The following is a 55,671-nucleotide window of genomic DNA, read 5'->3' as shown; positions in this document are numbered from 1 at the left end:
GACGACCCGACGGGATTCACGACGCCCGGCGGCAGCCACATCCGCCGCGCCAACCCCCGCGATGCCGCGGTAGCAGGAGAGGTACGACTGCACCGCATGATCCGGCGCGGCGCCGTCTACGGCCCGCCGCTGCCCGAAGGAGTGCTGGAGGACGACGGCGCCGACCGCGGCCTCATGTTCGCGTTCATCGGAACACACCTCGGGCGGCAGTTCGAGTTCGTCCAGACGCAATGGATGAACGACGGCGTCTTCTTCGGCGCGAACGACGCCAAAGACCCCGTCACCGGATCCCACGACGGGTCCGCCGGCTACACCATCCCCCGCCGCCCGGTGCGCCGGCGCCTCGCCCCACTGCGGCGGTTCGTCGTCACCCGAGGAGGCGAGTACTGCTTCCTGCCGAGCCTGACCGCGCTGCGCCGGCTGGGCGAGCTGGAGGACTGAGAGGGCGTGACGCGGGCGTGACGCAGGCCGTGGCGCCGCCGCGAGGGAAACGCCAGGGACACCCCGCACATGCTGTTCAACGCCGTCACCGTGATCTTCGTCGCGGCGACCATGTTCGCGGCCGGACTGGGGGCACCATCGCGGCGCTGCGCCGTGGACCAGCACCCGGGTGAAGCCGGCTGCACGTCCGCACTCGGCTGCCTTCGCGGGCAACGACTCGATCGGCAGGAGATGGCTCGCAGCCGGCAGGCCGGCCGGCATCTCCCCCTCCCCCCTCGCCGCTCCGGACGGCGGCCGCGACCGGCACAGAGTCCTTGCCCGGGACCTGCTGGATCATCTGGTCGGCCCAGCCGCTCGGACCTTCCGGCCCGAGCCACCGGACCCCACGCGAAGGCGCCACCGCCCGGCAGCCGCTGATCACTCGTGTCGGGCGCGGCGGGAAGTGATCGGCTGAGCGCCCAGCTCTACGGCGGGGGAAAGCCTGTCATGGCGAGCACACATCTTCGTGCCTGCCGGGGTTAGGGTTGTCGCACGACGCAGACGGTGGCCGGGCCCCTCGACCGCGTCCTCGAAACGAAGGGTGCTATGCCCGCTGAAAACACTCCTGTCGCCGGCAACCTCGATGACGACGACTATCCCGCCTACACGATGGGGCGCGCCGCCGACGTCCTCGGCACCACCCCCGCCTTCCTCCGGGCCGTCGGTGAAGCCGAGTTGATCACTCCGCTGCGTTCGGAAGGCGGCCACCGCCGGTACTCCCGCCGCCAGTTGCGCGTCGTCGCGCGCGCCCGTGAGCTGGTCGACCAGGGCACCCCCATCGAGGCCGCGTGCCGCATCGTCTCCCTCGAGGACCGGCTCGACGACGCCCTCCGCCTGAACCGGGAAATGCGTCGGAGGCTGGACGGCCAGGACACGGATACCTAGTCCCGCGGCTACAGAAATACAGGCAGCAGCCGCATACGATTTCCCGGGCAATCCGGAAAACGCATGGGGCTGCCGGTCGACCTGTGTTAGCGTGATACCAGTTGCAGTTTTGGTTACCAGAGACTTGTTTCTTTGCGGAGCTTTCCGGATCCTTCCGGAGGGGTGATCATCGCGGCGACTCGGCTCCGTAAAGTGCGGAGTCCGGCACTGCCCCCCAAGGGAGATTCAATATGGCATCTGGCACCGTGAAGTGGTTCAACGCGGAAAAGGGCTTCGGCTTCATCGAGCAGGACGGCGGCGGCGCTGACGTGTTCGCCCACTACTCGAACATCGCCACCCAGGGCTTCCGCGAGCTTCAGGAAGGCCAGAAGGTTACCTTCGACGTCACGCAGGGCCAGAAGGGCCCGCAGGCCGAGAACATCGTTCCCGCCTGACACTGACGCGAACTGTCGCGAGCCAGTGGTTCGCGCATCATGAGGCTGGGGCCCGCGCTCTTGGGGTGCGGGCCCCAGCCTCATTGGTTCCACCACTCTCCGGATCTACCGGACCGCCGCCCCCTGCTTCAGCACGACGAGGCGCGGCACTTCTTGTTTTTCTTCGGCTCATTCTTGCGAATCCTTGTGCGGTTGTCGCCGTCGAACGGAATTCCTCGATACGCCGCATCGAGGAAGGTTCCTCAATGAACCGCACCCGCCGCACCGACGGCACTTCCGGTGGCTTCCGCGGGGACAGAAGGTCCACGCGTTCGACGAGCTCCGCTCCCGGCAGCCGCTTCCGTACGCAGGGGGCCGGCCGCCAGGGCCCCCGCCCGGGCAGCAGACGAAACGGCCAGGGCGCACGCTCCGCCCCGCGCCAACAGGAGTTCGCCCTGCCGGTCACCCTCACCGAGCCGTTGCCGGCGGTCGAGACGTTCGCCGAGTTGGACATGCCCGCACATCTGCTGGCCGCCCTCGCCGCCGAGGGCGTGACCGTGCCCTTCCCCATCCAGGCGGCCACACTGCCGAACGCGCTGGCCGGCCGGGATGTCCTGGGCCGGGGCCGTACCGGCTCGGGCAAGACGCTCGCCTTCGGCCTGCCGGTACTCGCCCGTCTGGACGGCCAACGGGCCCAGCCCCGGCAGCCGCTGGCCCTCGTCCTCGTACCGACCCGGGAACTGGCCCAGCAGGTCACCGACGCGCTCGCCCCCTACGCCCGCGCCCTGCGCCTGCGGCTCGCCACCGTGGTGGGCGGCATGTCCATCGGCCGGCAGGCGAGCGCGCTGCGCGGCGGCGCCGAGGTCGTCGTCGCGACGCCCGGCCGCCTCAAGGACCTCCTCGAGCGAGGAGCCTGCCGACTGGACCAGGTCGCCGTCACCGTCCTGGACGAGGCCGACCAGATGGCCGACATGGGTTTCATGCCGCAGGTGACCGAACTGCTCGACCAAGTCCCCGCCGGCGGCCAGCGGTTGCTGTTCTCGGCCACCCTGGACCGCAACATCGACCTCCTGGTGCGCCGCTACCTCCACGACCCCGTCGTGCACTCGGTCGACCCGTCCGCGGGAGCCGTCACCACCATGGAGCACCATCTGCTCCACGTGCACGACGCCGACAAGGACACCGCCGCGACCGAGATCGCCGCCCGCGACGGACGCGTGATCATGTTCCTGGACACCAAGCACGCGGTCGACCGGCTGACCAAGCACCTGCTGTCCGTCGGGGTACGTGCCTCGGCCCTGCACGGCGGCAAGTCCCAGTCGCAGCGCAACCGGACCCTCGCACAGTTCAAGGACGGCCACGTCACGGCCCTGGTGGCCACCAACGTCGCCGCCCGCGGAATCCATGTCGCGGGCCTCGACCTCGTCGTGAACGTCGACCCTCCCGGCGACCACAAGGACTACCTCCACCGTGGCGGCCGTACCGCACGCGCCGGCGAGTCCGGCACCGTCGTCACCCTTGTCCTTCCGCACCAGCGGCGCTCGATGGACCGGCTGATGGCCGACGCCGACATCACCCCGCGTACCGTCCGGATCCGCCCGGGCGAGGCCGAACTGCACCGCATCACCGGCGCCCGGACCCCCTCCGGCGTACCGGTCACCCTCACCGCACCGGTCGGCGAGCGAGCCGAACGGGGCAAGCGTGCCGGGTCCGCCGCCCGCGGTCGCGGGGGACGGACCGCTGCCCGTGGCGGGAGTGGACGGGCCGCCGCCCGGACCCGTCGCTCCGCCCCGAGGAGCAACCCCTAGCCCAGGCCCCGGCACGCGCTCCCGGTGGTCGGGGCGAGCCGTCGCCCCTCCTGCCCGTCCCGACGAAGAGGAGAAGCCCTTGACGCCGCTTCCGCCCCGCTCACTCCCGGCAGAGGACACCGACGGCACCGGTTTGACCGCCCGTGACGCCATGCACGCCCCTGGTCCCCAGGTGGACGACCACATGACCGTCGACGTGGCCCTGTCCGTGCTCATCGGCGCCCGCGTCCCGCATCTGCTCCTCCAGGACGAGGACGGGCGATGCGCGGGACTGGTCACCCGGGCCCAGCTCGCCACGCACCGCGGCGGCTCCTGGTACAGCGAACGGACGCGGCTGCGGGACATCCCGCTCGACCGCGGTCCGTTCACCGCGGCCGTGGCGGTACTCGGCGAGGCGGTGGCCGCCATGCGGGCCCGCACGCTGGACGCCTCCCCCGTGACCGACGAGCACGGCTACGCCCTCGGCGTCCTCGCTCTCCCCCGCTGACCGCCGCCGCGCGGTCGGCCCCTGCGGTGTTCCTCCCCACCCCCGTGGAGTCATTCATGCGCTGTGTCATCGCCCGTTTCCCCTTCGACCTGATCAAGAGCGAGATCGAGCAGTCGATGAGCGGCATCACACCCGAGCCGGTCACCGGCGTGGCCGTCACCATCGGCCGCCGCGTCTACCCCGTGATGCAGGTCGGAGGAGTGATCACCAAGCTGGACCGTCGCGACTTCACGGCAGGTGAGATGCGCCGGGCACTGACCCGGCTCGGCTTCACCTGCCACGAAGCACCGCCGGTCCCGTCGGCCCCGGACACACGAGCCGACGAGAATCTGCTGGGGTGGTGACCGTCGGGCCCGCTGTCCGCGCTGCGAGGCAAGGCCGGCAGGTGTAGAGCGCCGCAGCAGGTGGCACCCGGGCTACGAGCGGGACACGTGAACCGCGTGCCGTCGCCGCCAGCGGTTCGGCAAGGAGCCGGGAGGCGCACGGGGCCGGTAGCGCCCGCGCCACCCGGTTGTCGCCGCCGGGCTGCCCGACGACAACCGGTGTGGGCGCCCGTGCTCCGTGAAGCGCGCATCGGCCGGGTGCCGTACCGTCCTCCCTTTCGTGCGGTCCTCCCTCCCATTGGGTCCCGGCCCCGCTGGGTCTATCGTCTGAATCCTGAGGCCAGGACGAGGAGGACGGCCGGTGATGCCGCAGGACGAGGCCGTGATCGGCTGCATGGGCAAGGTGCTCATCGGGACGCGGGGATCCGCGGGCCCCGGTGAGGTCCTGGTGCGGGTCAGGGGCGGCTCCGAGACCTTCCTGGCATGGTCCGAGGATCCCCTGCCCGCGGGCGCCACGGTCCTCGTGATCGAATCACGGGGATGCCGCGAGGTCGGCGTCATCGAGTGGGTGGATCCATTGGACGCGCTCGGCGGAGAGGCCGCCGGCGCAGGCTGAGGAGTACAAGCATGTTCGGATACCGCGTTCCCGCTCCCGACGAGGCGATGTTGATCTCGGGGGGCCGGCGGGGACTGGGGGGCGCGCCGTTCCGAGTGGTGACGGGCCACGGAAAGTTCGTCCTCCCGGTCTTTCGCAAGGTCCGGTTCCTCACCCTCTCCATGTGTGAGGCCGAGGTCACCGAGACCTGCGTGACCAAGCAGGGCATCTCGCTGCACGTCCGCGCGGTCATCGCCTTCAAGGTCGGCAACGACCACGAGAGCATCATCAACGCCGGTCAGCGCTTCCTCTCCGACCAGGAGCAGATGTCGGTGCTCACCGGCCGGATCTTCGCCGGTCATCTGCGGGCCATCATCGGCTCGATGACGGTCGAGGAGATCGTCACCGAACGGCAGAAGCTCGCCGCCGAGGTGCTCGACACCTCCAAGGTGGAGATGGCGAAGATCGGCCTGATCGTCGACTCGCTGCAGATCCAGTCGATCGACGACGGCGACACCGGCTACATCGCCGCGATGTCCGCCCCGCACAAGGCGGCGATCCAGCGCCAGGCGCAGATCGCCCAGGCCCAGGCCACCCAGGCCGCGGTCGAGGCCGAGCAGGCGGCGGCCCGCAAGCAGGCCGAGTACGCCCGGCAGACCGCCGTCGTCAAGGCCGAGTACTCGGCCGAGGTGGACCGCGCCCAGGCCCAGGCCGGGCAGGCCGGACCGCTGGCGCAGGCCCACGCCCAGCAGGAGGTGCTGGCCGCCCAGACGGAACTGGCCGAGCGCCAGGCCCGGCTGCGCCAGCAGCAGCTGGTCGCCGAGGTCGTCAAGCCCGCCGAGGCCGAGGCCGAGCGGGTCAGGATCCTCGCCGCCGCCGAGGCCCAGCGCATGAAGATCCAGGCCGAGGCCGCCGCCTCCTACGACCGGGTCGCGCTCGACCGGATGCTCATCGACCAGCTCCCGCAGATCGTGAAGGAGGCCGCGGGGGGCCTGGCCGGCGCCAATGTCAATGTCCTGAACGGCGCGGACGGGCTCGGCGAGATCGCCGCGGGTCTGGTGTCCCAGGGTCTGACGATCCTCGACTCCGTCCGGCAGAACCTGAACGGCGGCCAGGACGACACCAAGGACAACCCCGGCACCAGGGGGCACCTCAACGGCCTGCGCCAGCTGCGCTCGGGCAAGGACGGGGCGTCGGAGGACGACGGTCCGGTGAACCTGGACTAGGCGCTGTCGGCCCGGGCGCTTCGCCGGTTGTCCTGCACGACCGTGACATGACGGTCCGGCCCCGGACGCTCCAGCTCGTCCAGTACCGCCACCGCCAAGTCCTCGGCGCTGATCCAGGACCGGCCGTCGGCGCCGATGAGCAGGGTGTCGGTGCCGCGCCGGTAGTGCCCCGTCCGTGTGCCCGGTTCCAGTACGGCGGGCGGGCTCAGGTAGACCCAGTCGGCGGCGGGGTGGGCCTGGCAGGTGCGCAGTTGGGCGACGCCGGCGAGCGCCACGGCACGGTACTCGTCCGGCACGTACGCGGGGTTCTCGGCGACCAGCAGCTCCCGGTCGCCGGGGCTGTGCAGGGCGCCGGCGCCGCCGACCACGAGGACGCGGATGCCGAGCCGTGCGGCGGCGTCCAGCACGGCACGGGTGGCGCCGGCCAGGAACTCCTGGTCGGCCGGGAACGTCCGCAGGGTCAGTACGACGGCGCCGGCGCCGGTCAGTGCCTCCCGTACGGCGTCCGGGTCGGCGGCGTCCACCGCGACCGGTGTCACGTCAGGGTCGTCGCTCACCGGCGGCTTCCGGGACAGCGCCAGCACCCGGTGTCCGCGCGCCCTCGCCTCGCCTGCCACCCGGCCGCCCACCATCCCGGTGGCCCCGAACACGGCGATCGTCATGCCCATCGGCATCGAGAAACTCCTCCTGTGTGGTGGTCTTCTTACGGTCCGCGGGATCCAGTTGCGCGGCCACCAGCGCGGTCAGCGCCAGGGCGAAGCCCAGGGTCTGCGGCAGGCTCAGCGACTCGCCCTGTGCGATGCCGATGACGGTCGCGACCAGCGGGGACAGCAGCACCAGCGGTGCGGACGCGGCGACCGGCAGGCTGCCGATCCCGCGGAACCACAGCGTGTACGCGATCAGTCCGCCCATGCTGCCGAGCCACAGATAGCCGCCGGCGGCGCCCGCGTCGATCCGCTGCGGGACCCCCTCGGCCGCCAGGGTGAGCGGGAGCAGCAGCAGGCCGCCGACGGTCAGTTGCCAGCCGGCCAGGGTGAGCGGGCCGACGCCCGCCGGTCGGCCCCAGCGTTTGGTGAGGACGACCCCGGCGGCCATCATCGCCGTATGGCCGAGACCGGCGAGCACCCCGACGGCGTCCAGCCGGGCCCGCGGTCCGAGGACGACCAGCCCCACCCCGAGCACGCCGAGCACGCCCCAGGCCAGCCGCCGGGCCGTGGGCCGGTCATGGAGCACCGCGAGACCCAGCCCGGCGACCAGCAGCGGCTGGGCGGCGCCGAGGGTGGCGGCCACCCCGCCGGGCAGGCGTTCGGCGGCCAGGAACAGCAGCGGCATGGCGCCGATGTTGAGGACGCCGAGGACCGTGGTCTTCCACCACCACTGCCCGCGCGGCAGCACTCGGGTGATCGCCAGCGCGATCAGCCCGGCGGGCAGGGCCCGCATCAGGCCCGCGAACAGCGGATGCCCGGGCGGGAGCAGCCGGGTGGTGACCACGTAGGTGGTGCCCCAGGACGCGGGGGCGAGCGCGGTGAGCAGGACGGTCGCCGCCTGGGCCTTGTACCGATGCATGGGGGAAGTCTCGGCCGACCATGGCCATGTCTCCAAAGCATGGTTGTCATCGCAGCCATGAATGGTGACGATTGATTGGTGGATCTTCAGCAGCTTCGCTACGTCGTCGCCGTCGCCGACACCCTCAACTTCACCCGGGCCGCGGAGCGGTGTCAGGTGGTGCAGTCCTCGCTGAGCCATCGGATCGCCGCGCTGGAGCGCGAGCTCGGGGTCCGGCTGTTCGCCCGGTCCAGCCGCCGGGTCGAACTGACCGGCGCGGGTGCGGCGTTCCTCGTCGGTGCGCGGGAGTGTCTGGCCGCCGCCGACCGTGCGGCCGCCGACGCCGCCGCCGCGACCGGCGTGGTGCGCGGGCGGCTCGCCGTCGGCGTGATCGTGACCACGGCCGCCGTCGACGTACCCGAGCTGTTGCAGCGGTACCGCGCCCGGCATCCCGGCGTCCGCGTCGTCCTGCGGTCCGGACGCAGCGACGAACTGGCGGCGGCGGTCCGTGACGGGGAGCTGGACATCGCCTTCCTCGGTCTGCCGGAGGGCGAGCGGCCGGCCGGTGTGGAGACCGTCGTACTCGATCACGACCGGCATGTCCTGGTGGTACCGGCCGGGCACCGGCTGGCGGACGCCGCCCGGGTCACGCTGGCGGAGATCGCCGGGGAGACGTTCGTGGACTTCGTGGCCGGGACCCCCGCCCGCGCCCAGTCCGACCGGGCGTTCACCGCGGCGGGTCTGTCCCGCGACGTCGCGTACGAGGCCGGTGTCGTGGAGCTGATCACCCGGCTGATCGCGCGCGGGCTCGGGGTCGCGCTGCTGCCGTCGGCGTTCATCCGCCCGCTCGCCGCCGACGACCCCCGCCTGGCCCTGATCCCGGTGGCCGACGGGCCGCGGCGCCTGGAGTATCTGGCGTGGAGCCGGTTCAACCCGAGCCCGGCCACCCGGGCGATGCTCGACGTCCTCGGGGTCAGACCGTCGTCGGTGCGGTCCTGACGCGCCGGCGGGCCCCCGGGCGCACCCCTGCGCCACGGCGGTCAGTCCAGCTGGAGCCGGTTCGCGAGCCCCGCCTCCTCGAACGCCTCACCACGCCATGAAGCTGTGGCTGAGCACGCCCGGGGCGCCGGCCCGAGCGTGATGGCCGACACACAGCGCGGCGTCGCACTCCCCGGTCGGGCCCTCCGGCATGCGATGCCGCCGGCGCCCGCCGCCAGCGCGCCCCGCACGGCCGCGTTCACGTCCTCGGCCATCATGGAACGGCCGCGCTCGTAGTCCCGGCCACCCGGCTGTACGTCGTCGGTGTCCACGAGCCCGGTGACGCCTGCCATGTCCACGCTGAGGTACATGCGCACGGCGTCGACCCCAGCCGACCCTACGTATTGTAGGTTCCCAACCGTGAGCGGCCACGTGTCTGTTCACCTGTCTGTTCATCGGGGGACCCCTTGCAGGACACGGAAACGGAAGCCGGAGGCGAGGTCTGCGCGCGCGGTCTCGCGCCGACCCTGACCCTGCTGGCGGTCAGCCTCCTCGTCGCCGCCGTCGGCGTGTACGAGCTGTGCGGCTTCGGTCTGCACAGCCTCGACCGGCGCCCGCACCTGTTCAGCGACGGTCTCGCGACCGGCGGAGTGATCGTCGCCGCGGTCGCGGCCGGCGCGGCGGTGGGCAATCTGGCCTGGCACCTGGTGACGGCCCGGCGCGACAGGGAAAGGGCCGGGTAAGAGACGCGGCACGGGAAGGGGTTGGGTAAGAGCAGGGGCAGGGCAGGGAGCCGGGCAGGAGCCGATGCCGGTACGCTCCAGGTACACAGGAACACTGCCCTACAAACTGTAGGGTGAGCGTCTGTCCCGTCCCTTCCCACCCAAGGTGACCAGTCACCATGCCCGCTCAGCAGTCGACCGTGACCGCCGCGAAGATCCCCGGTCAGCGCGGTACACGCCGCGAGTTCCGGATGCCCGTGCCCAGCCCCCGACTGCGCGCCGGAGCGGCGTCGGCCACCGTGTGGTACCTGCGGCTGATCGCCGTCTTCAACATCATCGCGGTGATGTCGCTGCCGTTCCGCAAAGAGGTGGAAGAACACAACGACGGCAAGCTCTTCACCGCCCGCCATGTGCACGCGCACACCCACCACGCCGGCCAGTTCTTCACCCCGTACCTGGCCACCGCCGGCCTGGCCTCGGCCGCGGCGGCGATCTTCCTGGCACTGGTGATGCGACGCGGGAAGCGGGCCGGGTGGGTGGTCAACATACTGCTCGCCGGTCCGCTCTTCGGGCTCTACGTCCTCGCCCTCACCCAGCACCCGTTCCGCGACCACGTCTTCAACTGGGTCTCCACCGCCCTCACCGGCCTCTTCGTGGCCGCGCTGCTGATCGGCCGCCGGGAGTTCAACGCCGTGGGCGACCCGTCCAACCCGAAGCTCGCCCTGGCCGTCGGGGCCGGCGGCGTCCTGGTGACCGGCGGACTCGGCACCCTGCTCGTGCACGCCACCAACACCCTGACCGGCGCCACCCTGTTCGACGAGCTGGCCTACACCCTGCTGCGCGGCATCAGCGTCGGCCCGCTCGCCGACCGGGTCGACTCCGTGAACGCGCCCCGCTGGGCCGACATCATCATCAACATCCTGCTCGCCGCGGCCTTCTGCCTGGTCCTGTACGCCTGCTTCCGCTCCCCGCGCGGTCGCCGGCTCCTCACCTCCGACGACGAGGAGAAACTGCGCGCGCTGCTCGACAAGCACGGCGCCCGTGACTCCCTCGGCTACTTCGCGCTGCGCCGCGACAAGGCCGCCATCTTCTCCCCCACCGGCAAGGCCGCCGTGACCTACCGTGTCGTCGGCGCGGTCTCCCTCGCCTCCGGGGACCCGATCGGCGACCCCGAGGCCTGGCCCGGCGCCATCGACGCCTGGCTCAGCGAGGCCCGCCGGCACGCCTGGACCCCGGCCGTCATGGGCGCGAGCGAGGAGGCCGGCACGATCTACGCCCGGCACGGCCTGGACGCGCTGGAACTCGGCGACGAAGCGATCGTGGACCTCGCCGAATTCACCCTGGAGGGCCGCGCCATGCGCGTGGTCCGCCAGGCCCACAACCGGGTCAAGCGGGCCGGGTACACGGTCCGCATCCGCCGCCACGAGGACATCCCCGCCGACGAGCTGGCCCTCCTGATCGACCGCGCCGACCGCTGGCGCGACGGCGCCACCGAGCGCGGCTTCTCCATGGCCCTGGGCCGCCTCGGCGACCCGGCGGACGGCCGCTGCGTGATGCTGGAGTGCCGCGACGCGAACGACGAGCCGCGTGCCCTGCTCAGCTTCGTCCCCTGGGGCGAGCACGGCCTGTCCCTGGACCTGATGCGCCGCGACCGCGACTGCGAGAACGGCCTGATGGAGTACATGGTCGTGGAACTCCTGCTGCGCGGAAAGGAGTTGGACATCAAGCGGGTGTCGCTGAACTTCGCGATGTTCCGCTCGGTCTTCGAACGCGGCGCCCGACTCGGCGCGGGCCCCGTCCTGCGCCTGTGGCGTTCCACCCTGACCTTCTTCTCCCGCTGGTGGCAGATCGAGTCCCTCTACCGGGCCAACGCCAAGTACCGCCCCGTCTGGGAGCCCCGCTTCCTGCTGTTCGCCAAGAGCAGCGACATCCCGAGAATCGGCCTGGCGAGCGCCCGGGCGGAGGGCTTCCTGGAGCTGCCGGGGCTGGGCGGCCGTCGGCCGTAGGAAGGCGTGCGGCAGGCTACGGTGCGATGACGGTGCGGCGGCTGGGGTTCCCCAAGGGGCTCACCCGCCCACCGTAAAGCCGATCACCGCACCGCCCCCCTCCCGCCGGAAGGCGAACGGCGCTCCCCCATGCGCCATGGCAACCTCCCGCACGATGGACAACCCCAGCCCCGACCCCGGCAGGGACCTCGCGTCGGCGGCGCGGTAGAAGCGGTCGAAGATCCGGATCAGGTCGCCCTCGGCGATCCCGGGTCCCCGGTCCCGCACCTCCACCCGCACGGTCCCCAGCCGGCCCGGCCCGATGACGGCCACCTCGATGGGCGCCTTCCCGCCCCGGTCGAATTTGGCCGCGTTCTCCACCAGGTTGGACATGGCCCGCTGCAGCATCCCGGGCCGCCCGTCGGTCGTCGTGTCGCCGCTGGCGTGCAGCACGATCTCCCGCCCGGTACGGCGTTTGGCCAGCCCCACGACGTCCTCGGCGATGTCGGCGAGGTCCACCCGCTGCGGCGGCTCGGTGTCGGACTGCCCGGCGGCGAGGTCGACCAGTTCATTGACCAGGTCGGTCAGTTCCCGCGCCTCCTGGCCGAGGTCGGCGACCAGTTCCTCCCGCGTGGCGGGGGGCAGCTCGTCGATCCGGCGGAGCAGCGAGATGTTCGTACGCAACGACGTCAGCGGGGTGCGCAGCTCGTGCCCCGCGTCCTGCACCAGCCGCCGCTGGTCCTCCTCGGACTGTGCGAGCCGGCCCAGCATCCGGTCGAAGGCACGCCCGAGCCGGCCCACCTCGTCCAGGCCCGCGACCGGCACCTCGATGCCCAGCTGGCGGGTGCGGGCCACGTCCTCCGCCGCGGAGGTGAGGACCACCAGGCGCCGGGTGATCCGGCGGGCCAGCCACCAGCCGAACAGGCCGGCCGCCACCACGACCGCCGCCATCAGGATCAGCGTGCGCTGCTGCAGCGCCCGCAGCAGGTCCTCGGTGTCGCTGAACTCCTGCGCGACCTGCACCGCGCCCCGCCCGTCGCCGAGCGAGACGGTGGCGATGCGGAACAGGTCCCCGTCCACCGGTACGTCCTTGTGCTCGACGACCTTCCCGGCCGTCGTCGCGAGCGCCATGGCCTTGTCGCGGGAGGTGACGGGCAGGCTCGGATTGCCATGGTCCACGATCTGGCCCTGCGCGCCCAGCACCTGCACATCGGTGCGGGCGGGCCGGACGAGGTCGTGCCCGGGGCGGGAGGAGGAGAAGTCCTCGGGGACCATCTCGTGCGTCCGCACCTCGTCCCGTACGTCCTGCACGACCTGGCTGAACACCGACTGCTGGTCGACCCGGACCAGCCGCGCGGCGGAGCCGTACGACAGGATGCCGACGAGGATGGTGACGGCGGCGGTGACGGCGGCGAAGGAGACGGCGAAGGTGGTGCGCAGGGAGACCAGCTTGGGCCGGCGCCGGGCCAGTTGCCGCCGCAGCCGGCCCACCTAGTCCTCCCGGAGCACGTAACCCACGCCCCGCACGGTGTGGATCAGCTGCGGGGCGCCTGGCTCGTCCAGCTTGCGGCGCAGGTAGCCGACGTACACGGCGAGGTTCTTGGAGCCGGGCCCGAAGTCGTAGCCCCAGATCCGGTCGTAGATCGTCGAGTGGTCGAGCACGATGCCGGCGTTGCGCACCAGCAGTTCCAGCAGCTCGAACTCGGTGCGGGTCAGCTCCAGCTCGCGCTTGCCGCGCCAGGCCCGGCGGGCCTGGAGGTCCATGCGGATGCCGGCGGCCTCCACCTGCCGGTCGGGCAGCTGGGTGTCCCGGCCGCCGGTCTCCACGCCGCCCCCACCGCCGTTGCCGCTGCCGGCGGGCACCGGGCTGGTCCGGCGCAGCAGGGCGCGCAGCCGGGCGAAGACCTCCTCGACGTCGAACGGCTTGACCACGTAGTCGTCGGCGCCTGCGTCCAGGCCCGCGATGCGGTCGGCGGTCTCGACGAGGGCGGTGAGCATGAGGATCGGCGTGCGGTTGCCCTCGGCGCGCAGCACCCGGCACACCTGGAGTCCGTCGATGCCCGGCATCATCACGTCCAGCACGAGGACGTCCGGCGGGGTCTTGTGGGCCTGCGCCAGCGCCTCGACGCCGTCGGCCACCGCCGTCACCTCGTACCCTTCCAGGGTCAGGGCACGCTGCAGGGCATGACGGATGGCACGGTCGTCTTCGGCGAGCAGCACAGTCTGGGGCACGCTCCCAGTCTGCCAAGGCATCTGGCGGTTCGACCGGGGCGAGCGGACCTACGATCACCCTTTTTACCGGCCTCTCACCGTCACAGGGGCAACCGGGCCCCGGGCTCTACCGTCTTCTCACCGGCCGCGGAGGTCGGTACGACGACGGCCCGCGGGTGGGCGAACAGCGCGAGCGCCCGGCCCGGGAACCCGCTGGTGAAGGTGTGCGCGATCGCCACCGCGAGGTCCCGGACGGGACGCTCAGTCCCGCGGGCGAACTCCTTGCGCAGCACCGGTACGACCTCCTCGCCGAGCAGGTCGAGCTGCTCCAGCACGGTCTTCAGCGGCAGCCCCGCGTGGTCCATCAGGAACAGCCGGCGCTGGTAGTCACCGGCGTACTCGCGGAACGCCGCCCGCCCCGCATGCCAGGCTGCTGTCCATGCCGATCCTCCGCTCCGCCGCCCTGTTCGTCGTCGCCGCCCTCTTCGAGATCGGCGGCGCCTGGCTGATCTGGCAGGGCGTGCGTGAGCACCGGGGCTGGCTGTGGATGACCGGCGGCGTCCTGGCGCTCGGCGCGTACGGCTTCGTCGCCACCTTCCAGCCGGACGCCCACTTCGGCCGCATCCTGGCGGCGTACGGCGGGATCTTCGTGGCGGGCTCGCTCCTGTGGGGCGTCGTAGCCGACGGCTACCGCCCCGACCGCTACGACATCACCGGCGCGCTGATCTGCCTCGCCGGCATGGCCGTGATCATGTGGGCGCCGAGGAACGGTGGTTGAGCCTCACTTACGCTGGACGGAGCCGTTCTCTTCGCGCCACCGGATCACAGGAGCTGCCCATGACCCCCGCCTCCCGCATCGCCGTCGTCACCGGGGCGAGCAGCGGTATCGGCGCCGCCACGGCCCGGCAGCTCGCGGAGGCCGGCTACCGCGTCGTCCTCACCGCCCGCCGCAAGGACCGCATCGAGGCGCTGGCGGAGGAGCTGACCAAGGCGGGCCACTCGGCCGTGGCCTACCAGCTGGACGTGACCGACCGCGCGGCCGTGGACGAGTTCGCCACGGCCTTCCAGACGATCGGCGTCCTGGTCAACAACGCGGGCGGCGCCCTGGGCGCGGACCCGGTGGCCACCGGCGACCCGGCGGACTGGCGCGCGATGTACGAGACGAACGTCATCGGCACCCTGAACCTCACCCAGGCCCTGCTGCCGAAGCTGGTGGCGAGCGGCGACGGCGTGGTCGTCGTCGTGTCGTCCACCGCCGGCCTCACCACGTACGAGGGCGGCGCGGGCTACGTCGCCGCCAAGCACGGCGCCCATGTCCTGGCCGAGACCCTCCGCCTGGAGATCGTCGGCCAGCCGGTCCGCGTCATCGAGATCGCCCCCGGCATGGTCAAGACGGAGGAGTTCGCCCTGACCCGCTTCGCCGGCGACAAGGAACGGGCGGAGAAGGTCTACCAGGGCGTCGCCGAGCCCCTGACGGCGGACGACGTGGCAGAAACGATCACCTGGGCGGTCACCCGCCCCAGCCACGTCAACGTCGACCTCCTCGTCCTGCGCCCCCGCGCCCAGGCGTCCAACAGCAAGGTTCACCGGGAGCCCTGATGCCCGAGGAGAACTCCGCCGCGGCCCCGGAGTCCGTGGAGTCCCTGGAGAAGCGCCGCCTGGCCCAGGAGACCAAGGACGAACGCAAGGTCTGGTACTCCCTGGGCTACTTCCTCTTCGGCATCCACATCGTGGCGTTCGTGATGATCTACGCGGTGCGCCACGCGAAGTGATCAACGCCGGCGCGGGAGCGCGGGCACGGGCACGGGCACGATCGGCGGTGTCGGTCGGCTGTCGGGCCGATGTCGGCGGCTTGTCGGCGGGCCCTGACACCTTCGGGGAGACGGCCGGCCGGAGCTCACCGGGCGGCCCCGATCCCGAGGAGTCACCATGCGCACCCGCGTCACGATCATCGGCGCCGGACTGGGCGGACTGACGCTGGCCCGCGTCCTGCACGTGCACGGAATCCCGGTCACGGTCTACGAGGCCGAGTCCTCCCCGTCCGCGCGCACGCAGGGCGGGTTGCTCGACATCCACGACTACAACGGGCAGCTCGCCCTCAAGGCGGCCGGGCTGACGGACGAGTTCCACGCCATCATCCTGGAGGGCCGCCAGGCGATGCGGATCCTCGACCGGGACGGGACCGTCCTGCTCGACGAACCCGACGACGGCACGGGCGGACGCCCCGAGGTGCACCGCGGCGAGCTGCGACAGATCCTGCTCGACTCACTCCCGGCCGGCACCGTCCGGTGGGGGCACAAGGTCAGCGGCACCCGCGCCCTCGGCGAGGGGCGCCACGAGGTGACGTTCGCCGACGGCAGCAGCGTCGTCACCGGCCTGCTGGTCGGCGCGGACGGCGCCTGGTCACGGGTCCGGCCGCTGCTCTCCACCGCCACACCGGAGTACACCGGCACGTCGTTCGTCGAGACCCGCCTGTTCGACGCCGGCACCCGGCACCCGGCCGCCGCGAAAGCGGTCGGCGGCGGGTCGATGATGGCTCACGCGCCGGGCAGGGCGATCTTCGCTCACCGGGAAAGCGGCGACACCCTGCACGCCTACGTGGTGCTGTCCAAGCCGCAGGACTGGTTCGCCGCCATCGATTTCACCGATGCCACCGCGGCGACCGCACGGATCGCCCAGGAGTTCGACGGCTGGGCGCCGGAGCTCACCGCGCTGATCACCGACGGCGACACCGTGCCGGTCATGCGCCCCTCCTACGCTCTGCCGATCGGGCACCGATGGGACCGGGTGCCGGGGGTGACCCTGCTCGGCGACGCCGCCCACCTCTCGGTCACGAAGGGCGAAGGCGCCAACCTGGCCATGCTCGACGGCGCCGAACTCGGCGAGGCCCTCGCCGCGCACCCCGACGACATCGAGGCCGCGTTCACCGAGTACGAGCAGGCCATGTTCCCGCGCAGCGCCGAGGCCGCCCTTGACGGTGCCGAACCACTGCCGCCCTTGAAGGCGCCGAACCACTGATGCCGGAGGATCACCGGCCCGAAGGGCTGACGGGGCGAGGCTCCCGCAACCGGGGGACCCGCCCCGTCAGCCCTTCACGCACACGACCTGCCTGAGCTTCGCGACGACCTCGACGAGGTCCCGCTGCTGGTCGATGACCTGGTCGATCGACTTGTAGGCGCCCGGGATCTCGTCCACGACACCGGAGTCCTTGCGGCACTCCACGCCCCGGGTCTGCTCTTCCAGGTCCTTGGTCGAGAAACGCTTCTTCGCCGCGTTACGGCTCATCCGCCGGCCGGCGCCGTGGGAGGCCGAGTTGAAGGCCAGCTCGTTTCCGAGACCCTTCACGATGTACGAGCCCGTGCCCATGGAGCCCGGGATGATCCCGTACTCGCCGGAGCCGGCCCGGATCGCGCCCTTGCGGGTGACGAGCAGGTCCATGCCCTCGTACCGCTCCTCCGCCACGTAGTTGTGGTGGCAGGAGATCTCCGGCTCGAAGGCCGGCTTGGCCTTCTTGAACTCCTTGCGGATCACGTCCTTCAGGAGCGCCATCATCAGCGTGCGGTTGTACTTGGCGTACTCCTGCGCCCAGAACAGGTCGTTGCGGTAGGCCGCCATCTGCGGGGTGTCCGAGACGAAGACTGCCAGGTCACGGTCGACCAGGCCCTGGTTGTGCGGGAGTTTGCGGGCCACGCCGATGTGGTGCTCGGCGAGTTCCTTGCCGATGTTGCGGGAGCCGGAGTGGAGCATGAGCCAGACCGAGCCGTCTTCGCTTGTGCACACTTCAACAAAGTGGTTGCCCGCTCCAAGCGTCCCCATTTGCCCGATGGCCCGGCTCTTGCGGAAGTGCACCGCCTCCGCGACCCCGTCGAACCGCCCCCAGAAGCCGTCCCACCCCGCAGTCGCGAGCCCATGGAAGTCCCCCGGCTCGACAGGATCGTCATGCATCCCCCGCCCCACCGGAATCGCCTGCTCGATCTTCGACCGCAGCCGCGACAGATCCCCCGGCAGGTCATTGGCCGTCAGCGAGGTCTTCACCGCCGACATCCCGCACCCGATGTCCACCCCCACCGCCGCCGGGCACACCGCACCCCGCATGGCGATGACCGAGCCGACCGTCGCGCCCTTGCCGTAGTGCACGTCCGGCATCACGGCCAGGCCCTTGATCCACGGCAGGGTCGCCACGTTCTGGAGCTGGTGCAGGGCCACGTCCTCGACCGTGGCGGGGTCCGTCCACATCCGGATCGGGATCTTCGCGCCCGGTATCTCCACGTACGACATACGTTCCTCATTCCCCCGAAAACGACAACAAAGGCTTACACAAGGTTTATAGGCAACAAAACGCAAAAGCGGCGCCAAGGTCGACGAAAAGGGGCAAGGGACCGGCGGCCACAGCAGTGCGTGCGATACACATTGTCTCCAGGGGGCGCCCCGCTGCGGCAAGCGATTAACCAGCGGGGACACTGGAACACCGAGCGAGCGCACACCCGAGAGGAGCCCGACCGTGCAGCGGAAGGCGTACGTATCCGGCACCGCCGCCCTCCTCGTGGCGCTGCTGGCCGGCTGCACGAGCGGCTCGGGCGGCGACAGCCCCACGGACAACGCCAATCCGGGCGACGCCGGCACCGCCACGACGGCCGCCCAGCCCGGCAAGTACCGCACCCTCCCCGAACCCTGCGGCGCGGTCGGCCATGACACCCTCGACTCGCTGCTGCCCGGTATCCAGCAGATCACCGACCCCGTCCAGCGGGACAAGGCCTACCAGGGCGAGGCCGAGCTCACCTACGACACCGACCGCAAGGTCGGCTGCCACTGGAAGGTGGATTCCGCGGACGCCACCGACCGTCTCTCGGTCGACTTCGAGCGCGTGGTGTCGTACGACAACGCGGTCAGCGACGACGATCAGGCGCAGCAGCTGTTCGAGGACAAGGAGACGGCCGCCGACCTCCCCGAGCCGGGCGGCACCCCGGCGACGGGCGGGACGCCCACGGGCTCGCCGTCCACGTCCAGGTCCGGCGGCGCTCCCACGTCCTCCTCCTCGCCCTCCCCCGCGTCCTCCACGAGCGGGGCCGCCTCCCCCTCCGGCGCCTCTCCCTCCGGCTCCTCCGCCTCCGGTTCCGCGCCCTCCGACTCCGCCTCCGCGGCCGATCTGCAGCCGCGGGTGCTGTCCGATCTCGGTGACGAGGCGTATCTGGACGACCAGCTCGACTCGTCCGGTTCGACCGCCGAGCAGCGGACGGTGACTGTGGTGTTCCGCACGTCCAACGTCCTCGTCACCCTCCAGTACGAGGAGCAGCCGACGGCCACCGGAACCGTCCCCGACAGCAAGGAAATGCAGGACAGGGCCCGTGATCTGGCCTCTCAACTGGCAGACGCGCTGGGCGGTTGACGGCCTCCGGGGCCGCTCGCCGCGCCGTTCGCGAACCACCCGAACCGAAACCGCACGGCTCCCTCACCGCGTACCGTGGCCCCGCAGGAACCCGCACGACCACCGAGCGTCATGAGTGAAGGAACCATGCAGCGAGCAGCCCAGCGAGACGACCGTGCCCTGGGGGTACCTCCCACGAAGTGGGGGAGAGGAGTGCGTGGCATGCGCCTGAGCCGTGTTCTTGTCTGCGCGGCAGCCGTGCCGGCGGTGCTGGTCACCGCCGCCTGTTCGTCGGGCTCGGGCGACTCCAAGGCCAAGGGCGCCGGCAGCAGCGCGCAGCAGTCCGCGGGCGGCAGCACGTCGCCGTCGGCGAGCGCCTCCCCGACCGTGCAGGCGGCGGCGTACAAGAAGCTTCCCGACGCGTGCGCGGTGCTGTCGAAGAAGACCCTCACGGATCTGGTGCCGAAGGGTGCCTCGTCGGGCAAGAAGGGCAGTTCGGACGATTCGTCGTCGCGTGCCTCCTGCTCCTGGAGCAGCCTGGACAACAACGGCGTGAAAGGCTCGCAGTTCCGCTGGCTGAACGTCTCCCTGATCCGCTTCGACTCGGACACCGCGCGCGGTGCGGGTGACGCGCAGGCCCGCACGTACTTCGGCCGGCAGGTCAAGGACGCCGAGGGGGTGGACGGCGCGAAGAACACCAAGGAGATCCCGCTGTCCGGCACGGGCGCGGAGGCGACGGCCGTGCGCTACGACCTGAAGAAGAAGGAGGGTCTCTTCAAGCAGCAGACGCTGGTCGCTCGGGTCGAGAACGTGGTCGTCACGCTCGACTACAACGGCGCCGGTCTCGCGGGCGAGAAGACCCCGGACGCGGACGAGATGACGAAGGCCGCGCAGGCGGCGATCAAGGAGGTGGTCGGCTCGGTGTCGTCCGCCAACGGTGGCTCCGCCTCGACCGGGTCGTCCTCGAAGTCGTCGGCCTCCCCGTCCCAGCCGTCGTCGAAGTCCCCCTCCGGGTCGCCGTCCAAGTCGGCCTCTTCCAGCGCTTCTCCGTCCAAGTCGGCCGCGAAGAAGGACTGAGCCAAGGCCCGAAGCCCCGACCGGTACGACGTTCGCCGTACACGTGTGCCACCCTGTTGCGCGCAACAACAGGCAAGGGGAGGGGAGTACGAGTGGCCGCGCCACTGCAGCTGACTCGGATGCACCGCGTTCTCATCGGCGTGGTCGTGACCGGCGCCTTGGTCATCGCCGGCATCGGCTTCGCCGGTTCCTACGCGGCCGTCCGAGCGCTGGCCATCAAGAAGGGCTTCGGGAACTTCTCCTACGTCTTCCCGGTCGGCATCGACGCGGGCATCTGTGTCCTGCTGTCCCTGGACCTGCTGCTGACGTGGATCCGTATCCCCTTCCCGCTGCTGCGTCAGACGGCGTGGCTGCTGACGGCGGCGACGATCGCGTTCAACGGCGCCGCCGCCTGGCCGGACCCGCTGGGTGTCGGCATGCACGCGGTGATCCCGGTGCTGTTCGTGGTCGCGGTGGAGGCGGCCCGGCACGCGATCGGCCGGATAGCCGACATCACGGCCGACAAGCACATGGAGGGTGTCCGCCTCACCCGCTGGCTGCTCTCCCCGGTCCCCACGTTCCTGCTCTGGCGCCGGATGAAGCTGTGGGAGCTGCGCTCCTACGACCAGGTGATCAGGCTGGAGCAGGAGCGCCTCGTCTACCAGGCCCGCCTCCGCTCCCGCTTCGGGCGGGCCTGGCGCAGGAAGGCCCCGGTGGAGTCCCTGATGCCGCTGCGCCTGGCCCGCTACGGCGTCCCGCTGGCGGAAACGGCCCCGGCGGGCCTGGCGGCGGCGGGCATCGAGCCGGCTCTGCTGCCGCCGGTACCGCGGCCGGCAGCGGCCGAGGTCACCGGCGCAGCCGCGGGCAGTCGTGCCGCCCGGGCGGCGCGGGTGGGCGCAGCGGCACCTCCCGGCCGGCAGCGCCCCGAGGAACCCCCCGTGGACGAGCAGAGCCCCTGGTTCCAGGCCCAGCAGCAGATCGAGTACCACGGCGGCTACGACCCCACCTACGACCCGATGATGCAAGAGCCTCAGTACGCCCCCGAGGAGCAGTACGGGGAGTGGTACGAGGAGCAGCCCCCGGAGCAGTTCCAGCAGCCCTCCCCGGAGGAGACCGGCAGCTTCCCCATCCCGGTGGGCCCGAACCGCACCCGCGAGCTGGGCGAGGGCGGCGGCCCCCCGGAGCCGGACGAGGAGGCCTACTACCAGGTCTTCCGCCAGTCGATCGACGGCAGCTTCCCCACCCCGCAGCAGTTCAGCGAGGCCGTGGAGGCGACGTACGGCCTCAAGCTCCCCGCACGCGACACCGACCGCATGGTCAAACGATTCACCAACCGCTTCAACGCGGAACTGGAAGAGAACCACATCGCGTAACGGCACGGAAAGGAAAAGGGGCCCTCACTCCGGGGGCCCCTTCTCCGTCACCGCTTGTGCTCAGTCACCGCTCGCTCGCCTCACTCGCCGAGCAGACGCCGCACCCGGTCCTGCCCCACCGCCAGCAGCAGCGTGGGCAGCCGCGGCCCGGTGTCCCGGCCGACCAGCAGGTGGTACAGCAGCGCGAAGAACGACCGCTGAGCCGTCTTGATCTCCGGCGGCAGCTCCTTGGGCGTGGCATCGGCCGGGAACCCGGCCTGCACCTTCGGCACGCCGTACACGAGGTGCGTCAGTCCGTCGAGCGACCAGTGCTCGGCGAGCCCGTCGAGCAGCAGCCGTACCGACTGGTGGGACGCCTCGTCGAGGGACTTCAGCAGCTCGGCGTCGGGCTCGTCGCGCACGATGGTCCGCTGGTCGGCGGGCACGTGCGTGTTGATCCACGCCTCGGCCTTGTCGTACCGCGGGCGCGCCTCGTCCAGGGAGGCCAACGGCTGCTCCGGGTCCAGCTCGGAGAGGATCCGCAGGGCCTGGTCCTCGTGGCCGGCGGTGATGTCGGCGACGGACGCGAGCGTGCGGTACGGCAGCGGACGCGGCGTCTTCGGCAGCTCACCGGCGGCCGTACCCACCGCGCGCGTGTACGCGGCGACGTCGGCCGGCAGCGCGGAGCCGTCGGCGACCTTCCCGGCGAGCTTGTCCCACTCGTCGTAGAGCCGCTGGATCTCCTGGTCGAAGGCGATCTTGAAGGACTGGTTGGGCCTGCGGCGGGCGTAGAGCCAGCGCAGGATCTGCGGCTCCATGATCTTCAGCGCGTCGGCAGGGGTCGGGACGCCACCGCGCGACGAGGACATCTTCGCCATGCCGGAGATGCCCACGAAGGCGTACATGGGCCCGATGGGCTGCTTGCCGTCGAAGATCCCGACGATCTGCCCGCCGACCTGGAAGCTCGACCCGGGCGAGGAGTGGTCCACACCGCTCGGCTCGAAGATCACGCCCTCGTACGCCCAGCGCATCGGCCAGTCGACCTTCCAGACCAGCTTGCCGCGGTTGAACTCGCTCAGCCGGACGGTCTCGGCGAAGCCGCACGCGGTGCACGTGTACGACAGCTCGGTGCTGTCGTCGTCATAGGAGGTGACGGTCGTCAGGTCCTTGTCGCAGCTGCCGCAGTACGGCTTGTACGGGAAGTACCCGGCGGAGCCGGACGAGCCGTCGTCCTCGCTCGCCGCGCCCGAACCCTCCTCGGCCTCCAGCTCGGCCTCGTCGACGGCCTTCTGCTGCGGCTTCTTCGCCGGGGCCTTCTTCGTGCGGTACTGGTCGAGGATCGCGTCGATGTCGCCGCGGTGCTTCATGGCGTGCAGGATCTGCTCGCGGTAGGCGCCGGAGGTGTACTGCGCGGTCTGGCTGATCCCGTCGAACTCGACACCCAGCTCGGCCAGCGAGGCGATCATCGCGGCCTTGAAGTGCTCGGCCCAGTTCGGGTGCGCCGACCCGCGCGGCGCCGGGACCGAGGTCAGCGGCTTGCCGATGTGCTCGGCCCAGGACGCGTCGATCCCCTCGACGCCGGCCGGGACCTTGCGGTACCGGTCGTAGTCGTCCCAGGAGATCAGGTGCCGGACCTGGTACCCGCGGCGGCGGACCTCGTCGGCGACCAGGTGCGGGGTCATGACCTCGCGGAGGTTGCCCAGGTGGATCGGGCCGGAGGGGGAGAGGCCGGACGCGACGACGACCGGTTTGCCCGGGGCCCGGCGCTCCGATTCCTCGATGACCTCATCCGCGAAACGGGAGACCCAGTCGGTGGTCTCGGTGCTCTGAGCCACGATCGGCACGTCCTTCTTTCTGAACGGGGTGGCACTCCGTCTGATCGGGGTGACACTCCATTCTCACAGACCGGCTCGCGCCCGCGAAAACGGCTTTACCCGCCGTGGGATACTGGCCGGGACTATCCATCCCACGAGGAGAACGGCACCCATTCCTATGGCCTCGGTCACGTCCCTCAGCGACTCCGTCCAGCAGCACCTCGCGTCCGCCCTGTCGGCCACCCTGCCGCAGGCCGCCGGCGCGGACCCGCTGCTGCGACGAAGCGACCGGGCCGACTTCCAGGCCAACGGGATTCTGGCGCTGGCCAAGAAGGCGAAGGCGAACCCGCGGGAGCTGGCGACGCAGGTCGTCTCCCAGCTGGTGACGGGTGACCAGCTGATCAAGGACGTCGAGGTGTCCGGCCCCGGCTTCCTGAACATCACGATCGCGGACAGGGCGATCACCGGGAAGCTGGCCGCGCGGTACGCGGACGAGACGGGCCGCCTCGGCGTGCCGTACGCCGAGCACCCCGGTACGACGGTGATCGACTACGCCCAGCCGAACGTGGCGAAGGAGATGCACGTCGGTCACCTGCGCTCGGCGGTGATCGGCGACTCCGTCGTCCAGCTCCTCGAGTTCACCGGCGAGAACGTGGTCCGCCGGCACCACATCGGCGACTGGGGCACCCAGTTCGGCATGCTCATCCAGTACCTGGACGAGCATCCGCACGAGCTGGACCACAAGGACACCCAGGTGACGGGCGAGGAGGCGATGTCGAATCTCGACCGCCTCTACAAGGCCGCGCGGAAGAAGTTCGACTCCGACGAGGAGTTCAAGACGCGCGCCCGCCGCCGGGTGGTCGACCTCCAGGCCGGCGACCCGCGCACGCTCGCCATGTGGCAGAAGTTCGTCGACGAGTCGAAGATCTACTTCTTCTCCGTCTTCGAGAAACTGGACATGGAGATCCAGGACCCCGACATCGTCGGCGAGTCGGGCTACAACGACATGCTGGCCGAGACCTGCCGCCTCCTGGAGGAGTCGGGAGTGGCGGTCCGCAGCGAGGGCGCCCTCTGCGTCTTCTTCGAGGACATCAAGGGCCCGGACGGCAACCCGGTCCCGCTGATCGTCCAGAAGTCCGACGGCGGCTACGGCTACGCGGCCACCGACCTCTCCGCGATCCGCGACCGCGTCTTCAACCTCAAGGCGAACACGCTCCTGTACGTGGTGGACGCCCGCCAGTCCCTGCACTTCCGCATGGTCTTCGAGACCGCGCGCAGGGCCGGCTGGCTGGGCGACGACGTGAAGGCGCACCAGCTGGCCTTCGGCACGGTCCTCGGCAAGGACGGCAAGCCGTTCAAGACGCGTGAGGGCGAGACGGTCCGCCTGGTCGACCTCCTCGACGAGGCGATCGACCGCGCCTCGGCCGTCGTACGCGAGAAGGCCCAGGACCTCTCCGAGGAGGAGATCGCCGAGCGGGGCGCCCAGGTGGGCATCGGCGCGGTGAAGTACGCGGACCTGTCGACGTCGGCGAACCGGGACTACAAGTTCGACCTGGACCAGATGGTCTCCCTGAACGGCGACACGTCCGTCTACCTGCAGTACGCGTACGCCCGTATCCGGTCCATCCTCCGCAAGGCCGGCGAGACCCGCCCGGCCGCGCACCCGGAGCTCGGACTGTCCGACGCCGAACGCGCCCTGGGCCTGCACGTGGACGCGTTCGCGCAGACGGTGGCGGAGGCGGCGGCGGAGTACGCCCCGCACAAGCTGGCCGCGTACCTCTACCAGCTGGCGTCCCTCTATACGTCCTTCTACGACAAGTGCCCGGTCCTGAAGGCCGAGACGCCGGCGCAGGTGGAGAACCGCCTGTTCCTCTGCGACATCACGGCCCGCACCCTGCACCAGGGCATGGCCCTGCTGGGCATCCGGACGCCGGAGAAGCTCTGATGTGCCTCCCTCAGAGTCTGCGTACGTCCGGACGGCCCCGGCGCAGAGAGCCAGGTCCTTCGCTGCCAGGCTGCACGAGGGCGGAGTCGCAGCCGTAGCAGCCCTGTATCAGTGAGGTACAGAACGCTCTTTTCGAGCATTTCGCGTCGGGTGTCTACCCTTGAGCCGCGTTTTCCTCGGCAAGCTCCAGGGCCCGGCGTGTCAGGGCCTGGCGTACGGCGTCCGGGGTGAGGACCCGCAGCGGCGTCCCCAGGCCGAGGAGGTAGCGGGCGAGGCCGTCCGCGTCGGGGCCGCCGATGTCGACCAGGGTGGCGTCGGGGCCGTCGGGGCGGTGGGTGCCGACCGTGGGCGGGATGAGGCGTAGGGCCTGGTCCAGGGGGAGGGGGAGGCGGACGGTCGCGGACAGGGGGTAGGGGCCGTTCGCGGTGTTGCGGGAGACCAGGACCGCCGGGTCGGGTGGGTCGGTGAGGTCCGCCGGGTGGCCGGTGGGCTGGAGGCGGTCGACCCGGTCGGCGCGGAAGGTGCGCCACTGGCCTCGCGTCACGTCCCGCGCGACGAAGTACCAGCGCCGGCCGGTGTGCACCAGGCGGTACGGGTCGACCTCCCGGACCGTGGTCCTCCCCTTCCCGTCCGTGTACGACAGCCGGGCCCGTCGGCCTTGGCGGCAGGCGACCGCCAGTTCCAGCAGCAGGCCGGGCCTGATCCGAGAGCCGTCGGCCCCGCCCGTCCCCGGCAGGCGTACGAATGCGTCGTCCAGGTCGCCGAGGCGGTCCGCGATGCGCCGGGGCAGTACCTGGCGCAGCTTCAACAGTGCGGAGAGGGCCGCTTGGTCGCCGCCGAGCGCGTCACTCAGGGCGGCCTCGCGCAGGCCGACCGCCACCGCCAGCGCTTCCTCGTCGTCGAGGATCAGCGGCGGCACCCGGGATCCGGCGCGCAGGCGGTAACCACCCCAGGGGCCGGCCTCCGAGTCCACGGAGTAGCCGAGGTCCCGGAGCCGTGCCACGTCCCGGCGGACCGTACGGTCCGTGACCTCCATGCGCTCGGCCAGCTCGGCGCAGGTCCAGGACGGGCGGGCGGACAGCAGGGAGAGCAGCCGTAGCAGGCGGGCGGATGAGCTGAGCACGGCCGGAAGTCTGGCATGCCTCCGGGTACGACCAGGACCGGAACTGTCCTGGTCATGTCCTAGCGTCCCTCCCATGACTTCGGAGACCACTTCCGCACCCGCGTTCCGCTATGCCGCCGTCACCTTCGACTGCGCCGATCCCGCCGAAATGGCCCGCTTCTACGGCGAGTCGCTCGGCATGTCGGTCCTCTTCGCCACGGACGACTTCGTCCTGCTCGGCAAGGAAGGCGCGACCGGCCTCGGCTTCAACCGTCTCGCCGACTACCGCCCGCCCACCTGGCCGGACCCCACGCAGGAGAAGCAGGCGCACATCGAGCTGGGCGTCGACGACCTCGACAGCGCCGAGAAGTGGCTGCTCGAACTGGGCGCCGCCAAGCCCGCGTTCCAGCCCGGTGGGGAGCGGTGGCGGGTGCTGCTGGATCCCGCCGGGCACCCGTTCTGCATCACGACCCTGGTGTGAGACCGGCTCCGGTCAGTTGCTGATGAGGGTTTCCCCGACACGCTCCCGGCCCGGGCGCCGGCCCCGTCCGCCCCGTGGCGCCCGTTGCGGCCAGAACAGCACGTACGCCGCCGAGCCGATCCCGAAGGCGAGGCGGATGAACCCCTGGGCGTCGTCCGACGGGATCAGCAGGGCGCTGCCGTAGAGGGAGATCAGCGCGATCCAGCTCACCCACGGCACGAGGCGGCGTTGGCCTATCGAGTCCCAGAGGAGGGTGCCGAGGAGGACCGAGGCGTTGTAGTACGTGTACACGCTGGGGTCGAGCAGGATACGTGCGTCGGCGGCCAGGAACACGACCGCCGGCCAGCGGTTCCGGCGTACCGCGAGTGCGCCCAGGACCATGCCCAGGGCCATCTGGGTGGGGCGGTCCCACCACGGTGTCACGGGGTCGTTCACGCCGAACCAGCGCAGGGAGGACGCCGGTTGGTTGGGGATGGTGAAGCGGGCCGCGTGCAGGGTGTCCAGGTGGGTCAGGTAGAAGGGGAGCCAGGCGACCGCCACCAGGGCGATGGCCCAGGCCGCCGAGCGCAGGCGGTGCGGGCGGGGCAGGGCCAGGAGCAGGGGCAGGAAACCGACCGCCCAGGGTTTGGAGTCGACCGCCAGCGCCAGGAACACGCCCACCGCCGTCGCGTTGCCGCGCACCAGTGCGCGGACCGCGAGGGTGGTGAAGAACAGGGCCAGGACGTCGTCGAGGTGGGCGAAGCGGACCGAGACCTCGACCCACATGGGGATGAAGGCGGCGCCGCCGATCAGGACGCGTTGCTGGAGGCGTTTGTGGTTGAGGCCGGTGCCCCGGTTGTGGTCGGCGGCGGCACGGCCGATCAGGACCAGCATGTACAGGCCGAGACCGGACATGAACGCGTCGGCCAGTTTCTCGCCGACGTCGGCCGGGAAGGGTGCGAACAGGCCGGCCACCGCGAAGCTGACCGGGCCGATCTGGAGTTCGGGGTGGTTGGCGTAGAGGGCGAGGCCGCCGCCCGACCTCTGGCCGAAGAGGAGTTGCTGTCCGTCGGTCAGGTAGTGCCAGGACACGGCCGCGTGGCGTTCGGCCACGACGAACCAGACGGCCGTCCACACGGCGAGCAGCACGATGTGCCATCGCACCGGGTAACGCCCCATCCGCACGTTCCGTCCTTCCCTCGCCAGGTCGCGCCCCGTCGACCCGTCAATCCGTCAGTCCGTCACCCGTCCCCATCACAGCACCACCTGGTAAGAGAGACTTCGAGGGACGCCGGTTCATCGGTAAGCCGGTCAACGGCGTTGTCAGTGGCGGGCTTTACAGTCACGGACATGGCGACTCTTCCCAATCCGCTGCCCAAGCTGGCCACCGACCCCAGCGGGCGTTCCCTCGGGCTTCAACTGCCGCCCGGCAGGCTCGTCGACATGTCATACGACGGCTCCTGGCACGAACCTCTGCTGTGGTACGCGGAGAAGCCGGCCGCGCCGGGCACCTGGAAGGCGCTGGGCGCGCCGGCTGCCCGCGCCGGTCTGCTGCCGGTGCTCGTGGATGCCGGAGGCTCCGGGGACGGCGTGGAGAGCTGGGTGCTGCTGCCCGGCGAGACGTCGTATCCGGGCGATCACGACGCCGAGGACGTCCTCGCGGAGTACTGGGAGGAGGAGACGGAGGACGGCGAGACAGCCGAGGAGATCGAGCCGTTCGGGAGCGAGTGGCCCGGTCTCGCGCCCGCCCCCGCCGCCCTCTCCGCCGACCCGGACACCCGCGCCGCGCAGATCGCCGACGCGCTGGGCGGGGACCGGGAGTCGGGCGTCGAGGAGGCGCACCTCGCCCTGGTTCCGGCCCGCCGGTCCGCCGACATCCCGGCGGCGATCGGCTGGACCGGCCCGGTGAACTACGAGGCCGACGTGGCCCGGATGTGCGCGGTGCTGCGCTCCTGGGAGGACCGGTTCGGCATACGGGTCGTGGCCCTCGGTCTGGACACCCTCGTCGTGTCCGTCGCGGCGCCGCCTGCCACGCAGGAGGAGGCCGAGGCGGTGGCCGCGGAGCACTTCGCGTTCTGCCCGGACAACGTCCTCCAGGGCGAGCAGGACACCCTCCGCGCGTATGCGAAGGACCTGGTCGGGCAGCCCGTCTGGACCTTCTGGTGGGACTGATCCCGGGCGTGGCCGGTCTCCGACCCCGAGTCCTCAATGCGTGCCCGACGCCGGTTCCCACTTCTCGCCGCCCAGCGGGAAGGCGTAGGCGGGCCGTCCGTTGTTTCCGCTGGTGCGGAACGGCCGGCCACCGTCGTCGACCCGCAGCGTGCCGTGCCGTGTCCCGCTGGACCAGGGCAGCTCCAGGTACCAGCTGACGTCGTACGCGGAGGCGTCGGCCGTGACGTGGAAGACCTCGGGGTCCGACCGGCTCACCTTGAACGGGAAGCCGCGCTGTCCGGACTCGGGTACGGCCTCCGGGCGCAGGGCGTCCAGGGCGACCGTGAAGGAACGCGTCGGCACGCCGCCGCCGCAGCCCACTCCCGGGTAGCCCATGGCGTAGTCGTTCCAGGCGAGCGGCGCCCGCCGGTCCGCCATGCGCACCGACAGCCCCTCCAGGACGACGGTGTCCGAGCCGGTGCCCTGCACGGTGAACGTGACGTACTGCTCCCCCGCCGAGACCGCCTTGTGCACGGCCACCCAGGCGGGCGCGTCCTGTTCCGGCGGGGGCGGTGAGACGTCGGCCGGGGCCCGGTCGACCAGGTAGTGCTGGGAGCAGGGGTCCGGCCAGGCGTAGGGGTGGGTGGTGACCGCGAGGGGCGGGGCGGCGGCCGTGCGGTCCTGCGGCGTAGGACCGGTGTGCGATGTGCTCGGCTTGTCCGGGGGCGGCGTGCCGGTGGCCGGGGGCGAGGCGGGGGACGGGGTGGCCGAGCGGGCGGAGTCCGTTCCTTGCGCGGCACCGGCCGTCGGCGCCCGGTGCCGTACGGAGGCGGTGCCCGCGGCGGGCGGGGCGCCCTTGCCGTCGTGCCCGGCGCCGCCGGAGGAGTGGTTGAGGCTGAGGGCGAGTGCCGCGGTGCCGAGCAGGGCGGTGACGGTGAGGGCGGCGAGCAGGACGGTCCGGGTACGCCGACGGGACCGGCCGTCCTGCTCCTGCTCCTGCTCCTGCTCCTGAACAGCGACCTCGCCCCCTACCGGCTCCTGCGGCACCGGCTCCTCCCGCACCGGCTCCTCCCGCACCGGTTGCCTCCGCCCCCGCCCCGCATCCGCCAGCACCCACCTCCGGTGCAGCTCCACGAGTTCCCCGGGGGTGGCCCTGCACAGGCGGGCCAGGCGCTCCACGGGTGCGTAGTCGGCCGGTACGGCGTCCCCGTTGCAGTAGCGGTGCAGCGTCGACGTACTCATGTGGAGCTGTTTGGCCAGCGTGCCGTAGCTGTGCCCGGAGCGGTTCTTCAACTCCCGCAGTAACTCCGCGAAGCCGGTCTCCGTGCTGCCGTCCGCCACCGTTCCTCCACCCCCGTGTCCCATCCCGGCGTTCCAGGGAGGGAATGTTTTCGCAGGTCATCCCCTATGCAGCCGTTCCAGCGTCCCGGATGTGCCGTAGCTGCCGGCCACCGGGACGAAACGCCGCACAGGCTGTGTGTCATCCAAACACGCCAACGGGCCCGGCCCGAAAGAGGACTTGCCATGCGTATGCGCCACATCCGTCTGTACGCCGCGACCGGTACCGTCCTGCCCGCTCTCGCCCTCACGGCGTGCGGAGCGGGCGGAACCGGCACGAAGGACGAGGGCGCTGCCCAGCCGAAGCCCACGACGGCCGCCACGGCGGCGGACAGAAGCGCCGCGCCCGGCACCGGCGCGACCGCCTCCCACAGCACCGCCCTGCCCGCCCGCACCTCCGCGGCCAAGCCGAGCAGGCACCCGGCCGACGCCCCGATCCACCCCTGCAACGGCTCGACCACCAGGGTGACCGCCACGCCGGTGTCCCGCCCGCTCAACCATCTGCTGCTCGCCGCGACGAACACCAGCGGCAAGCGCTGCGACCTGTTGTACTGGCCGACCCCGCGCTTCGACGGGGCGCAGTGGGCGCCGCAGGTGATCAAGGACAGCGAGCCGCAGGCCGTGGTGTCCCTGGAGCCGGGCGAGTCCGGATACGCGGGCGTGCGGCTGTCGGCGGCCGACGGCAGCGGCGAGCACGGCACCACCGCCCACAAGCTGGAGGTGCTCTTCCTGGGCCGCACGCCGGACACCGACGCCGGACGCTCCGCGCGCCCGTCGCTGCCCCCGAAGGGGGTGTACTACGACTCCACGCTGGCGATGACGTACTGGCAGCGGGACAAGTCGGCCGCGCTCGGGTGGTGATGCCCTGACACGACAGGGGCCTAGCGCAGCTTCTGCGCCACCTCGGTCGCCCAGTAGGTGAGGATGTTCCGCGCCCCGGCCCGCTTGATGCCGGTCAGGGTCTCGAGGATGGCCCGGTCCCGGTCCACCCAGCCCTTCTCGGCGGCGGCCTCGATCATCGCGTACTCGCCGGAGATCTGGTAGGCGGCGACGGGCACGTCCACCGCGTCCGCGACCCGGGCGAGGATGTCGAGGTACGGGCCGGCCGGCTTGACCATCACCATGTCCGCGCCCTCGTCGAGGTCCAGCTCCAGCTCCCGCAGGGACTCGCGCCAGTTGGCGGGGTCCTGCTGGTAGGTCTTGCGGTCGCCCTGGAGCGAGGAGGCGACGGCCTCGCGGAAGGGGCCGTAGAAGGCGGAGGAGTACTTGACGGTGTAGGCGAGGATCGCCACGTCCTCGCGGCCGATCTGGTCCAGTGCATCGCGGACGACGCCGATCTGGCCGTCCATCATCCCGCTGGGACCGACGACGTGCGCACCGGCGTCGGCCTGCACCTGGGCCATCTCGGCGTACCGCTCCAGGGTGGCGTCGTTGTCGACGCGGCCCTCGGCGTCCAGCACGCCGCAGTGTCCGTGGTCGGTGGTCTCGTCCAGGCACAGATCGGACATCACGAGCAGGTCGTCGCCGACCTCGGCGCGGACGTCACGAAGGGCGACCTGCAGGATCCCGTCCGGATCGGTCCCGGCCGTGCCCTGCGCGTCCTTCTTCCCGTCCTCCGGCACGCCGAACAGCATGATCCCGGAGATGCCGGCCGCCACGGCCTCCGCCGCCGCCTTCTTCAGGCTGTCGCGGGTGTGCTGGACGACACCGGGCATGGTGGCGATCGGCACGGGCTCGCTCACGCCCTCCCGGATGAACGCCGGAAGGATGAAGTCGGCCGGGTGCAGACGCGTCTCGGCGACCATGCGGCGCATGACGGGCGAGGTCCGCAGCCGCCGGGGACGCGTACCGGGAAAGGATCCGTACTTCGTCATGCCTTCTACGCTACGCCCGCCCGGCCCGCGCCTTTGCCAACACCGTGTCGGCCCGGTGAACCGCTCATAGGCGGCCCACAGACGTCGCATTCACGGGCATAGCGGCGCCGCCATACGAAGTTTTTGCGTCCCCCTGGCGATCCCTGGATCCGCCCGCCTCCCCAGCGTTCTACGCGCGTGGTGTCATGCCCGCGCCACCCCCGCTCCATCCTCTCCCCTGCCTCCTGACAGGAGTCACGCATGCTGCGGAAGGTCCTCACCCGCGCGGCCGTCGCCCTGGCCGCCGGTACCGCGATCGTCACCACCGCCGTCCCCGCGAACGCCGCGAGCTACTCGGCGTTCGCCTTCTCCCGCACCGGCAGCCAGCCCACCATCTACGACTTCATCGACTCGGCCACCAGCACGCTCGACATGACGATGTACGAGCTTGAGGACACCACGGCCGTCAACGACCTCATAGCCCTGAAGAACAAGGGCATAACCGTCCGCGTCATCCTCGACCGCCAGCACCAGAGCGCCAACAACTCGGCGTACACGTCACTGAAGAACGCGGGCGTCGGAGTCGTCTGGTCCCCGGCCGCCTTCGTCTACACCCACCAGAAGACGATCACGGTCGACGGCACCAAGTCCCTGGTCCTGACCGGCAATCTGACGGCGCAGTACTACACGACCAGCCGCGACTACGGCGTGTTCACCGACGACACGCGCGACGTCGCCTCCATCGAGAAGGTCTTCAACGCCGACTACACGGCGACCTCGATCAACCCCACCGACGGCGACCACCTGCTGTGGTCACCCACCGACTCCCGCAACCGCCTGGTGTCCTTCGTCAACTCCGCAACCAAGAGCCTCGACGTGGAGGAGCTGGAGTTCAGCGACAGCACGGTGGTCAACGCGATCGTGGCCCGCGCCAAGGCCGGCGTGAAGGTCCGCGTGGTCCTGGAGAATCCTTCCAGCTACTCCAGCGAGGTCTCCGCCGTCAAGGCGGCCGGCGGCACGGTCGTCGGCTACTCCGACCCGAACGGCTTCTACATCCACGCCAAGGCGATGGTCGCCGACTACGGCCTGACCACCCAGGAGGTCGAGGCGGGCTCCATGAACCTCAGCAGCAACTCCCTGAGCAACAACCGGGAGCTGGGCATCATCCTGACCGGCACGGGCGTGGCCCAGCCGGTAGCCCAGACGATCGAGACGACGTTCAACAGCGACTACGCGGGCGGTACGGCGGCCTGACCGGACAGCGGCCGGCGGTCATCCCGCACCGAACTCGCTGAGCACACGGTCGGCGAGCTGACCCCGGTCGCTGTCCCGCGGCATCCGGGAGCGGAATTCCTCCAACCGGCGGACCACGCCGACCGTAACGCGCTCCGCTCCCCTCTCCTCCACCCCTCTGCCGACCACGCGCAGCCCCCAGTACTGATTGAAGGAAAGCGGTTCAGCGGTCACCACGTCGACCAGCCAGCCCAGCAGTTCCGGCCCGGGCAGCGCGTACAGGCCGCACCAGGCGGGCGAAGATCTGGTCCATCCGGTGGGTCCGCGCCGGACCGCTGGGCAGCTCGGCGAGATCACAACGAAGACGTTTCGGTCAGGAGTGGCCCCAAGGACGCAGCGGGCAGGAGTCCCAGGAGAAGCGGCGTAATCGTGCCTCAGCGACGTGCTCGGCGGTGTTGCCGTAGTCGATGTTGAGGTGGCGACCGAGAACCACGACGGCCACGCTGCCGGCCCCGGCCGCTTTCAGCGCGGCGGCCGCGGACTGCGCATGGTTGCCCGTGGCCCAGGTGTCGTCGACGAGCAGGACGTTTTCGCCCCGAAGCGCCGCTGCCGCATAGCGTCTGGAAGAGGCCGCCCGGCCCAGGTCGGCCGCCTCCGATGTGGGAGCGAGCAGGTCGCGGTGTCGGCCCCGGGTGACCCCGACCATGTCGGCGACCATGGCACGCAGAGGGTGATCCGCACGCCCGCTGGTGCTGGGCACCGTGGCCACGATGTCGAAGGAGGGCACTGCGCAGTGAGTCCTGATGCACTCCTCGTGCATAGCCAGGAAACGCCATAGAACGGCCGCCAGCCCCATCCGGAAGTACTGCTGTTGGGGGCCCACGGTGTTCTTGTAGCGCCAGAGCTCATTGGCATACTGCTCGCCCTTGAGGGCCAGGCTGACAGGAACGACGGCGTCGGCCATTCCCACTCCGAGGAGCTTGGCGGCCTCGTTGCACCGCAGACAGGTTCGATACCCCACCTTGGCGGGACCTCTGCAGACCCGACACACGCCCGGGCCGGGCAGCAGCGGATGGACCAGGAAGTTGGCATAGCGGGCGGACAGCCCGACGACGGTTGCCACGCCGGCCCGCCGGTCAGGTCCAGGTCAGCTCGCCCGTGGTGGGGACGAGGGAGTCGAGGTGGCGGAAGACGTCCTCCGGACCGTCGATGACAGTCGTGTTGGGCCTGGTGGCGTATTCCCTCGCCCATTCGTGAGTCATCAGAGAGCGCATGAGGAACACCCGGCGGCCGTGCTCCAACGCGAGTCGGGCCTGCATCCGAGCGCCGCTGCGGTAGGCGGCCTCGATCACGACGGTGGCCAGGCTGTAACCGCTCATCACCGCGTTGCGCGAGGGGAAAGACGTCTTTGAGGGAGGAGCGTCGGGCCAGAACTGGGAGATCAGCAGCCCCTTCTCAGCGATCTCCTGCTGGAGCCGTGCATTCTGGGCCGGATAGACATGGCGCAGACCGGTGCCGATCACGGCGACGGTTCGGCCACCGGCGGCCAGGGCACTGCCGTGCGCAACGGTGTCGATGCCTGCCGCCAGCCCGCTGACGACGGTGACACCGCGCTCGGCAAGACCATCCGCGATGGTACGAGCGTGGGCGACACCCTCCGGAGTGGGTGTGCGGGTGCCCACGACAGCGACCCGAAGATCGTCGTCGGCTGTCGTCCCCCGGAGAAAGAGGAAGGGTGGACGCTGGTGAACCAGCCTGAGGTAGAGCGGATAGTCATCATCGAGGATGGTGACCAGCCGCATACCCTCGCGCTGCCAGGCGGCGATCTCCGACGCGACACTGTCCAGGTCGAGCGAGGGTCCGGTGTCGAAGAGCTTCCCCTGGCCCGAAAGGTCGAGTGCGCTTTCAAGGACGTCGCGGGCGCTTCCCAACGCTTCGACCTGGTCGGTGACCTCGGACCATGAACGGTCACCGCGCCGCAGCAGTGCGACGAGCGCGGCTCGCTCCAGGTCCTGGTCCATGCCGCAAGTATAGGAACGCTTCCCACTGACGCAGGCGGCTTGCGCGGACGGCATGAATTGGCGCAGCAGGCTCATGCGGCGCACGCGCTCTCGTCCGGGACCGTCCGGTCTGCGCGGCAGTCACGGCAGCGGCCGGGATGTGGCGCGCGGAAAGCTCGCTCGCAGCCGTCGCAGGTCTGGAAGGGATCGCGCCGGTGGGCGGCCCCGGGTCCCGTCGCCACGATCGGTGAGGGTGCGGGACGGGCGGGGAGCGATACAGGCAGCAGCTCATCGAGGCGGTAGGCGATCAGCGTCGCCAGGTTCCTCAGGTCGGTGGGAAGGCCATCGGTCAGGGCATGGTGGATGACGGCTCCCTCACCCGCACGCGCCCGAACCTGCTCCCGCACCGGTGCCCGGGGTGCCTCCGACGCCGCCGAAGCCGACCGCGACCCCGGAAGATCACGGCCTTCGCGACCGTCGGTATGACAGGGCCGTCACGCTCCTCGCAGGCCTCCGCCGGGCCGACAACCGTCTCTTCCTTTCCCGTCGTGACGTGGACCGGCTCGCGCCCGCCGTCACCGCCTGGTTCGAAAGCGGGACGACGGCAGTGATGGACGTACGTACGAGTGGCCAGTCGCCCCGACTCGGTGTGCTCGCGGACCCGCTCCAGGTAGCCGTGCGCCTCCGGCTCGCGCAGGGCGGACGCGATCCGCTCCCGGCCCTCGGGGAAGCGTTCGGCGAGGCTGCGGATGTCGACCGGCGTGCCCTCGGGCACCGACAGGATGTGGGTCCCGAGTCCAATGGCCGTCAGCGACAGCTCGCGGTGCTGGGCGAGGTGGTTGCCGACGACCACGTACTGGCCGGACTGGTACGTGCGTACGTGGGTGACACCGGGGTGGGTGGTGGCTTGCCGAACACCGTGAACCGGGCGCAGGGCAGCGTTAGGCTTCTTCTCAGCCATGGGGAAGGTCTCTTCTTCCTCGTTGGTCAGGCCCTCGCACTGGGATTGCAGTCCCGGCGGGGGCCGATGCATGTATGGGGGGTTATGACTTGCGAGACGCATATGCCTCGGGGTGAGACTGCACGGCCCAGCCGCCGCCGCGCCAGCCAGACCGACCCGTTTCACCCGCGCGGGTGACCTACGCGGGGTTTGGTTTGGTTGGTTGGTTTTTTTCCCGGGTTCTTTGGTCTGACGTATCGGCCGGGTCGAGTTCCGCCCACACCGTCTTGCACGGCACCGGTCCGTGCCGCACACCCCAGCGGTCCGCCAACTCCTCGACGGGCAGAAGGCCGTAGCCGGACTCGGACGGTCCGGTGGCGGCGGTCCGCGGAACGGGCAGTGCGTCACCACGCGTGTCGGTGACCTCGATGCGCACAACACCCTCGGCGGTCACCGCGAGAGCGAGCCGGAAACTCCGGCCGGGAACCCGGCCGTGGAGCGCGGCGTTCGCCGTCAGCTCGGCGACGATCAGCCGGGCGGGGTCCAATGGCAGCTCCCAGGAGCGCAGTTGCTCGGTGGCGAGCAGCCGGCCCAGGCGGGCGCCGCGCCGGGTCGCGGAGAGGGGCACGCAGAACTGGCGCGCGGGGACGGGGAGGGTGGAGATTTGCTCGTTCACGTCACTCAGCGTGTCCGAACGTGCTTAGCCTGTGAAGAAGGGCGGCCCGTGCGGACGGGGGCTGTCCGTGCGGTGTCCGGTTCCGTCCGGGCCGTACGGGGTGTCTGGTGAGGGGAGGACGGCTTACGTGAGCGACTGGGATGCGGGGCTGGACGACGAGACCGGTGCCGTGATGCGCACCGTCGTACGGCAATTGAAGCTGTGGCGGGAGGCGGCGGATCTCACCCAGGCGGAGTTCGGCGCGGCCATCGGGTACGGGGAGGAGCAGGTCTCCTCGGTGGAGCGCGGGCGGCGGATTCCCCGGCCGGAGTACCTGGACGCGGCGGACGAGGCGCTGGGGGCGGGCGGCCGGGTCGCGGCGATGAAGAAGGACTTGGCGGAAGTCCGGTACCCGAAGAAGGTCCGAGACCTGAAGAAACTGGAGGCGGATGCGGTCGAGCTGTGTGCGTACAACAACTCTGTCGTCCATGGTTTGCTGCAGACCAGGGAGTACGCACGAGCTGTGTCCATTGCTCGTCGGCCGCCCTTCACCGCAGATGAGTTGGAGCAACGGCTCGCAGCCCGCGTGGCACGTCAGGAGATCATCGACGACACGACGGCTCGGCCCGTCTTCAGTTTTGTCCAGTGCGAGTCGACGCTGCGGCGGCCCACCGGGGGCAAGATGGTCATGCGTGGTCAACTCGAACGACTGCGCCAGGTAGCCGAGTTCTGCAACATCGACCTCCAGGTACTCCCGCTGGACCGTGAGGAGAACTCGGGGCTCGACGGATCGTTCAGGTTCCTCAGGCTCAAGGACGGCACCACGGTCGGCCACATCGAGGTGGTGCACATCAGTCGGGTGATCGCCGAGCCGAAAGAGGTGCAACTCCTCGACATCCAGTATGGAATCATCCGGGCACAGGCTCTCAGCCCACGGGAGTCGATGGCCCTCATCGAGAAAGTGCTTGGAGAGACATGAAGCTGGAGTGGATAAAGAGCAGCTACAGCACGTCCAGCGGCCCTGACTGCGTCGAGGTGGCCACCCCCGACGAGACCCACGTCCTCGTCCGCGACTCCAAGAACCCCACCGGCCCCCGCCTCGCCCTCACCCCCACCGCCTGGGCGACCTTCCTGCCGTACGCCTCAGAGCACTGACGGGCTCCGGAAGCGACGGCGGCGGAGTGCCCCCGCAGGAGCACTCCGCCGTACCTCACGTGGTCGACCGGCGCCGCCGCGCCCCCGGCCGCCGCTCGCTGGGCCGAGTCACCGGGTCCCCGGCCTCCAAGGCCGCAGCCCGCCGCTTCATGCCGAAGTCCGCCAGCGCCTCCGCCAGCTTGTGCACCGACGGCTCCGGGGCCATGACGTCGACCCGCAGGCCGTGTTCCTCGGCCGTCTTCGCCGTGGCCGGGCCGATGCAGGCGATCACCGTCACGTTGTGCGGCTTGCCCGCGATGCCGACCAGGTTGCGGACCGTGGACGACGACGTGAAGAGGACCGCGTCGAAGCCGCCGCCCTTGATGGCCTCACGGGTCTCCGCCGGCGGCGGCGACGCCCGCACGGTCCGGTAGGCCGTGACGTCGTCGACCTCCCAGCCCAGCTCGATCAGACCGGCGACCAGGGTCTCCGTGGCGATGTCGGCGCGGGGCAGGAAGACACGGTCGATCGGGTCGAACACCGGGTCGTACGGCGGCCAGTCCTCCAGCAGGCCGGCAGCCGACTGCTCCCCGCTCGGCACCAGGTCCGGCTTCACGCCGAAGGCGACCAGCGCCTTGGCCGTCTGCTCGCCCACCGCGGCCACCTTGATGCCCGCGAAGGCACGCGCGTCAAGGCCGTACTCCTCGAACTTCTCCCGTACCGCCTTCACCGCGTTGACCGACGTGAAGGCGATCCACTCGTAGCGGCCGGTGACCAGGCCCTTGACGGCACGTTCCATCTGCTGGGGCGTGCGCGGCGGTTCGACCGCGATCGTCGGGACCTCGTGCGGCACCGCGCCGTAGGACCGCAGCTGGTCGGAGAGCGACGCCGCCTGCTCCTTGGTGCGCGGCACCAGCACCTTCCAGCCGAACAGCGGCTTGGACTCGAACCACGACAGCTGGTCGCGCCGGGCGGCGGCAGAAAGCTCGCCGACCACGGCTATGACCGGCCGGCCGCCGTCGGGGGACGGCAGCACCTTCGCCTGCTTCAGGGTCTGCGCGATCGTGCCGAGCGTCGCCGTCCAGGTGCGCTGGCGGGTCGTCGTACCGGCGATCGTCACCGTCAGGGGGGTGTCCGGCTTGCGGCCCGCCGTCACCAGCTCACCCGCCGCGGCGGCGACCGAGTCCAGGGTCGTGGAGACGACGACCGTCCCGTCCGAGGCGCCGACCTCCGTCCAGCACCGGTCCGAGGCCGTACGGGCGTCCACGAACCGGACGTCCGCGCCCCCGGCGTCGCGCAGCGGCACACCGGCGTACGCGGGCACACCGACCGCCGCCGCCACGCCCGGTACGACCTCGAAGGGCACTCCGGCGGCGGCGCAGGCGAGCATTTCCTCGGCCGCGTACGTATCAAGTCCCGGGTCCCCGGACACCGCACGGACGACCCGCCTGCCGCCCCGCGCGGCCTCCATGACAAGATGAGCGGCATCCCGGGCAGCACCCGGGACAGCGGCGGGTGTTGACGTGCCGTCAACGACCGTCAGCTGGGGCGTGCCCGTGCCCGGCGGCGACACCGAGGAGGAGTCGCTGTCCGTCGGCACGACGGAGACGCCCTGTCGGGCGTGCGTCCGGATCACGTCGAGCACCTCGTGCTCGGCGACCAGGACGTCCGCGTTCGACAGCGCCTCCACGGCGCGCAGAGTCAGCAGTCCCGGATCTCCGGGTCCGGCACCGAGGAAGGTGACGTGCCCGTGTTCAGGACCGGCGGCAGGAAGGGCGGTGGGGCTCAATGTGCTCGCTCCCCCATCAGACCGGCCGCGCCCTGGGCGAGCATCTCGGTGGCGAGTTCGCGACCGAGTGCCAGCGCCTGGTCGTGCGTCTGGGGCACGGGACCGGTGGTGGACAGCTGCACCATGCGGGTGCCGTCGGTCGTGCCGACGACGCCGCGCAGGCGCATTTCCTTGACAAACTGCCCGTCGGCCAAAAGGTCGGCCAGCGCGCCCACAGGGGCGCTGCAGCCGGCCTCCAGGGCGGCGAGCAGTGACCGTTCGGCGGTCACGGCGGCCCGTGTGAACGGGTCGTCGAGCTCGCCGAGCGCCGCGATCAGGTCCGCGTGGTCCGCGGCACACTCGATCGCCAGGGCCCCCTGGCCGGGGGCGGGCAAAACCGTGTCGACCGACAGGAAGTCGGTCACCTCGTCGATCCGGCCGATCCGGTTCAGTCCGGCGGCGGCCAGCACGACCGCGTCGAGTTCGCCGTCCCGGACGTACCGGATGCGGGTGTCGACGTTGCCGCGTATCGGGACCGTCTCCATGTCCAGGCCGTGGGCGCGGGCATACGCGTTCAGCTGCGCCATGCGGCGCGGCGAACCGGTGCCGATGCGGGCACCCCGCGGCAGGTCCGTGAACTTCAGCGCGTCCCGGGCGACGATCACGTCCCGGGGGTCCTCGCGCACCGGTACGGCGGCCAGGACCAGCTCATCGGGCTGCGCGGTGGGCAGGTCCTTGAGCGAATGAACCGCGAAGTCGACCTCGCCCCTGAGCAGCGCGTCGCGCAGCGCCGTGACGAACACGCCGGTGCCGCCGATCTGCGCGAGCGCCTCGCGGGAGACATCGCCGTACGTGGTGATCTCGACCAGCTCGACGGGCCGTCCGGTCACCTGGCGGACGGCCTCCGCCACCTGCCCGGACTGGGCCATGGCGAGCTTGCTCCGCCTCGTCCCCAGTCTCAAAGCCTTGTCACTCATGCCGGTCGGTCCTTCTTTTCTGTGCTGTCCCCGGCCCGGGAGACGGAGGCGACCGTCTCGGGGTCGAGGTCGAACAGGGTGCGCAGCGCGTCCGCGTACCCGGCGCCGCCGGGCTCGGCCGCGAGCTGCTTGACCCGTACGGTCGGCGCGTGCAGCAGCTTGTCGACGACCCGGTGCACCGCTTGGCGGATCTCGCCGCGCTGGCGTTCGTCCAGGTCGGGCAGGCGGCCGTCGAGCCGCGCGATCTCACTGGCGACGACGTCGGCGGCCATGGTGCGCAGCGCGACCACGGTCGGCGTGATGTGCGCCGCCCGCTGTGCCGCGCCGAAGGCCGCGACCTCGTCGGAGACGATACGCCGGACCAGGTCCACATCGGCCGCCATCGGCGCGTCGGCGGAAGCTTCCGCCAGCGACTCGATGTCGACCAGCCGTACCCCGGCCAGCCGGTGCACGGCCGCGTCGATGTCGCGGGGCATGGCCAGGTCGAGGAGGAAGAGGGAGGGCGCCGGACGCTCGGCGACCGGCTCAGGCCTGCGCCGCTCGGGGATCCGGCCCACCGTCGCGACGGTCGCGGCGAGCGCGGTGATCAGCTCGGCGTCCGTCTCGGGTGTGCGCCGGTCGCGGCGGTCCACGGTGCCGCCCGCCGCCCAGGCCGCGTGCTGCTCCAGGGTGGCCGCGTCCATGCCGGCGACGGCTGCCTCACCCATGACGGAGAAGCCGGGCTGTACGGCGGCCAGGTCCAGCGGGCAGTTCTCGTCGGCGCCGACACCGGCGGGCGGCAGCGAAGCGGCGGACCTCTCGGCCCTCTCGGGCTTTACGGCCGTAGGACCGGCGTCGGCGACCGGCCGGCCCGTGCGGCCCTCGACCGCCTGGGCGACCGCCTCCGCCGTGAGCACCAGGCCCGTCGCCCCGGTACAGGAGACGATGACGTCGGCACGTGTCAGCTCGCCCGGTATGGCATCCATCGGCACCGCGCGGGCCGTCACCGCGTTGTCCTCGGTCTCGGTGAGGATCTGTGCGAGGCGCTCGGCGCGCTCGAAGGTGCGGTTGGCGACGACGACCTCGGCGACCCCGGCCCGCGCGAGGGTGGCCGCGGCCAGCGAGGACATCGACCCGGCGCCGATGACCAGCGCCTTCTTGCCCTCGGCCCACGCGGGCACCGGGGCGGCGACGGCCAGCTGCTCCAGGCCGAAGGTGACCAGGGACTGGCCGGCGCGGTCGATGCCGGTCTCGGAGTGGGCGCGCTTGCCCACCCGCAGGGCCTGCTGGAACAGGTCGTTCAGCAGCCGTCCGGCGGTGTGCAGCTCCTGAGCCCTCGCCAGCGCGTCCTTGATCTGCCCGAGGATCTGCCCCTCGCCGACGACCATCGAGTCCAGGCCGCAGGCCACCGAGAACAGGTGGTGGACGGCCCGGTCCTCGTAGTGGACGTAGAGATAAGGGGTCAGTTCCTCCAGGCCGACATCGCTGTGCTGGGCGAGCAGCGTGGACAGTTCGGCGACACCGGCGTGGAACTTGTCCACGTCGGCGTACAGCTCGATGCGGTTGCAGGTGGCGAGCACCGCGGCCTCGGTGGCCGGCTCGGCGGCGACCGTGTCCTGCAGCAGCTTCGACTGGGCGTCCGCGCTCAGCGCGGCCCGCTCCAGCACGCTGACCGGCGCGCTGCGGTGGCTCAGCCCGACGACGAGGAGACTCATGCCGGCATCACGGCGGGTACGTCCCCGTCGGGCCCCTGGTCGGCGGAAGCGTCGGCGGCCATGCCGCGGGGAGCGGTGGCGGGCAGCGCGCCGTCGCCCGCGGCGGTCTCCTCGCCGGCCTTGCGCTGCTCGTGGAAGGCGAGGATCTGGAGTTCGATCGAGAGGTCGACCTTGCGCACGTCGACGCCGTCCGGGACGGACAGCACGGTCGGCGCGAAGTTCAGGATGGAGGTGACCCCGGCGGCCACGAGCCGGTCGCAGACCTGCTGGGCGGCACCGGCGGGGGTCGCGATCACGCCGATCGAGACGCCGTTGTCCTTGATGATCTTCTCTAGGTCGTCCGTGTGCTGGACGGGGATGCCCGCGACCGGCTTTCCGGCCATTGCGGGATCGGCGTCGATGAGGGCCGCGACCCGGAAACCACGGGAGGCGAACCCGCCGTAGTTGGCCAGGGCGGCGCCGAGGTTACCGATACCGACGATGACAACCGGCCAGTCCTGGGTCAGGCCGAGTTCACGGGAGATCTGGTAGACGAGATACTCCACGTCGTAGCCGACACCGCGCGTTCCGTAGGAGCCCAGGTACGAGAAGTCCTTGCGCAGCTTGGCGGAGTTGACCCCCGCCGCCGCGGCCAGCTCCTCGGAGGAGACCGTGGGCACCGAGCGCTCCGACAGTGCGGTCAGGGCTCGGAGGTACAGCGGAAGCCTGGCGACGGTGGCCTCGGGAATCCCTCGGCTACGGGTCGCCGGTCGGTGTGTTCGGCCAGTTGCCACGGTGCTCCTGCGGGTAGAGCGGGGCTGCGGGCGGTCATACGTCCCCAGACCGCCCCGTCGACAGCAGGCTATGTCTTTGTGAACGCGTGCACAAAGATGGTGTCCGATTTGCCCGGCAGAAGTGACCGGGGTCACGCAACCGGGGCGCCCTTGTCGGGAACCGGCACATACGCACCGACGTCCCTTCGTTACTGGGGGCAAAACCGCACACTCTCCTCACGAATCCCGCCCCCGAGATCGAACCGCCATTGATCCTAAGCGACTTTCCGGACCAGTTTGTACTAGTCGGTCAGTGCCCGGCGCAGTCGCTCCTCGTTCACGCGCCAGAAGGTGTGCTGTTCGCCGTCGATCAGTACGACCGGGATCTGCTCCCAGTACCGGTCGTACAGCGCGCGGTCCTCGGTGATGTCCTTCTGCTCCCAGGACACGCCGAGTTCGCCGCAGACCTTGTCGACGACGAGCTCGGCGTCGTCGCACAGATGACAGCCGGGCTTGCGGATCAGCGTGACGAGCCGCTCGCGGGGGTCGGCCTTGCGCCGGAAAAGGGGACTCATACCGGCCATTCTCCCGCGCCTGCTCAACGGCCCGGTCGAGGAGAGTTCACACGCTTCCAACCTCTCGTCCGACGGAAGCACCGAACAAACTGGCTATGCTCACGACATGGCCGCTCTCGGATGGCTCACTCCTCGTAGGCGCTCCGCCACGGCGCGCAGCGTGTTGGCAGGCGAGGCCTCGGCGGAGGCTGCCCGCAAGTCCTCCCAGGAAGCGCAGGAAGCTCCGCAGGTCGCCGAGGAGGAACCGGAGTTCCCGGTGATCGGCGACGACAAGGCGGCTGCCTTCTTCGACCTCGACAACACCGTCATGCAGGGCGCCGCGCTGTTCCACTTCGGCCGGGGCCTGTACAAGCGGAAGTTCTTCGAGACCCGTGACCTGGCCAGGTTCGCCTGGCAGCAGGCGTGGTTCCGGCTGGCCGGCGTGGAGGACCCCGAGCACATGCAGGACGCCCGGGACTCGGCGCTGTCGATCGTCAAGGGCCACCGCGTCGCCGAACTCGCGTCGATCGGCGAGGAGATCTACGACGAGTACATGGCCGACCGCATCTGGCCCGGCACCCGCGCCCTGGCCCAGGCCCACCTGGACGCCGGCCAGAAGGTGTGGCTCGTCACGGCGGCGCCGGTGGAGATCGCCCAGGTGATCGCCCGCCGTCTGGGCCTCACGGGCGCCCTCGGCACGGTGGCCGAGTCGGTGGACGGCGTCTACACCGGCAAGCTGGTCGGTGAACCCCTGCACGGCCCCGCGAAGGCGGAGGCGGTGCGCGCCCTGGCCGCGGCGGAGGGCCTGGACCTCTCCCGCTGCGCGGCCTACAGCGACAGCCACAACGACATCCCGATGCTGTCCCTGGTCGGCCACCCCTACGCCATCAACCCCGACGCCAAGCTGCGCAGACACGCCCGCGCGATGGACTGGCGCCTGCGGGACTACCGCACGGGGCGCAAGGCGGCGAAGGTGGGCATCCCGGCGGCGGCCGGGGTCGGCGCGGTCGCCGGTGGCACCGCGGCGGCCATCGCCCTGAGCCGCCGACGCCGATAGCTCACGGCCGGCGGACACGGACACGGGGGCGCTGCAGTGTCCCCGCGTCCATCGCGCCTCCGCGCCGCACGGATTATGCCGCGGCCATTTCAACACGCCCCGTACCTTGCCGAAACAGGCCGCTTTTCGATCAACAAGCGGTCAATCTACGGCACTTGATGCGACGTCAATCGATAACAGAAGCGACGCAATCGATGATTTGAGCAACTCGGTGTAGCAGTGCCTGCACGAAGCGTTATTCTCCTCAGACGCAAACCGGTACCCCTCCGTCGCTACGACGGGTGAAAGGTCCCGCACTGCACGTGATGGAAGCTCTGCCTCTGGGAGTCCCGTGTACCCACACGTCGGGGTTGACGCCTCGGGCCTGGCTACGCTGCGCGCAACAGTCTCAACGGTCAAAGAGACGCTGCGCGGCCTCGTCCCCACCGCGTACGCCGTCCCCGCCTTCGCCGCCGCCGCGCCCGTCGGCCCGTGCTACGCACTGGCCGACGGCGGCGCCGCGGTCGGCAGACGAGGGCGCTCCGCCGGCGCCGCCACCACCGCCCGCCGCCCGGCCGCCGACAGCGACAGCGCCCGGATGATGGACCTGGTCGAGCGCGCGCAGGCGGGCGAGGCCGAGGCCTTCGGCCGGCTGTACGACCAGTACAGCGACACGGTGTACCGGTACATCTACTACCGCGTCGGCGGCCGGGCCACCGCCGAGGACCTCACCAGCGAGACCTTTCTGCGGGCCCTCAGAAGGATCGGCACCTTCACCTGGCAGGGCCGGGACTTCGGCGCCTGGCTGGTGACGATCGCCCGGAACCTCGTCGCCGACCACTTCAAGTCCAGCCGCTTCCGGCTGGAGGTCACCACCGGCGAGATGCTCGACGCCAACGAGGTCGAGCGCTCCCCGGAGGACTCCGTCCTGGAGTCCCTGTCGAACGCCGCGCTGCTCGACGCCGTACGCCGGCTGAACCCGCAGCAGCAGGAGTGCGTGACGCTCCGCTTCCTGCAGGGCCTCTCCGTCGCCGAGACCGCCCGCGTCATGGGCAAGAACGAGGGCGCCATCAAGACCCTCCAGTACCGCGCCGTACGCACCCTGGCCCGGCTTCTGCCGGACGACGTGCGCTGAGCCGCCGCCCGCACCCCGACACCCACCGCGACGCCCAACTCACGTTCCGTGAAAGACGGTTGCCTTTCCGATCCGGTCATCCGCCGTCCGTAACCCAAGTGCCGCGCCAGTCGTTGTGCGGGATACAGGCTCCCTGTGGTCACGTCTTGGCCGACCCTGATCACTCGATCGTGTGGAAGTGGTCGTGACGTGCAACCCTCAGGACCCCCTGGGGAGTCGACCGTCATGACGAGAGGAGGTGCCGCCAGTGATCGCGAACGTATCGGCCCACCGGCGGGCGAGCGCCTTCGCCCAGGCCCTGGAGGAGCAGTCCGACCGGGACACGGCGGCCGAGCAGTCCGTAAGCCCGGCGGGATGCCCGCCGACCGCCGAGGAACAGAGCGAGCAGGGCGAGCTGCTGGCCCTCGCCGCGGGGCTCGGCGCACTGCCCAGGCCGCAGCTCGACCCCGAGGTCAAGGTCGTGCAGCGCGCCCAGCTGGTGGCCGCGATGGAGGCCATGCTCCAGGAGGGCACCGGGGCGGTGGACGCGTCGGTACCCAGACAGAAAGGCGCGCACCGGGCGAGCCCTCTGGGCAAACTGCGCCCGCGTTCCCGGCTGACCAAGGGGCTCGCCGCGGGCGGGCTCAGCGTCGGCGTGGCCGCCGGGGCCTTCGGCGGGGTCGCCGCCGCGAGCTCCGACGCCCTGCCCGGCGACTCGCTGTACGGCCTCAAACGCGGCATCGAGGACTTCAAGCTCAACTACCTGGCCGACGGCGACGACCAGCGTGGTCAGACCTACCTCGACCAGGCCTCCACCCGGCTCAGCGAAGCCCGCCGGCTGATGGAGCGCGGCCGCGGGGGCCAGCTCGACCACGAGTCCATCGGCGAGATCCGCCGCACGCTCTCCGGCATGCAGCACGATGTGACGGAGGGCCACCGCCTGCTCCACGAGGCATACGAGGCCGACCCCGGCTCGCTCGGGCCGATCCAGGCCCTCTCCGCGTTCTCCCGCTCGCACCGCGAGGCCTGGAGCGCGCTCAGCGACAAGCTGCCCGTGCAGCTCGGTGACGTCAAAGAGCAGGTGTCGTCGGTGTTCGACGCCATAGACCAAGAAGTCGCCCCGCTGCAGTCCCTGCTCCCGCAGTCGCCCTCCCCGAGCGGCGACGGCAAGCGGCAGGGCTCCGGCTCAGCATCCACCGGTTCCTCCGGCGGTCACCGGTCGGCCCCGCCCAGTTCCTCCAGCCACACCCCGTCCTCCGGCAAGCACGCGAGCACCAAGCCCACGAGCGGCTCGGTCACCGGAAACGGCGGCGAGGGCCTCATCGGCGGCAACACGGGCGGCCTGCTGGAACCACCGAAGCTCGGCCCGGGCAGCAGCGCACCGTCCACCAGCAAACTCCCGACGACCGCCCCGGACGTCACCCTTCCCCCGCTCCTCCCGGGCCTCCTGCCCGGCCTGGGCATCGAGGGCGAGGAAACGCACTAGCCCCGACACGGCTACGACGATGGGGGCGCCCTCCCCGAGCAGGGTGCCCCCGTTGTCGTACCGGGACCAACGTCACAAGACCGTCAGAAGAACACCGACCGCCGCTGCACCAGCAGCTTGTACAGCGTGTGCTGGATCTGCTCCCGTACCTGGTCGGTCAGGTTGAACATCAGCATCGGATCCTCGGCCGCCTCCGGCGGATACCCGTCCGTCGGAATCGGCTCGCCGAACTGAATGGTCCACTTCGTCGGCAACGGAATCGCCCCGAGCGGCCCCAGCCAGGGAAACGTCGGCGTCAGCGGAAAGTACGGGAAGCCCAGCAGCCGCGCCAGCGACCCATTCACATTGCCGCCCTCGCACCGCTCCGCGGGCTTCGCACGGCTGCGCCGGACTCCGTCCGCCGGCCCCGCCCCCCGCACGACTCAGAAGAACACCGACCGCCGCTGCACCAGCAGCTTGTACAGCGTGTGCTGGATCTGCTCCCGTACCTGGTCGGTCAGGTTGAACATCAGCATCGGATCCTCGGCCGCCTCCGGCGGATACCCGTCCGTCGGAATCGGCTCGCCGAACTGAATGGTCCACTTCGTCGGCAACGGAATCGCCCCGAGCGGGCCCAGCCAGGGAAACGTCGGCGTCAGCGGGAAGTACGGGAAGCCCAGCAGCCGCGCCAGCGTCTTCGCGTTGCCGATCATCGGGTAGATCTCCTCCGCCCCGACGATCGAGCAGGGGATGATCGGCGCGCCCTGGCGCAGCGCGGTCGACACAAAGCCGCCGCGGCCGAAGCGCTGCAGCTTGTACCGCTCGCTGAAAGGTTTCCCGATGCCCTTGAAGCCCTCCGGCATCACCCCGACCAGCTCGCCCTGCGCCAGCAGCCGCTCCGCGTCCTCCGCGCACGCCAGGGTGTGCCCCAGCTTGCGGGCCAGCTCGTTGACCACCGGCAGCACGAACACCAGGTCGGCCGCCAGCAGCCGCAGATGGCGGTCGGCCGGATGGTGGTCGTGCACGGCGACCTGCATCATCAGCCCGTCCAGCGGCAGCGTCCCGGAGTGGTTGGCGACGATCAGCGCCCCGCCCTTCGCCGGGATGTTCTCGATGCCCTTCACCTCGACCCGGAAGTACTTCTCGTACACCGGCCGCAGCAGCGACATCAGGACCTGGTCGGTGAGCTCCCCGTCGTAACCGAAGTCGTCGACGTCGTAGTCCCCGGTCAGCCGGCGCCGCAGAAAGGCCAGTCCGGCCGCCACACGCCGTTCCAGGCCGCCGTCCCGCCCTCCGGCGCCCGACGGCTCCAGCGGCTCCTGCGCACGGCTCACAGGCCCGTCTTCCTGCGCCCGGGCCCGGCCCGGCAGAGGCTGGACCTCACCCATCTCCCCGGCTCCGGCCCCGGCCTCGCCGAGGGTGCCGCGCCGGCCGCCCGCGCCGCGGCGCCGCGCCGGGCGCTGCACGGCGCTCCCACGGGACCGGTCGTCGTCGAACGGAATGACCTTGGCGTCCGCCATCGTTGCCGCTCCTCAGTTGGCGCTGTGCGTGGTGAGCCGGCCGCCGCCCCTCGCGGCCAGCGCGGCGATCCGGTCGACGGCCCCCGCGAGGGCCTCCGGCGGGACCAGCCCGGGCCCCTGGCCGCGGGCGAAGTCCGCGAACGTCTCCGCCGTCGTGTACCTGGGCGTGAACCCCAGCGTCTCGCGCATCTGGACCGTGTCCACCACCCGCCCGTGGGTGAGCAGCCGGATCTGCTCCGGCGAGAAGTCCGTCATACCGAGCGTACGCACCAGCGAGCCCGCCCAGGTGACCGCGGGCAGCAGCAGCGGCACGGTCGGCCGCCCGAGCCGCCGGGAGCACTGCGACAGCAGCAGCACGCCGTCCCCGGCGATGTTGAAGGTGCCGCTGTTGAGGGTGCCCCGGCGCGGCTCGTGCGAGGCGATCCGCAGCACCTCGATGACGTCGTCCTCGTGCACGAACTGCAGCCGCGGGTCGTAGCCGAACACGGTCGGCAGGACGGGCAGTGCGAAGTAGGAGGCGAGCGGGGTGTCCGCGGCCGGCCCGAGGATGTTGGCGAACCGCAGCACGCACACGGCGACGTCCGGCCGCCGCCGGGCGAACCCGCGCACATACCCCTCGACCTCGACCGCGTCCTTCGCGAAACCGCCGCTGGGCAGCGACTTCGGCGGGGTCGTCTCGGTGAACACGGCCGGATCACGCGGCGCCGACCCGTACACGTTCGTGCTGGACTTGATCACCAGCCGCTTCACGGTCGGCGACTTCTGGCAGGCGCCGAGCAGCTGCATGGTGCCGATGACGTTGGTCTCCTTGACCGTGGCCCGGCTGCCGCTGCCCAGCGCCGTGCCCGTCACATCCATGTGGACGACCGTGTCCGCGCCCGTCTCGGCGAGCACCCGGGCGATCGTCGGCTGCCGGATGTCGGCCTGGATGAAGTCCGCCCCGCCCAGATGGTGCGCCGGCGGCACCGCGTCCACGGCGATCACCCGGTCGACCTCGGGATCCCGCTGGATCCGCCGTACGAAGCGACCGCCCAGTTGGCGGGCCACTCCGGTGACGAGCACGACCTTCCCCAAGATCAGCGCCTTCCCTCGTACGTGATGCGTACGGTCAACCTAGCGGGTCGATGTTGCGCTGTGATGACCGCCCGATGCACCAAGTGACGGAAATTCACTCATCGGAACTTCCGGGGCTCCAGGAAACGCCTGTGGCCCCCCACCAGTGCTGATGGGAGGCCACAGAGACACGCTGTCACGTCTCGCGCGTCGCTTACTTCTTGTTGCGACGCTGGACGCGCGTGCGCTTGAGCAGCTTGCGGTGCTTCTTCTTGGCCATCCGCTTGCGCCGCTTCTTGATAACAGAGCCCACGACTACCCTCGCTCACTTCTCATCACTCGGTTGTTTGGGCGCCATGGGCCCACACGACCTACGAGGGCCTAGCCTACCCAACCGAGCGCCGAGGTCGTAATCGAGGGGAAACCGTCAGGCTGTCTCCACCCCCACATAGCTGTCACGGAGGTACTCGTGTACCGCTTGTTCCGGGACGCGGAAGGACCGCCCCACCCGGATCGCGGGCAGATGACCGCTGTGCACCAGCCGGTACACGGTCATCTTCGACACTCGCATCACCGAGGCGACCTCCGCCACGGTAAGGAACTGAACCTCGTTCAGAGGCCTCTCGCCAGCTGCAGCCATGACACACCTGAACCTTCCGCACTCGACGGCCACCGGCTTCCCCTTCCGGTGACTCTTCGTCGTTGCGTGCTCACTCCCCAATGTAGGGGCGGGTGATGCAAGTGGGGAAGAGGTGCACCCATCGCAGGCCTACTGTGACAGACACGCTCGTTTGAGTACGTAGCGGGTGAGCGGCCGGTAGTGATCAGACGGCACCGCGTCATCAACCGGAACGACGACGGACACGCGCCCCTCCGCCTCCCCCACGAACAGCGCCGGATCGTCGGTGTCGGCCAGACCGATGGCCTCGAACCCCAGCTGACCTGCACCGCAGACCCACCCGTGATCCCCTACGACCAACTCGGGCAACGGCCCTCCACCTTCCGCCGCGGCCTCGAGCGCGACCCGAACCGGCAGCGGCGAATGACAGTGCACACCCGGCTCACAACCGGGGCGCCCACCGACGCTTTCCCGCACCAACCCGACACCTCGTGCGTAGTCCACCGCACGCGTACGTAGACCGAACCGGGTCAATATGTCGACACAGCGACCCTGCGCGGGGGTGAGCACGTCACACCCCGCCGCCGAGAGCGCGTCCGCCAAGCCGGCGTAGAACCCGAGCAGCCGCTGCGGATGCCCGGTCCCGAACAGCACGGGCGCGCCCCGCCTGGCCGCCTCCCCGATCCGCCCCGCGAAAGCGTCCAGCGCGGCCAGCGTCCGCTCAGGATCGATCACATCCGCGCCGGAAGTGTGCCAAGGATCGGCCGAAACCCCGCACCTCTCCGCCATGAGCTCCAGCACGTCCCGCTGCCCCCAGGCTCCTTCGGGATCGATCCCGATCAGCACGCGCGGATCCCGGGCAGCGAACAGCCGATAACTCCGCAGACTGTCCTCCCGAGAGGTCCCGACCTCCCCGGCAAGCCGAACAGCCAGCAGATGCGCACGCAGAGCTCCGCTGGTCACCACGGATGCGATGGTGACGCATGGGCGAGGGGCCGAGGGCCGGAACGGCGGAAGTGCGCACGGTTGGCCTAACGGATGCCCCGGCCGGTTCAGGGAAGAAGGCCCCGCAGCGGAAACACCGCCCGGCGAGTGGCCCGTACGGCCTGGTCCAGGCGATCAGCGGGGTCGTACCCCGACTCCCACGACGCCCAACTCACCGGCCACCGCCCATCGGTCATCCGCTGCGGCCCCAACTGCCGGGTCAGAGCGAACACCTCCCGCCGCCAGTCCTCGGGAATCACCGTCTCCGGCGCCACGGGCCTGCCCGCGGCGATCGCGACCAAGTGCGTCCACGACCGCGGCACGACATCCACCACCGCGTACCCGCCCCCGCCGAGCGCGACCCACTTGCCCCCGGAGTACTCGTGCGCCAGCTCATGGCACGCCACCTGCACGGTCCGCTGCGCATCCAGCGAAACGGCAAGATGCGCGAGCGGATCCTCGAAGTGCGTGTCCGCCCCGTGCTGCGACACCAGCACCTGCGGCCGGAACTCCGCGAGCAGTTCCGGCACCACCGCGTGGAACGCCCGCACCCACCCCGCGTCCCCGGTCCCCGCCGGCAGCGCCACGTTCACCGCGGCCCCCTCCCCCGCCCCGGCCCCCGTCTCCTCCGGCCACCCGGTCTGCGGGAACAACGTACGGGGATGCTCGTGCAGCGAGATCGTCAGAACCCGCGGATCCTCCCAGAACGCCGCCTGCACCCCGTCCCCGTGGTGCACGTCCACGTCCACATACGCGACCCGCTCGGCCCCCAGCTCCAGCAACCGGGCAATGGCCAGCGACGCGTCGTTGTACACACAGAACCCCGACGCGCCCCCGGGCATCGCATGGTGCAGCCCGCCCGCGAAGTTCACGGCGTGCTCCGCGTCCCCCCGCCACACCGCCTCCGCAGCCCCGACCGACTGCCCGGCGATCAACGCCGACACCTCGTGCATCCCGGCGAACGCAGGATCATCAAGGGTCCCGAGCCCGTACGACCCGTCGGCCCCCGCCGGATCGGCCGACGCGGCCTTCACGGCGTCGATGTAGTCCTCCCGGTGGACCAGCCGCAACGTCGACTCCCCGGCGGGCTTGGCCGCGACGACCTCCATCTCCCGGTCGAGCCCGAAGGCGCCCACCAGTTTCCGGGTCAGTGCCAGCCGGACCGGATCCATCGGATGGTCCGGGCCGAAGTCATAGCCCGTTACTGCCTCGTCCCACATCAGCTGTGCGCGGCCGCTCATGCCCGCCACCGTATCGGTCCGGTTGAGCGGCGAACGACCTGGCGTACACGAGCGTCACCAGCACCAACACCATCGGCACGAGCATGGCCCCGCGATAGCTCCACGCATCGCCCAGCGCCCCCACCAACGGCGAACCGACCAGAAAACCCACGTAATTGAAAATGTTCAGCCGCGCGATGGCCGCATCCGAAGACCCTGGGCCGTGACTCTCAAAAGCGAGCCGCCCCGCCGCCGCGAACGTCTGCGGCACCAGCACGCACAGTCCCAGACCCAGCAGGGTGAACCCGAGCATCCCGGCCCACGCCCCGGGCGCCGAGGCCACCACCGCGAACCCACCGGCCGCCACCAGCGTCCCCAGCCGTACGACCGCCACGGCCCCGAACCGCCGCACCCCGAAGTCCCCGATGGCCCGCCCCAGCAGCGTGGTCACCATGTACACGTTGTACGGCACCGTCGCCAGCTGCTCGGAACTCCCCAGGACGTCCTTCAGATACTTCGCGCTCCAGTTGGAGACCGTCGAGTCCCCGATGTAGGCGAAGGTCATCACCAGACACAGCGGCAGCAGCAGCTTGAAGACGACACCCCCGCCCCGGGTGCCCCGCTCCTCCACGGGCGGCGCGTCCCCGTCGACGTACCACCGGCTCCCCAGGAACGTCGCCGGCAGCAGCACGGCCACCACCGGCAGATACGACACCCACAGCGCGAGATGCCAGTGCGCCCCGACCCATGCCAGCGAGGCACCGAGGATCCCGCCCAGGCTGTACGCGGCGTGAAAGCTGAGCATGATGCTGCGCCCGTACGACCGCTGCAGGCTCACCCCGAGCATGTTCATGGAGGCGTCCAACGCCCCCACGGCCAGCCCGAACGCTCCCAGCGCCACCGCCAGTTCCGCGATCCGCCCGCCCGCCCCGGCACCGAGCAGTGCCAGCAGCACCAGCGGCTGGGACCAGCGCAGCAGCCGGCTGGGCCGTATTCGCTTCACCAACTGCTCGGTGCTCACGCTGCCGACACCGGCGAGGACCGGTACGGCGGCCAGGAAGGCCGGCAGCAGCGCGTCGGAGATGCTGTACCGGTCCTGGATGGCCGGGATGCGCGTCACCAGCAGGGCGAAGGTCGCACCCTGGGCGAAGAAGCTGAACGCCAGCGAGGCCCTACCGCGCCGCAGCACATCAGTCATGGCGGCGAGCGTAGGGCCCCGGGCTACCTGTGGGTAGATCCAGCCAAAGATGAATTTCCTTCAGCTTCACTCCTCTGTGGATCAGGCGGCGACTGCCGCCTCGGTGGGCTGACCGGCCTGCTCCGCCTCCGTCTCGGCGGTGAGCATCTTCTCCATCGGCTCGATGGCCAGTCCACCGCCGACGACCACGCCGATCCCGATCGCACCGAGCAGGAAGACCGTGCCGAGCCAGACCATGGTGTCCGCGGGGATGGTGTAGGCGCCCACGACCCGCGCGACGCACTCGGCGAGCAGCGCCAGGCCCCAGACGACGGAGTAGGCCCGCTCCTTGCGCAGGAACTCCGCGGACCGGGCCGCCACCCCGGACGTCAGCCGGGCCCAGGCGGCCTCCCTGGCCGCGTCTCCCTTGACCAGGAAGGGCTTCAGGCCCGCGGTCATCATCGGCCTGCCCAGCCGCACGGAGAGCAGGATCCCGATCGCGACGGTGCTGCTGACCGCGCCGTCCTTGGCGAGCATCAGCCGCGGGTCACCGGAGACGAAGGTCAGCAGCAGCGAGACGAGGTTGACGGCCAGGATCAGCCCGGCGAGTCCGTTCGCCTTCCGCTCCCTCACCAGGCTCCACACCGTCCGCGCCGCCGGCACCACGCTGCTCCAGGCGAGCGCGGCGAAGGTGCTCATCCCGAAGGCGTCCTTGAGGAGGTAGTACGAGCCGAGCGGCACCGCCACGTCCACGATCAGCGGCATGAGGTTGTCCAGCACGCTCGGGTTCTGCTTCGGCTGCTCGGTCCGGCCCTGGGTCCCCGTGTTCTTCGTCATGCCCTCAGCTTCGCCGCCGCAGGGGGTTCGCCAGTAGAAACGATCGTCCGGACGTCCGCATGACAATTGTCAGGCCCGGACCGATGGCTCAGGTCATATCAGCAGGTCAGCCAACTCGCCCATGGACGAGAAAAGTTGGCCGGCCCCCGCCAGCCTCGCGGCCGGCGTCATGGCGGTGAACCCGAAGACGTCCATCCCGGCCGCCACGGCCGCCTGCACGCCCAGCGGAGAGTCCTCTATGACCAGGCACCGTTCCGGAGCCACGCCCATCCGCTCCGCCGCGTACAGGAACAGATCGGGCGCCGGCTTCCCCCGCCCCACGTCCTCGGAGCTGAAGATGCGTTCCTCCGCGAACCACCGGTCGAGCCCGGTCGTCCGATGCCCGACGCGGATCCGCGCATGACTCCCGGAGGAGGCCACGCAGTACGGCACCCCGTCCGCGGCCAGCTTCTCCAGTACGCCCGCGACGCCGGCCACAGGCTCCAACTCCCGCTCGAACGCGGCGAACACCCGCGTGTGGAAGACGTCGTCGAAGTCGTCCGGCAGCCGCTGCCCGGTCCGCTCCAGCACCAGTTCATGGATCCGGTGCATGGCCGATCCCATGTAGTCCCGGATGGAGTCCTCGTACGTCGTCGGGTGCCCCAGCTCGGTCAGATAGGCAGCCAGGTGCCGATTGGAGATCGGCTCACTGTCGACGAGGACACCGTCGTTGTCGAAGATGACAAGGTCATAGCGCATGCAGGCGATCTTAAACGCAGAAAGGCCCACGCCTGATGGCGTGGGCCTTTCCCAAAGATTGTTCGGCGGTGTCCTACTCTCCCACAGGGTCCCCCCTGCAGTACCAT

The 55,671-nt window shown here is 70.8% G+C and carries 56 protein-coding genes and 4 pseudogenes (1 of these 60 only partly in view); 28 read left to right on the top strand and 32 right to left on the bottom strand.

The window, feature by feature from the left end:
* The 8 genes from ABZ624_RS35045 to ABZ624_RS35010 all read left to right on the top strand — a co-directional run.
* Positions 1-441 carry the 3' portion of a Dyp-type peroxidase gene (locus tag ABZ624_RS35045; protein ID WP_360098330.1) on the top strand. Its footprint begins 894 nt before the window's first position, so only the last 441 of its 1,335 coding nucleotides appear in the window; its start codon lies off the left edge, out of view; it ends in the stop codon at positions 439-441.
* Positions 442-1,026: 585 nt separating this feature from the next.
* Positions 1,027-1,365, top strand: a complete 339-nt coding sequence (locus ABZ624_RS35040) for a MerR family transcriptional regulator (RefSeq protein WP_360098328.1) — start codon at positions 1,027-1,029, stop codon at positions 1,363-1,365.
* A 230-nt stretch (positions 1,366-1,595) separates the two neighbouring features.
* Positions 1,596-1,799, top strand: a complete 204-nt coding sequence (locus tag ABZ624_RS35035; RefSeq protein ID WP_069779708.1) for a cold-shock protein — start codon at positions 1,596-1,598, stop codon at positions 1,797-1,799.
* Positions 1,800-2,044: 245 nt separating this feature from the next.
* Positions 2,045-3,586 (top strand): DEAD/DEAH box helicase, encoded by a 1,542-nt coding sequence (locus ABZ624_RS35030; RefSeq protein WP_360098326.1) that lies wholly within the window; start codon positions 2,045-2,047, stop codon positions 3,584-3,586.
* A gap of 151 nt (positions 3,587-3,737) precedes the next feature.
* Positions 3,738-4,073, top strand: a complete 336-nt coding sequence (locus ABZ624_RS35025) for a CBS domain-containing protein (RefSeq protein ID WP_360098350.1) — start codon at positions 3,738-3,740, stop codon at positions 4,071-4,073.
* A 56-nt stretch (positions 4,074-4,129) separates the two neighbouring features.
* Positions 4,130-4,417, top strand: coding sequence for an SCO5918 family protein (locus tag ABZ624_RS35020; protein ID WP_360098324.1), 288 nt, complete (start codon positions 4,130-4,132; stop codon positions 4,415-4,417).
* A 343-nt stretch (positions 4,418-4,760) separates the two neighbouring features.
* Complete coding sequence (locus ABZ624_RS35015; protein ID WP_360098322.1) at positions 4,761-5,012, top strand: hypothetical protein; 252 nt, start codon at positions 4,761-4,763, stop codon at positions 5,010-5,012.
* An 11-nt stretch (positions 5,013-5,023) separates the two neighbouring features.
* The gene (locus ABZ624_RS35010) at positions 5,024-6,217 is read left to right on the top strand and encodes an SPFH domain-containing protein (RefSeq protein WP_360098320.1); all 1,194 of its coding nucleotides are present in this window, start codon (positions 5,024-5,026) and stop codon (positions 6,215-6,217) included.
* On the opposite strand, the gene ABZ624_RS35005 is transcribed toward ABZ624_RS35010, so the two are convergent.
* Both ABZ624_RS35005 and ABZ624_RS35000 read right to left on the bottom strand, forming a co-directional pair.
* Positions 6,214-6,849 carry an NAD(P)H-binding protein gene (locus tag ABZ624_RS35005; RefSeq protein WP_360098348.1) on the bottom strand — a complete coding sequence of 212 codons (636 nt, stop codon included), beginning with the start codon at positions 6,847-6,849 and terminating at the stop codon, positions 6,214-6,216. The genes ABZ624_RS35010 and ABZ624_RS35005 overlap by 4 nt on opposite strands.
* Complete coding sequence (locus ABZ624_RS35000; protein WP_360098318.1) at positions 6,758-7,783, bottom strand: EamA family transporter; 1,026 nt, start codon at positions 7,781-7,783, stop codon at positions 6,758-6,760. The genes ABZ624_RS35005 and ABZ624_RS35000 overlap by 92 nt, the downstream gene beginning before the upstream one ends.
* 78 nt (positions 7,784-7,861) lie before the next feature.
* Here ABZ624_RS35000 and ABZ624_RS34995 point away from each other — a divergent pair, with 78 nt between their 5' ends.
* Positions 7,862-8,761, top strand: a complete 900-nt coding sequence (locus tag ABZ624_RS34995; protein ID WP_360098316.1) for a LysR family transcriptional regulator — start codon at positions 7,862-7,864, stop codon at positions 8,759-8,761.
* A 96-nt stretch (positions 8,762-8,857) separates the two neighbouring features.
* Here the strand turns inward: ABZ624_RS34995 and ABZ624_RS34990 are convergent.
* Positions 8,858-9,117: pseudogene (locus ABZ624_RS34990) on the bottom strand (M55 family metallopeptidase); the annotation flags it as partial.
* Between the two features lie 90 nt (positions 9,118-9,207).
* On the opposite strand from ABZ624_RS34990, the gene ABZ624_RS34985 reads away from it, so the two are divergent.
* Both ABZ624_RS34985 and ABZ624_RS34980 read left to right on the top strand, forming a co-directional pair.
* Positions 9,208-9,483, top strand: a complete 276-nt coding sequence (locus tag ABZ624_RS34985) for a hypothetical protein (protein WP_360098314.1) — start codon at positions 9,208-9,210, stop codon at positions 9,481-9,483.
* 230 nt (positions 9,484-9,713) lie between these two features.
* A complete protein-coding gene (locus ABZ624_RS34980) occupies positions 9,714-11,468 on the top strand; it encodes a phosphatidylglycerol lysyltransferase domain-containing protein (RefSeq protein WP_360098346.1) in 1,755 nt (584 codons plus the stop codon).
* Between the two features lie 60 nt (positions 11,469-11,528).
* Here the strand turns inward: ABZ624_RS34980 and ABZ624_RS34975 are convergent, their stop codons facing one another.
* The 3 genes and pseudogenes from ABZ624_RS34975 to ABZ624_RS34965 form a co-directional block, all read right to left on the bottom strand.
* Complete coding sequence (locus tag ABZ624_RS34975; RefSeq protein WP_360098312.1) at positions 11,529-12,938, bottom strand: HAMP domain-containing sensor histidine kinase; 1,410 nt, start codon at positions 12,936-12,938, stop codon at positions 11,529-11,531.
* Positions 12,939-13,679 carry a response regulator transcription factor gene (locus tag ABZ624_RS34970; protein ID WP_360098310.1) on the bottom strand — a complete coding sequence of 247 codons (741 nt, stop codon included), beginning with the start codon at positions 13,677-13,679 and terminating at the stop codon, positions 12,939-12,941. It abuts the gene before it with no gap.
* Between the two features lie 80 nt (positions 13,680-13,759).
* Positions 13,760-14,068, bottom strand: a pseudogene (locus ABZ624_RS34965) (hypothetical protein); the annotation flags it as partial.
* A 29-nt stretch (positions 14,069-14,097) separates the two neighbouring features.
* Between ABZ624_RS34965 and ABZ624_RS34960 the strand changes: the two are divergent.
* From ABZ624_RS34960 to ABZ624_RS34945, 4 genes are all read left to right on the top strand, one after another.
* A complete protein-coding gene (locus ABZ624_RS34960; protein ID WP_360098308.1) occupies positions 14,098-14,436 on the top strand; it encodes a YnfA family protein in 339 nt (112 codons plus the stop codon).
* Positions 14,437-14,495: 59 nt separating this feature from the next.
* Entirely contained in the window at positions 14,496-15,257 is a 762-nt protein-coding gene (locus ABZ624_RS34955) for an SDR family NAD(P)-dependent oxidoreductase (protein WP_360098306.1), read from the top strand.
* The gene (locus ABZ624_RS34950) at positions 15,257-15,430 is read left to right on the top strand and encodes a hypothetical protein (protein ID WP_360098304.1); all 174 of its coding nucleotides are present in this window, start codon (positions 15,257-15,259) and stop codon (positions 15,428-15,430) included. The genes ABZ624_RS34955 and ABZ624_RS34950 overlap by 1 nt, the downstream gene beginning before the upstream one ends.
* A 157-nt stretch (positions 15,431-15,587) precedes the next feature.
* Positions 15,588-16,676 carry an NAD(P)/FAD-dependent oxidoreductase gene (locus ABZ624_RS34945; protein ID WP_360098302.1) on the top strand — a complete coding sequence of 363 codons (1,089 nt, stop codon included), beginning with the start codon at positions 15,588-15,590 and terminating at the stop codon, positions 16,674-16,676.
* A 66-nt stretch (positions 16,677-16,742) separates the two neighbouring features.
* Here the strand turns inward: ABZ624_RS34945 and ABZ624_RS34940 are convergent, their stop codons facing one another.
* Positions 16,743-17,936: an RtcB family protein gene (locus ABZ624_RS34940; RefSeq protein WP_360098300.1), complete on the bottom strand. Its 1,194-nt coding sequence runs from the start codon at positions 17,934-17,936 to the stop codon at positions 16,743-16,745.
* Positions 17,937-18,159: 223 nt separating this feature from the next.
* Between ABZ624_RS34940 and ABZ624_RS34935 the strand changes: the two genes are divergently transcribed.
* The 3 genes from ABZ624_RS34935 (at position 18,160) to ABZ624_RS34925 (ending at position 21,452) form a co-directional block, all read left to right on the top strand.
* Positions 18,160-19,044: a DUF3558 domain-containing protein gene (locus tag ABZ624_RS34935; protein ID WP_360098298.1), complete on the top strand. Its 885-nt coding sequence runs from the start codon at positions 18,160-18,162 to the stop codon at positions 19,042-19,044.
* Between the two features lie 201 nt (positions 19,045-19,245).
* On the top strand, positions 19,246-20,100 hold the full coding sequence (locus ABZ624_RS34930; protein WP_360098296.1) for a DUF3558 family protein: 855 nt from the start codon (positions 19,246-19,248) through the stop codon (positions 20,098-20,100).
* Between the two features lie 119 nt (positions 20,101-20,219).
* Entirely contained in the window at positions 20,220-21,452 is a 1,233-nt protein-coding gene (locus tag ABZ624_RS34925; RefSeq protein ID WP_360098294.1) for a DUF2637 domain-containing protein, read from the top strand.
* 80 nt (positions 21,453-21,532) lie between these two features.
* Here ABZ624_RS34925 and lysS read toward each other — a convergent pair whose 3' ends face one another.
* Positions 21,533-23,275 (bottom strand): lysine--tRNA ligase, encoded by a 1,743-nt coding sequence (lysS, locus tag ABZ624_RS34920; protein WP_360098292.1) that lies wholly within the window; start codon positions 23,273-23,275, stop codon positions 21,533-21,535.
* Between the two features lie 148 nt (positions 23,276-23,423).
* On the opposite strand from lysS, the gene argS reads away from it, so the two are divergent.
* Entirely contained in the window at positions 23,424-25,190 is a 1,767-nt protein-coding gene (gene argS / locus ABZ624_RS34915) for an arginine--tRNA ligase (RefSeq protein ID WP_360098290.1), read from the top strand.
* A gap of 154 nt (positions 25,191-25,344) precedes the next feature.
* Here the strand turns inward: argS and ABZ624_RS34910 are convergent, their stop codons facing one another.
* A complete protein-coding gene (locus ABZ624_RS34910; protein WP_360098288.1) occupies positions 25,345-26,313 on the bottom strand; it encodes a YafY family protein in 969 nt (322 codons plus the stop codon).
* 73 nt (positions 26,314-26,386) lie between these two features.
* Between ABZ624_RS34910 and ABZ624_RS34905 the strand changes: the two genes are divergently transcribed.
* Positions 26,387-26,773: a VOC family protein gene (locus ABZ624_RS34905; RefSeq protein WP_360098286.1), complete on the top strand. Its 387-nt coding sequence runs from the start codon at positions 26,387-26,389 to the stop codon at positions 26,771-26,773.
* A gap of 12 nt (positions 26,774-26,785) precedes the next feature.
* On the opposite strand, the gene ABZ624_RS34900 is transcribed toward ABZ624_RS34905, so the two are convergent.
* Positions 26,786-27,931, bottom strand: a complete 1,146-nt coding sequence (locus ABZ624_RS34900) for a hypothetical protein (protein WP_360098284.1) — start codon at positions 27,929-27,931, stop codon at positions 26,786-26,788.
* 171 nt (positions 27,932-28,102) lie between these two features.
* On the opposite strand from ABZ624_RS34900, the gene ABZ624_RS34895 reads away from it, so the two are divergent.
* On the top strand, positions 28,103-28,924 hold the full coding sequence (locus tag ABZ624_RS34895; protein ID WP_360098282.1) for a DUF4253 domain-containing protein: 822 nt from the start codon (positions 28,103-28,105) through the stop codon (positions 28,922-28,924).
* Positions 28,925-28,957: 33 nt separating this feature from the next.
* Here the strand turns inward: ABZ624_RS34895 and ABZ624_RS34890 are convergent, their stop codons facing one another.
* Positions 28,958-30,244: a helix-turn-helix domain-containing protein gene (locus ABZ624_RS34890; protein ID WP_360098280.1), complete on the bottom strand. Its 1,287-nt coding sequence runs from the start codon at positions 30,242-30,244 to the stop codon at positions 28,958-28,960.
* A gap of 183 nt (positions 30,245-30,427) precedes the next feature.
* Between ABZ624_RS34890 and ABZ624_RS34885 the strand changes: the two genes are divergently transcribed.
* Complete coding sequence (locus tag ABZ624_RS34885) at positions 30,428-31,102, top strand: DUF4232 domain-containing protein (protein WP_360098278.1); 675 nt, start codon at positions 30,428-30,430, stop codon at positions 31,100-31,102.
* A gap of 20 nt (positions 31,103-31,122) precedes the next feature.
* On the opposite strand, the gene hemB is transcribed toward ABZ624_RS34885, so the two are convergent.
* Positions 31,123-32,115 (bottom strand): porphobilinogen synthase, encoded by a 993-nt coding sequence (gene hemB / locus ABZ624_RS34880; protein ID WP_360098276.1) that lies wholly within the window; start codon positions 32,113-32,115, stop codon positions 31,123-31,125.
* A gap of 240 nt (positions 32,116-32,355) precedes the next feature.
* Here hemB and ABZ624_RS34875 point away from each other — a divergent pair, with 240 nt between their 5' ends.
* Positions 32,356-33,348: a phospholipase D-like domain-containing protein gene (locus ABZ624_RS34875; protein WP_360098274.1), complete on the top strand. Its 993-nt coding sequence runs from the start codon at positions 32,356-32,358 to the stop codon at positions 33,346-33,348.
* 18 nt (positions 33,349-33,366) lie between these two features.
* Here ABZ624_RS34875 and ABZ624_RS34870 read toward each other — a convergent pair whose 3' ends face one another.
* The 5 genes and pseudogenes from ABZ624_RS34870 to ABZ624_RS34850 form a co-directional block, all read right to left on the bottom strand.
* Positions 33,367-33,684, bottom strand: a complete 318-nt coding sequence (locus ABZ624_RS34870; protein ID WP_360098272.1) for a hypothetical protein — start codon at positions 33,682-33,684, stop codon at positions 33,367-33,369.
* A gap of 16 nt (positions 33,685-33,700) precedes the next feature.
* Entirely contained in the window at positions 33,701-34,450 is a 750-nt protein-coding gene (locus tag ABZ624_RS34865; protein WP_360098270.1) for a hypothetical protein, read from the bottom strand.
* Positions 34,451-34,463: 13 nt separating this feature from the next.
* Positions 34,464-35,348, bottom strand: a complete 885-nt coding sequence (dprA, locus tag ABZ624_RS34860; RefSeq protein WP_360098268.1) for a DNA-processing protein DprA — start codon at positions 35,346-35,348, stop codon at positions 34,464-34,466.
* 113 nt (positions 35,349-35,461) lie between these two features.
* Positions 35,462-36,288 (bottom strand): annotated as a pseudogene (locus ABZ624_RS34855) (helix-turn-helix domain-containing protein); the annotation flags it as partial.
* A 178-nt stretch (positions 36,289-36,466) separates the two neighbouring features.
* Positions 36,467-36,943 carry an ATP-binding protein gene (locus ABZ624_RS34850; protein WP_360098266.1) on the bottom strand — a complete coding sequence of 159 codons (477 nt, stop codon included), beginning with the start codon at positions 36,941-36,943 and terminating at the stop codon, positions 36,467-36,469.
* A 127-nt stretch (positions 36,944-37,070) separates the two neighbouring features.
* On the opposite strand from ABZ624_RS34850, the gene ABZ624_RS34845 reads away from it, so the two are divergent.
* Both ABZ624_RS34845 and ABZ624_RS34840 read left to right on the top strand, forming a co-directional pair.
* Entirely contained in the window at positions 37,071-37,901 is an 831-nt protein-coding gene (locus tag ABZ624_RS34845; protein WP_360098264.1) for a helix-turn-helix transcriptional regulator, read from the top strand.
* Complete coding sequence (locus tag ABZ624_RS34840) at positions 37,898-38,077, top strand: DUF397 domain-containing protein (protein ID WP_360098262.1); 180 nt, start codon at positions 37,898-37,900, stop codon at positions 38,075-38,077. The genes ABZ624_RS34845 and ABZ624_RS34840 overlap by 4 nt, the downstream gene beginning before the upstream one ends.
* Before the next feature lie 55 nt (positions 38,078-38,132).
* On the opposite strand, the gene ABZ624_RS34835 is transcribed toward ABZ624_RS34840, so the two are convergent.
* The 5 genes from ABZ624_RS34835 to ABZ624_RS34815 all read right to left on the bottom strand — a co-directional run bounded on the left by ABZ624_RS34835 (position 38,133) and on the right by ABZ624_RS34815 (position 43,831).
* A complete protein-coding gene (locus ABZ624_RS34835; RefSeq protein WP_360098260.1) occupies positions 38,133-39,845 on the bottom strand; it encodes a bifunctional uroporphyrinogen-III C-methyltransferase/uroporphyrinogen-III synthase in 1,713 nt (570 codons plus the stop codon).
* Positions 39,842-40,801: a hydroxymethylbilane synthase gene (hemC, locus tag ABZ624_RS34830; RefSeq protein WP_360098258.1), complete on the bottom strand. Its 960-nt coding sequence runs from the start codon at positions 40,799-40,801 to the stop codon at positions 39,842-39,844. The genes ABZ624_RS34835 and hemC overlap by 4 nt, the downstream gene beginning before the upstream one ends.
* A complete protein-coding gene (locus ABZ624_RS34825) occupies positions 40,798-42,495 on the bottom strand; it encodes a glutamyl-tRNA reductase (protein ID WP_360098256.1) in 1,698 nt (565 codons plus the stop codon). Before ABZ624_RS34825 ends, hemC begins: the two co-directional genes overlap by 4 nt.
* Positions 42,492-43,268: a redox-sensing transcriptional repressor Rex gene (locus ABZ624_RS34820; RefSeq protein WP_360098254.1), complete on the bottom strand. Its 777-nt coding sequence runs from the start codon at positions 43,266-43,268 to the stop codon at positions 42,492-42,494. The genes ABZ624_RS34825 and ABZ624_RS34820 overlap by 4 nt, the downstream gene beginning before the upstream one ends.
* Positions 43,269-43,549: 281 nt before the next feature.
* Positions 43,550-43,831 (bottom strand): glutaredoxin family protein, encoded by a 282-nt coding sequence (locus ABZ624_RS34815; protein WP_360098252.1) that lies wholly within the window; start codon positions 43,829-43,831, stop codon positions 43,550-43,552.
* Between the two features lie 97 nt (positions 43,832-43,928).
* On the opposite strand from ABZ624_RS34815, the gene ABZ624_RS34810 reads away from it, so the two are divergent.
* From ABZ624_RS34810 to ABZ624_RS34800, 3 genes are all read left to right on the top strand, one after another.
* Positions 43,929-44,858 carry an HAD-IB family hydrolase gene (locus ABZ624_RS34810; RefSeq protein WP_360098250.1) on the top strand — a complete coding sequence of 310 codons (930 nt, stop codon included), beginning with the start codon at positions 43,929-43,931 and terminating at the stop codon, positions 44,856-44,858.
* Between the two features lie 331 nt (positions 44,859-45,189).
* Entirely contained in the window at positions 45,190-45,972 is a 783-nt protein-coding gene (locus ABZ624_RS34805) for an ECF subfamily RNA polymerase sigma factor, BldN family (RefSeq protein ID WP_360098248.1), read from the top strand.
* A 247-nt stretch (positions 45,973-46,219) separates the two neighbouring features.
* Positions 46,220-47,437 (top strand): DUF5667 domain-containing protein, encoded by a 1,218-nt coding sequence (locus tag ABZ624_RS34800; RefSeq protein WP_360098246.1) that lies wholly within the window; start codon positions 46,220-46,222, stop codon positions 47,435-47,437.
* A gap of 83 nt (positions 47,438-47,520) precedes the next feature.
* On the opposite strand, the pseudogene ABZ624_RS34795 reads toward ABZ624_RS34800, so the two are convergent.
* The 10 genes and pseudogenes from ABZ624_RS34795 to ABZ624_RS34750 all read right to left on the bottom strand — a co-directional run.
* Positions 47,521-47,772 (bottom strand): annotated as a pseudogene (locus tag ABZ624_RS34795) (glycerol acyltransferase); the annotation flags it as partial.
* 87 nt (positions 47,773-47,859) lie between these two features.
* The gene (locus tag ABZ624_RS34790) at positions 47,860-48,936 is read right to left on the bottom strand and encodes a lysophospholipid acyltransferase family protein (RefSeq protein ID WP_360098244.1); all 1,077 of its coding nucleotides are present in this window, start codon (positions 48,934-48,936) and stop codon (positions 47,860-47,862) included.
* Positions 48,937-48,948: 12 nt separating this feature from the next.
* Positions 48,949-50,010: an NAD-dependent epimerase/dehydratase family protein gene (locus ABZ624_RS34785; RefSeq protein WP_360098242.1), complete on the bottom strand. Its 1,062-nt coding sequence runs from the start codon at positions 50,008-50,010 to the stop codon at positions 48,949-48,951.
* Positions 50,011-50,203: 193 nt separating this feature from the next.
* Complete coding sequence (locus ABZ624_RS34780; protein ID WP_003948845.1) at positions 50,204-50,302, bottom strand: AURKAIP1/COX24 domain-containing protein; 99 nt, start codon at positions 50,300-50,302, stop codon at positions 50,204-50,206.
* 114 nt (positions 50,303-50,416) lie between these two features.
* Positions 50,417-50,629, bottom strand: coding sequence for a helix-turn-helix domain-containing protein (locus tag ABZ624_RS34775; protein ID WP_121791081.1), 213 nt, complete (start codon positions 50,627-50,629; stop codon positions 50,417-50,419).
* 129 nt (positions 50,630-50,758) lie between these two features.
* A complete protein-coding gene (locus ABZ624_RS34770) occupies positions 50,759-51,574 on the bottom strand; it encodes a phosphatase (RefSeq protein WP_360098240.1) in 816 nt (271 codons plus the stop codon).
* 86 nt (positions 51,575-51,660) lie between these two features.
* Positions 51,661-52,833, bottom strand: a complete 1,173-nt coding sequence (locus ABZ624_RS34765; RefSeq protein WP_360098238.1) for an acetoin utilization protein AcuC — start codon at positions 52,831-52,833, stop codon at positions 51,661-51,663.
* Positions 52,784-54,010, bottom strand: coding sequence for an MFS transporter (locus ABZ624_RS34760; protein ID WP_360098236.1), 1,227 nt, complete (start codon positions 54,008-54,010; stop codon positions 52,784-52,786). Before ABZ624_RS34760 ends, ABZ624_RS34765 begins: the two co-directional genes overlap by 50 nt.
* An 81-nt stretch (positions 54,011-54,091) precedes the next feature.
* Positions 54,092-54,826: a VC0807 family protein gene (locus ABZ624_RS34755; protein WP_360098234.1), complete on the bottom strand. Its 735-nt coding sequence runs from the start codon at positions 54,824-54,826 to the stop codon at positions 54,092-54,094.
* Positions 54,827-54,919: 93 nt separating this feature from the next.
* The gene (locus tag ABZ624_RS34750) at positions 54,920-55,564 is read right to left on the bottom strand and encodes an HAD family hydrolase (protein WP_360098232.1); all 645 of its coding nucleotides are present in this window, start codon (positions 55,562-55,564) and stop codon (positions 54,920-54,922) included.
* Positions 55,565-55,671 lie beyond the last annotated feature (107 nt).

The sequence above is a fragment of the Streptomyces sp. NPDC007205 genome (assembly GCF_040634095.1).
Lineage (GTDB): Bacteria > Actinomycetota > Actinomycetes > Streptomycetales > Streptomycetaceae > Streptomyces.
Note: the sequence above shows the minus strand (reverse complement) of the source record. Positions and strands in the feature narration are given on the sequence as shown.

Bases quoted from the DNA above. Each gene is read 5' to 3' on its own strand.
- ABZ624_RS35040 (WP_360098328.1), top strand. From the start codon at position 1,027: ATGCCCGCTGAAAACACTCCTGTCGCCGGCAACCTCGATGACGACGAC.
- ABZ624_RS35035 (WP_069779708.1), top strand. From the start codon at position 1,596: ATGGCATCTGGCACCGTGAAGTGGTTCAACGCGGAAAAGGGCTTCGGC.
- ABZ624_RS35030 (WP_360098326.1), top strand. From the start codon at position 2,045: ATGAACCGCACCCGCCGCACCGACGGCACTTCCGGTGGCTTCCGCGGG.
- ABZ624_RS35025 (WP_360098350.1), top strand. From the start codon at position 3,738: ATGCACGCCCCTGGTCCCCAGGTGGACGACCACATGACCGTCGACGTG.
- ABZ624_RS35020 (WP_360098324.1), top strand. From the start codon at position 4,130: ATGCGCTGTGTCATCGCCCGTTTCCCCTTCGACCTGATCAAGAGCGAG.
- ABZ624_RS35015 (WP_360098322.1), top strand. From the start codon at position 4,761: ATGCCGCAGGACGAGGCCGTGATCGGCTGCATGGGCAAGGTGCTCATC.
- ABZ624_RS35010 (WP_360098320.1), top strand. From the start codon at position 5,024: ATGTTCGGATACCGCGTTCCCGCTCCCGACGAGGCGATGTTGATCTCG.
- ABZ624_RS35005 (WP_360098348.1), bottom strand. From the start codon at position 6,849: ATGGTGGGCGGCCGGGTGGCAGGCGAGGCGAGGGCGCGCGGACACCGG.
- ABZ624_RS35000 (WP_360098318.1), bottom strand. From the start codon at position 7,783: ATGCATCGGTACAAGGCCCAGGCGGCGACCGTCCTGCTCACCGCGCTC.
- ABZ624_RS34980 (WP_360098346.1), top strand. From the start codon at position 9,714: ATGCCCGTGCCCAGCCCCCGACTGCGCGCCGGAGCGGCGTCGGCCACC.
- ABZ624_RS34960 (WP_360098308.1), top strand. From the start codon at position 14,098: ATGCCGATCCTCCGCTCCGCCGCCCTGTTCGTCGTCGCCGCCCTCTTC.
- ABZ624_RS34955 (WP_360098306.1), top strand. From the start codon at position 14,496: ATGACCCCCGCCTCCCGCATCGCCGTCGTCACCGGGGCGAGCAGCGGT.
- ABZ624_RS34950 (WP_360098304.1), top strand. From the start codon at position 15,257: ATGCCCGAGGAGAACTCCGCCGCGGCCCCGGAGTCCGTGGAGTCCCTG.
- ABZ624_RS34945 (WP_360098302.1), top strand. From the start codon at position 15,588: ATGCGCACCCGCGTCACGATCATCGGCGCCGGACTGGGCGGACTGACG.
- ABZ624_RS34940 (WP_360098300.1), bottom strand. From the start codon at position 17,936: ATGTCGTACGTGGAGATACCGGGCGCGAAGATCCCGATCCGGATGTGG.
- ABZ624_RS34930 (WP_360098296.1), top strand. From the start codon at position 19,246: ATGCGCCTGAGCCGTGTTCTTGTCTGCGCGGCAGCCGTGCCGGCGGTG.
- ABZ624_RS34925 (WP_360098294.1), top strand. From the start codon at position 20,220: ATGCACCGCGTTCTCATCGGCGTGGTCGTGACCGGCGCCTTGGTCATC.
- argS (WP_360098290.1), top strand. From the start codon at position 23,424: ATGGCCTCGGTCACGTCCCTCAGCGACTCCGTCCAGCAGCACCTCGCG.
- ABZ624_RS34905 (WP_360098286.1), top strand. From the start codon at position 26,387: ATGACTTCGGAGACCACTTCCGCACCCGCGTTCCGCTATGCCGCCGTC.
- ABZ624_RS34900 (WP_360098284.1), bottom strand. From the start codon at position 27,931: ATGGGGCGTTACCCGGTGCGATGGCACATCGTGCTGCTCGCCGTGTGG.
- ABZ624_RS34895 (WP_360098282.1), top strand. From the start codon at position 28,103: ATGGCGACTCTTCCCAATCCGCTGCCCAAGCTGGCCACCGACCCCAGC.
- ABZ624_RS34885 (WP_360098278.1), top strand. From the start codon at position 30,428: ATGCGTATGCGCCACATCCGTCTGTACGCCGCGACCGGTACCGTCCTG.
- hemB (WP_360098276.1), bottom strand. From the start codon at position 32,115: ATGACGAAGTACGGATCCTTTCCCGGTACGCGTCCCCGGCGGCTGCGG.
- ABZ624_RS34875 (WP_360098274.1), top strand. From the start codon at position 32,356: ATGCTGCGGAAGGTCCTCACCCGCGCGGCCGTCGCCCTGGCCGCCGGT.
- dprA (WP_360098268.1), bottom strand. From the start codon at position 35,348: ATGGACCAGGACCTGGAGCGAGCCGCGCTCGTCGCACTGCTGCGGCGC.
- ABZ624_RS34840 (WP_360098262.1), top strand. From the start codon at position 37,898: ATGAAGCTGGAGTGGATAAAGAGCAGCTACAGCACGTCCAGCGGCCCT.
- hemC (WP_360098258.1), bottom strand. From the start codon at position 40,801: ATGAGTGACAAGGCTTTGAGACTGGGGACGAGGCGGAGCAAGCTCGCC.
- ABZ624_RS34825 (WP_360098256.1), bottom strand. From the start codon at position 42,495: ATGAGTCTCCTCGTCGTCGGGCTGAGCCACCGCAGCGCGCCGGTCAGC.
- ABZ624_RS34815 (WP_360098252.1), bottom strand. From the start codon at position 43,831: ATGGCCGGTATGAGTCCCCTTTTCCGGCGCAAGGCCGACCCCCGCGAG.
- ABZ624_RS34810 (WP_360098250.1), top strand. From the start codon at position 43,929: ATGGCCGCTCTCGGATGGCTCACTCCTCGTAGGCGCTCCGCCACGGCG.
- ABZ624_RS34790 (WP_360098244.1), bottom strand. From the start codon at position 48,936: ATGGCGGACGCCAAGGTCATTCCGTTCGACGACGACCGGTCCCGTGGG.
- ABZ624_RS34775 (WP_121791081.1), bottom strand. From the start codon at position 50,629: ATGGCTGCAGCTGGCGAGAGGCCTCTGAACGAGGTTCAGTTCCTTACC.
- ABZ624_RS34765 (WP_360098238.1), bottom strand. From the start codon at position 52,833: ATGAGCGGCCGCGCACAGCTGATGTGGGACGAGGCAGTAACGGGCTAT.
- ABZ624_RS34760 (WP_360098236.1), bottom strand. From the start codon at position 54,010: ATGACTGATGTGCTGCGGCGCGGTAGGGCCTCGCTGGCGTTCAGCTTC.
- ABZ624_RS34755 (WP_360098234.1), bottom strand. From the start codon at position 54,826: ATGACGAAGAACACGGGGACCCAGGGCCGGACCGAGCAGCCGAAGCAG.
- ABZ624_RS34750 (WP_360098232.1), bottom strand. From the start codon at position 55,564: ATGCGCTATGACCTTGTCATCTTCGACAACGACGGTGTCCTCGTCGAC.